We start from the raw sequence: 57,671 nt of genomic DNA on the forward strand, positions 1-57,671 counted from the left end.
ACCGCGTCGACGATCAGCTGACCGACGTAGGCCGCGGCCGCCGGCAGCAGGCCGACGACGAGGGTGAGCACGGCGAGGGCGACGGTGAGCGGCTTGCTGGTCGACCACACCAGCTCGATGGCGCGACGGCCGTAGCGGAACACGCCGAGGAAGCGGCGCAGGCCTGGTTCGTCGGGCGGAGCGGCCACGCGAGGAGTGTGACCGATGCGCTCGTCGATCTGACGCGTCAGCGGAGGATCTCGGCGGTCTGCAAGCGCTCGGGCTCGGCGGGCTCGGCCGGCGCTGATTTTCGCCCGGGCTTCAATTGCAGCGGCTCGGCGGTCTGGATGCGCCCGGTGTCGACGGGCAAGTCGCCGGCCGGCTCCGACGGCTGCGAGATCACCGACGGCGGGATCTCGAGGTTCGGCGGGCTCGGGATCGCCGGCAAGAGCTCGGCGGTCTGCAGGCGCTCTGCCTCGAGCAGGGCCTCCGTGTCGAGCCGGATCGTCTCGGCGCGCTGGACCTCGAGGCGCTCGCTGCTGTGCTTCTGGCACTCGAGCAGCCCGATCACGCCGACGGAGGTGAGGACGCCGAGGACGATCAAGGCGAGGAAGACGCGGGTCCCGTGAGCGGAGGCCCGACGCGCGTTGTCGCGGACCGGCGGGGTGGGCGGGCCGTAGATCGACACGAGGCTCACGCTAGCGGAGGTCGAGGCGCGCGCCCAGCCGCGGACCGGCGGCGAGGCGCGGGGGAGCGCGCGGCTACACGGCGGCGGCGTTCTGGGCGCGGAAGTACTCGACGGTGCGGCGGATGCCCTCGAGCAGGTTGACCTGGGGCTCGTAGCCGAGGTCGGCGGTGGCGCGGGCGTAGCTGAAGTAGTGGTGGGTGCAGATGTAGCGGATCGAGAAGCGGGACAGGCCCTCCTCGGCGTGGAGGGTGCCGCCGCGGACGAGGGTGTCGAAGGTCTCGCGGGCGGCGGCGGCGGCGTAGGCGACGGCGTAGGGGATCCGCAGGCGCGGGGTGGGGTAGCCGAGGCCGACGAGGACGCGGCGCACGAACTCCCAGAAGTTCATGGGCTCGCCGTTGGTGATGAAGTAGGCGCGGCCCGAGACCGGCGAGCCGGGCAGCAGGCGCTCGTCGGCGGCCAGCAGCGAGTCGACGATGTTGCTGACGTAGGTGAAGTCGTTGAGGCGGTCGCCGGCGCCGACTGTGAACTTGAGGTTGCCGGCCCTGGCGCGGGTGAGGATCGCCGGCAGCAGGCGGGTGTCACCTGGCCCGAAGATCATGTGCGGGCGGATCGCGCAGGTCAGGACGCCGCCCTGGCCGCTGGCGCTCAGGACCTCCTCCTCGGCGATCCGCTTGGTCTCGGCGTAGGGGGCCAGCCACTGGCGAGCGTAGGGCAGGCTCTCGTCGCCGTTCTCGATGTCGCGCCCCTCGTAGACGACGCTGGCCGAGCTGACGTAGACGAGCTTCGGCACCTGGCCTTTGCGACAGGCGGCGAGGACGTTGCGGGTGCCGTCGATGTTGACGGCGCGGACCTGCTCGACGCGGCTGTGCTTGGTGTGGACCAGCGAGGCGTTGTGGAACACGACGCTCTGGCCGGCGCAGGCGCGGGCGACGACGTCGGGGTCGCAGATGTCGCCGGAGACGAACTGGACGTCGTCGCGCCAGCGGTCGACCTTGTGGTCGAGGACGGTGACTTTGTCGCCGCGGCGGACGAGGGCGTCGACGAGGAAGCGGCCGAGGAAGCCGCAGCCGCCGGTGACGAGAGAAGCGCGAGGCTCGGTCATGCGAGGCGCGGATGGTAGCGGGCGCGCGCCAGCGGCTCAAGGGCAGGTGCGACGCAAGACCGTGGTCCCCGCTTCCAGCTCCACCAAGGCTTCGACGCACGGATCTTCCGGCAGGTCCCCGGGGGGGAAACCGCAGCACGGCTCGCGGTTCTTGTAGATCTCGCCCTTGTCGTTGTAAGGGCAGTTGGCGCTCCGCGGGGTGCAGCAGCCGTTATCGGGGACGTCCCCCGGAGGGGCGAGGAATGCGTCACAGCTCTCGTTGCACGCGTACGCGCACGCGACCATGAGGCCGCCGGCGTTACAACGCGCCTGACAGAACAGGCTCAACGCCTGCGGGTCAGGGTCCACCTCGCCGTCGCAGACCTCGGGCTTGGCGTCGCGCAGCTCGTCCTCCTTGTCGAGCACGTCGGCGCTCTCGAGCAGCTGGTTGCCGCAGTAGTGGCAGTTGGAGCGGTCCCACTTGCACTCGATGCACCTGGTGGACTCCCCGCCGCCGTAGGCGCGGAAGTTCGGGCCGTCGAGGGTGGTGCAGTCGATGCGGATCGGCGCGCCCTTGTCCGTCACGTCCGTCACCAGGCCGTCGTCGCACTCCTCGTTCTCGTCGACCACGCCGTCGCCGCAGGCGCGCGGGCAGCCGGACACGTCGATCGTGCAGTCGCTGCGGCAGCGCGCAGAGCCCTCGATCGGACATGGCGGCGAGGACATGTCCATCGGGTCACACGCCTCGCCCGGGTCGAGCAAGCCGTTGCCGCAGCGGGTGCAGGCGCCGCGGTCGAAGATGCAGGTGCTGCGGTCGCACGCGCCCGGGCCCGGGACCTCGCCGGCCGCGCAGAAGCCGACCATGCTGTCGGCCTGTGACGGCTCACACTCCTCGCCCGCGAGCCTGTCGACGTAGCCGTCGCCGCAGTCGGGCTGCAGGTCGAGCTGGACGACGCAGCCCAAGGTCCCACCGAGGCCGGCGGCGACGAGCAGCGCGTGCGCGAGGCGCATGCTCGTCAAGGTAGCACAGAGGGCCGTGGATCACGCTTTGACGCGCCAGCGAGCCGAATCCGGGCGATCTGGCAGGGTGCGCCCGGCGCCTCGGTCAGGTCGAGCCCGCGGCCCGGCGGCGGTCGCGACCTCGCGCGTGCGGCCATTCGCCGAGTCGGTTCGCTGCGCGAGTTCGTCGCGCCGGCCGCGCTCGCGCAGGAGGTCGCGCTCGCGTCCGTCATCGACGCGGCATCGCGCGGCGCGTCAGCGGCAGACGTTGATGAGGATCGGGAAGTTGACCGGCTCGCAGGGGTTCTCTTCCGGGTGGGTGAGCTTGCGGCAGCAGTCGTTGCGGCCGGGCATCAGGTCGCCGGTCTGCGGGTCGTAGGGGCAGGCCTCGCCGCGGGCGGTGCAGCAGCCGAGCTCCTCGGTCGGGAGGTTGGCGGTCTTGTCGAAGGCCTGGCAGTCGTCGGCGCACTTGAACTTGCACTCGACGCGGTAGTTGCTGCCGCACGCGCCCTGGCAGTGGATCACCAGCGCCTCCGGGTCGGCCTGCTGGTTGTCACACACCTCGGGCGCCGGCTGGATGGTCTGCTCGAAGTCGACGTAGAGGCCGTCGACGACCTCGTCACCCTCGAGCTTGTCGTTCTGGCAGTACGAGCACTGCGAGCGGTCCCACTCGCACTTGCTGGTGCACTTCGTCGAGGAGCCCGAGCCGTAGCGGCGGGTGATGCCCGCCGGCGAGTCGAGGTCGGTGCAGGGGACCTCGAGCGCGAGGTCGTCGAGGTCGAGGGCGAAGTCGCATTCCTCGTCGAGGTCGACCATGCCGTTGCCGCAGGCGGAGCAGGCCGAGCGATCGACGGTGCAGTTGTCGCGGCAGGTCGCGACCCCTTCTCCGGGACATGTCGGTGCGGTCATGTCCTCTGGGTCACATTCTTCGCCGGGGTCGAGCACGCCGTTGCCGCAGCTCGAGCAGCCGCTGGGGGTGAAGCGGCAGGACTTGGGGTCGCACGCGGCGGGGCCGGCGACCTGGCCGAGCTCGGCGCAGCGGTCGGCGTAGCTGTCGGGCAGGGACGGCTCGCAGTCCTCTTGAGCGAGGGCGTCGATGAAGCCGTCGCCGCAGTCGGCCTGCGGATCGAGCTCGATGAGGCAGCCTGCGGCGACGCCGAGCGCCGCTGCGAGGAGCCACATGAGCCGGGAGGCGGGCCTCATCGTCGAGGACGATAGCACGCGGACCCGCGACGGGCGGCGATCGTGGCGGTGGTCGCCGACTCACGTTCAGGTTCACGGATGTGGGCCAGTGAAGCTCGCAAATCGCAGAACCACGAGTCTGTCATCTCGAGTTACGCTCGCAGCGATGGAGCCTCATGATCCGCCGAGCAAACAGCAGTCTCATGCACGGTCGTCTCCTGCAGCGCTCCGCAACCGCGGGGTGATCGCAGAGGTGTTGGCACGGGTCCTGCCACCGCAGGGGCGCGTGCTCGAAATCGCCAGCGGGACCGGAGAGCACGCGGTGAGCTTCGCCGCCGCGTTCCCTGGGGTCTCGTGGCAACCGACCGACGTCGAACCGGAAGCGCTGGCGTCGATCGCCGCACGCGTCGACAGCGAGGGCCCGCGCAACTTACTCCAGCCGCTGCGGCTCGACGTCACCGCGTGGCCGTGGCCGGTCACCGAGGTCGACGCGATCGTGTGCATCAACATGATCCACATCTCCCCGTGGGCCGCCTGCGAGGCGCTGATGGCCGGGGCCGGGCGCGTGCTGCCCGTCGGCGGGGTGCTCTACCTGTACGGCGCGATCAAGTTCGACGGCCGCCACACTGCCCCGAGCAACGAGGCGTTCGACGCCGACCTGCGGGCCCGCGACCCGGCGTGGGGCGTGCGCGACGAGGCCGACGTGCGGGCCGCGGCCGCGGCTCACGGCCTCCAGCGAGCCGAGCTGGTGGCGATGCCCGCCAACAACTTCTCGCTGGTGTTCCGCAAGTCCTGAAGGACATGCCCTTTCGTGCAGGTCCGCTGCGCTTGCGCAGGCGGGCTCGGGGGGGTATCCTGCGCAAAGTCGCGCATGGCTCCTCAGCTCGATCTGTTCGCCGATCCCTCGCAAGATCCCGCCCCCGCCGCGGACGGCGGGGCTCGTGGCGCCAAGAAGACGGCGCCCCCGATCTCGCCGGCGACCGCGCCGGCCGAGCTGGCGGCGCTGGCCGAGCGGCTGCCGAAGAACCTGCGCTTCGGCACGTCGTCGTGGGCCTACCCGGGCTGGTCGGGGATCGTCTACGACCTGCCGCACAGCCAGCAGCGGCTCGCGCGCGAGGGTCTGGCCGCGTACGCGCGTCATCCGCTGATGCGCGCGGTGGGCATCGACCGCTCGTACTACGCGCCGCCGCGGACCGACGAGTTCGCGGCCTACGCCGCGGCGGTGCCGGCCGACTTCCGCTTCCTGGTCAAGGCCCACGAGGCCTGCACGACGGCGGTGTGGCCCAAGCACCAGCGCTACGGCAAGGTCCGCGGCCAGCCCAACGAGCGCTTCCTCGACCCGGTGTACGCCAGCGAATTCGTGGTCGCGCCGGCCGTCGAGGGCCTCGGCGAGACGCTGGGGCCGCTGCTGTTCCAGTTCGCCCCGCAGGACTTCGGCGCGCTCGGCGGGGCCCGCTGGCTGGTCGACCGCCTGCGCCGCTTCCTCGACGGGCTGCCCCGCGGGCCGCTCTACGCGGTCGAGCTGCGCAACCGCGAGCTGATGACCGGCGCCTACGCCGCGGCGCTGGCGGAGTTCGGCGCCTGCCACTGCATCAACGTCTACCCGAGCATGCCGCCGGCGCGGGCGCAGCGGTCGCGCGTGCGCCAGGACCAGGCCCCGGCGCTGGTGTGCCGCTGGATGCTGCACCCGAGCATGAACTACGAGCGCGCCGAGGCCCGCTACGACCCGTTCGACCACCTCGTCGACGAAGACCCGGGCAACCGCGAGGAGGTCGCCAGAGTCTGCCTCGAGACGGACGTCGACCTGCCGGTCTACGTGATCGTCAACAACAAGGCCGAGGGCTCGTCGCCGCGGACGATCGCCAGGCTGGCCCTGCGGATCGCCGAGCTCGACGCCAGCCGCGCGGCTGGATGACGCGCATGGAACTTTACGGAGTTGTCATGTGGAAACCTGTCCCGAGGGGCAGGTGAGCGGGCCGAGGAGCCGGACCGACGTGACGCGAGGCAGCGAGGATCGGACCTGCCCTGAAGGACAGATCTCTTCGGAAGCCGACGAGAGAACCGCGCAGAGCGAGGTCCGTGGCGAGCTGCCCCGAGGGACAGGTTTGCCGAGCCGAGCGCGTCGGACGGGGCTGCTCGCCTCCTGGCCGACGAGCGTCGCGAGCGCGGGACAGGCTCAGCGGAGGTTCGTCGGCGGGGTGGTCGAGCGCGTGGGACGGGCCGCGGCGAGGGTGCTCGCCTCCTGGCCGATGATCGTCTCGAGCGTGTACATGGCGTCGAAGTAGGTGCCGTAGGCGTCGAGCGCCTCGGTCTGGATCCGCAAGAAATTCTCGCGGGCGACGAACACCTCGATGATGTCGACCTCGCCGAGCTCGAAGGCCCGCTGCAGCAGCTGCAGGTTCTCCTCGAAGCGCGGCACGACCTCGCGCGAGTAGGTCTGGACGCGCTCGGCCGCGGTGTTGATCGCGTCGACCGCCCGGCGAGCGTTGAGCGCGAGCTGGTAGCGCGTGACCTCGAGCTCGGTGTTGGCGACGCTCAGCTCGGCCTTGGTCTGCGCCCGCGCCAGCTGGTTGCGCTTGAAGAACGGCAGCGGGATCGTGATCATGCCGAGGAGGAGTCGGGACGGGTAAGCCGCGCCGGGCTCCCACTCGCGGCCCGCGTAGACGCCGAGCCACGGCTCGGGCAGGCGGTCGCGCTTGGCCGACTTGACCCTGGCCTCGCCGAGTTCGACCTGGGCCTCCTTGGTCTTGAGCGCCGGGTGCTCCTTCTGCACGTTGGCGATCAGGTCCTCGGGGTCGCGGACCTTGATCGGGTCGCCGAGCTCGCCGGCGGGGGCGATGAGCTGTCCCGAAGGCCAGCCGGCCATCTCGGCCAGGTGGATGCACGCGAGGCGGTAGTTGAGGTCCGCGGCCAGCTTGGCCTGGCGCGCGCGCGCGAGCTCACCCTCGGCCACGCGCACGCGCAGGCGCGAGATCTCACCGGCCTGCTGGCGGCGGCTGGCGATGTCGAGGAGGCGCTCGGCGAACTGCTGCGTGCGTGCGGCGGTGCGTGCGCGCTCCTTGGCGATCAGCGCGGTGTTGTACGCGTAGTGGACCTGCGCGTGCGTGGTCCAGCGGACCTGCGCGAGCTCCTTGTCGAGGTACTCGCGGTACTCGCGACCGGCCTTGATGCGGAGGTGGCGCTCGCGGCCGATCTCGAACGGCTGCTGCAGCGTGGCCTGGAGCTCGAAGTGCCGCTCGCCGGGAAAGGCCTGGTTCGAGCGGACGCCCATGCCGAGGTACAGCTGCGGGTTGTCGATCAGCAGCGGCTTGGCGCCGGTGACCGCCGCGTCGCCGAGCTCGAGGCGCGAGCGGGCGGTGCGGACCGGCATCGCGTTCTCTTCGGCGTGTTTTAAAATTGTGTCGAGGGGGAGGACCTGAGCGCCGGCGACGACCGGTTCGGGGATCGTCTGACTCGGCTCGGGCGCCGGCGCGAGCAGCGGCGCCGGCTGGTCAGCGGGCTTGCGTGCGGGGGCGGGCGCGGCTCCGGCCGCGGGCGCGAGCGATGCTGCGGTCACGGCCGCGACCAGCGTGAACATCGTCGAGGTGCGGGTGAGGGCTGTGCGGCGTGGCATGCGAATCGGAGTGCGGACGAGATCGTCGCGCCTTGTCAAGCCCGCGGACTCTTACACGTGGGGTCCGAGGTTGCCAAGATCCTTGTTCAGCTCGAGAGTTTCGACACGGCTGCAGCGCTCTGGGGGCCGGCGAAACCTTGACATGAAGTCCCCGTAATGTAAGCAATGGTGTTCGAAACACCATCCCAGGGCCTTTTTCGGGGGGAGAAGCACTCTCGTCCCGCCGGGCCCTGCGCCACGCTCGCGCACGGGCCTGGCGCGCGGATTAAAAGACTCCCAGGACGTGTAGTGATGAGCAATTCCTCTGACCCCGGTCGAGCCTCGCGCTGGCTGATCCTCCTCGACCACGCGCGACGCTGGTTCGTGCTCATGTTCGTCTTCGCGGTCGCGACGCCGCTCGGCTGCAACCACGGAGAGGCCGCCGAAGGCGACGCCGCCACCAAGCCGCCGGAGCTACCGTACTTCGAAGACGGCGTGATCAAGCTGCCCGAGGTGTTCGCCGAGAAGGCGGCGCTGCAGAGCGCGACGGTCGAGATGACCGAGGTGTCGCCGGTGGTCCACGTGACCGGCGTGCTCGAGTTCGACGAGCTGCGGATCGCCGAGGTCGGCTCGCGGATCTCCGGGCGCGTCAAGGAGGTCAAGGTCATCGAGGGCACGAAGGTCGAGACCGGCGATATCCTGGCCACGCTCGACAGCGCGGAGCTGGGCAAGGCGCAGGCCGAGATCTCGGCGGTGGTCGCCAAGGCGGAGCTGGCCGAGCGCGACAAGGAGCGCAAGCGGCGGCTGCTGCAGGAGGGCATCGCCTCGCAGCGCGCGGCCGACCTCGCCAGCGCCGAGGTGTCGGTCGCCAGCGCCGAGCTGCGGGCGGCCAAGCAGCGCGTGCAGGCGCTGGGCGGCGGGTCGTCCGACAAGGCGGCGCTCGGGGTGATGTCGCTGACCTCGCCGATCGAGGGCGACGTGGTCCGCGTGCGAGTGTTCCGCGGCCAGGCGGTCGAGCCGAGCTATACGGCCTTCACGATCGCCGACCGCAGCACGCTGTGGGTGCGCCTCAGCGTATTCGAGGGCGAGGTGGTCAACATCCGCGTCGGCGACTCGGTCGAGATCTCGTCGCAGGTGACGCCCGACGAGGTGCTGACCGGCACCGTGACGTTCGTCAGCACGGTGCTCGACCCGGTGACCCGCAGCGCCGAGGTGCGCGTGGTGGTCCCGAACGAGGCCGGCAAGCTGCGCGTCGGCCAGGCGGTCAACGCGAGGATCCGGCCGGGCGCGGCGCGCAAGCAGGCGCTGGCGATCCCGCGCAAGGCGATGGTGCAGGTCGACGGCAAGCCGACGGTGTTCGTCGAGGTCGGCGAGCGGGCCGTCATGCCGCGCACGATCGAGGTCGGCGCCCAGGGCCCCGACCTCGTCGAGATCAGGAAGGGCCTCGAGCCGGGCGAGCGGATCATCACCGAGGGGGTGTTCGCCCTCAAGTCCGAGCTGTTCCGCTAATCGAGGCGCCGAGGAGACACCCATGCTGGGCGCACTCATCGATATCTCCATCCGCCTGCGCTACTTGATGGCGGGCCTGCTCGCCGCGCTGCTGGTGGCCGGCGCGATCGCGGCGAAGAACCTGCCGATCGACGCGCTGCCCGACATCTCGACGATCCAGGTCACGGTCATCACCGAGGCGCCCGGCATGTCGGCCCTCGAGGTCGAGCGCAACGTCACCTTCCCGATGGAGAACGCCCTCAACGGCGTCCCCGGGCTCGACGAGCTGCGATCGATCTCTCGCGCCGACATCTCGTCGATCACCGTCGTCTTCCGCGACGGCACCGACCCATGGTTCGCGCGCCAGCTGGTGTTCGAGCGCATGCTGCAGGCCAAGGGCGACCTGCCGGCGATGATCCAGACGCCGATCCTGGCGCCGCTGTCGACCGGTCTCGGCGAGATCTTCCAGTTCGTGGTCCGCTCGCCGGTGCACACGCGCAAGCAGCTGCGGACGATGCTCGAGTGGGAGATCGTGCCGCGCCTGCGCGGGGTGCCGGGGGTCATCGAGGTCAACTCGATCGGCGGTGACCTGAAGCAGTACCAGGTGATCGTCCAGCCCGACCGCCTCGCGGCCTACGGGCTGACGATCCGCGAGCTGTCCGAGACCCTGACCGGCTCGAACGCGATCGTGTCCGGCGGCTACATCGACCGCACCGCCGAGAGCTTCACGCTGCGCGCGGTCGGCACGTTCACCAGCATCGAGGACATCGGCAACGTCGTCCTCAAGGTCTCGGAGGGCCAGCCGGTGCTGGTCCGCCACGTCGCCGAGGTGCGCGACGGCTCGGCCCTGCGCCACGGCGTGGTCACCTTCAACGGCGAGGACGAGGCGGTGGCCGGCATCATCATGATGCTGCTGGGCTCGAACAGCCGCGACGTCATCTACGCGGTCAAGGACCGGGTGGCGGAGATCCAGGCCGACCTGCCCGCGGGCGTGGTCATCGAGGCGGTCTACGACCGCGCGAACTTCGTCGAGCGCACCCTGGCGACGGTGCTGAAGAACCTCGCCGAGGGCGCCGTGGTGGTGTTCCTCGTCCTGGTGCTGTTCCTCGGCACGGTCCGCGGCGCGCTGGTGTGCGTGCTCGGCATCCCGGCGTCGATGTCGGTGGCGCTGTTCGGCATGCACTGGGCCGGGGTCGCCGGCGACCTGATGTCGCTCGGCGCGATCGACTTCGGCTTCCTCGTCGACGGTCCGATCGTCGTGCTCGAGGCGCTGATCGCCACCTTCGTCGGCCAGCAGATGTCCCGCGAGGAGCGGGCGCAGGCCTACAACACGAGCATCGGGGCGGTGATGCGCCCGGTCGCGTTCGCGGTGGCGATCATCATGCTGGTGTACATCCCGCTGCTCAGCCTCGAGGGGGTCGAGGGGCGGCTGTTCAAGCCGATGGCCACCACCATGGCGTTCGCGCTGCTCGGCGCGCTCATCTACTCGGTGGTGTTCTTGCCGGCGCTGCTGGCGCTGTTCGTGCCGCCGCTGAAGAAGGAGGGCGCGCGCTGGCTCAACCCGATCGCGCGCGGCTACAAGGCAGCGCTGCCGCACTCGATCCGGCTGCGCTGGCCGCTGATCCTCGGCGCGGCCGCGGCGCTGCTCATCTCCGGCTACATCTTCAAGGAGAAGGGCGCCGACTTCGTGCCGCGCATCGACGAGGGCGACATGGTGGTCAGCATCCGCCGTCCGCCGTCGATCAACCTCGAGGAGGCCAAGCGCCTCGACTACCAGACGCAGAAGATCCTCCTGAAGTACCCGGAGATCCTCAAGACGCTGACGATGACCGGCCGCGCCGAGGTGGCCATCGAGCCGGTCGGCAAGGACCGCACGGAGATCTCGATCCCGCTGCTGCCCAAGGAGCAGTGGACCACCGCGCACGACCTCGACGAGCTCAGCGTGGCCCTCAAGAACGACATCGAGTCGCAGGTGCCCGGCACCTTCGTCGCGGTGTCGCAGCCGATCGAGGACCGCAACAACGAGATCATCAGCGGTTCGCGCGCCGACATCCAGATCGTGGTCGCCGGCAACGAGCTGCTCGAGCTGAAGAACATCGCCGACCAGATCGCCGACGCGGTCCGGCCGATCGAGGGCACCGGCGACCTCCGCGTCGAGCAGGTGCTCGGCATGCCCGAGCTGACGGTGCGGCCCGATCGGGCCCGCCTGGCCCGCTACGGCGTCAGCATGCAAGACGCGCTGCTGGCGATCGAGACCGCCCGGGTCGGCAAGACCTTCGGCCTGGTCTACGAGGGCATCCGCCGGTTCGACGCGCGCCTCCTGATCCCGCCGCGCGCGCCGGTGCCGGAGGCGCTCGGCGACCTGTTCGTCGAGACGGTCGACGGCCACCGCGTGCCGCTGTCCGAGGTGGCGACGATCGTCGAGGCGGAGGGCCCGGCGCAGATCCGCCGCAAGAACCGGGTCCGCGTGGTCCGCGTCGAGGTCAACCTGCGCGGCCGCGACCTGCTGTCGTGGGTGAACGAAGCCCAGGCGGCGGTGAACGACAAGGTCCAGGTCACGCCCGGGTACAAGGTCGAGTGGGCGGGGCAGTTCGAGAACTTCGAGCGCGCGTCGAAGCGCCTCGCGGTGGTCGTACCGATCTGCCTGATGCTGATCTTCGGCATGCTGCTCTGGAACTTCGGCGACATCCGCTACGCGACGGCGGTGTTCGCGATCGTGCCGTTCGCGCTCATCGGCGGGTTCGTCGGCCTCATCATCCGCGACATGGCGTTCAGCATCCCGGCGGCGGTCGGCTTCATCGCCCTCGCCGGCGTGGCGGTGCTCAACGGCGTGGTCATGGCCAACGACGTGCGCCACGCGATCGACGAGGGCCACCCGTTCGACAAGGCGCTGGTCAAGGGGGCCGTGCACACGATGCGCGCGGTCCTCACCACCGGCGCGGTCGCGGCCCTCGGCTTCCTGCCGATGGCCCTGGCCACCGGCGCCGGCTCCGAGGTCCAGCGCCCGCTGGCCACCACGGTCGTGTTCGGCATCGGCGCGTCGACGCTGATGACGATGTTCCTGCTGCCGGCGATCCTCAAGATGACGCTCCGCCGCGAGCAGCGGGCGACGCCCGAGGCCAACCACGCGCCGCACGTCGGCGCCGAGCGCTCGTAACGCCGAGGCGACGCGAGCGACGAGACCGGACGAGCCCGCGCGGGCCGTCCGGTCTCGCTGCTTTCGGCGGGTGAGAGGGTCTTCGGGGCAGGTGCAGTGGCCTGTCCCGAAGGTCAGGCGGCTGCGGACTTGGCGAGGCCGGTGAGCTGCTCGGAGACCTCCCACAGGCGGAGGGCGGCGGCGCGGTCGAGGGCGTAGCGCGTGGGGCGGGCGGGCTTCGACTTGGCGAAGTACTGGCCGCTGGTGCGCTCGAGCTCGGGGGCGCTGGCGACGTACACCGAGGTGCGGGCGCCCTGCTCGGGGGTGATCATGAAGCGCTGGGCGATGCCGACGAGGAAGCGGGAGATGCCGCGGGTGTCGCCGTCGAGGCCGAAGCCGGAGGCGACGACGCCGGGGTGGACGGCGTTGACGGTGACGCCGGTGCCGCGCAGGCGCTCGGCGAGCTCGAGCGTGAAGAGGAGGTTGGCCAGCTTGCTGCGGCAGTACACGGGGAAGGCGCTGTACTTGCGGCGGGCCTGCAGGTCGTCGAAGTCGAGCCCGCGGGCGGCGCGGTGGGCGTCCGAGGCGAGCACGACGATCCGCGACGGCGCGCTCTGCTTCAGCCGGTCGAGCAGCAGGTGCGTGAGCAGGAAGTGGCCGAGGTGGTTGACTGCGAAGGTGGTCTCGAAGCCGTCGGCGGTCTCGCTGCGGTCGGACAGGACGAGGCCGGCGTTGTTGATGAGGACGTCGAGCCGCGGGTGACCGGCGAGGTACTCGGCGGCGAACCGGCGCACGTCGGCCAGCGAGGCGAGGTCGAGGCGCAGGACCTCGACGGCGTCGGAGCCGCTCTGCCGCTTGATGTCGGCGACCGCGGCCTCGCCCTTGACGAGGTCGCGCGAGGTGATGGTGACCGCGGCGCCCATGCGCGCCAGCTCGATCGCGGTGGCCTTGCCGATCCCGGTGTTGCCGCCCGTGAGCAGCACGTGCTTGCCTTGCATCGTCATGGCGCGGACCCATACCAGAGCGACCGGAGCGGCGCCACGGGGGCCGAAGGCCCCGCGCGCGGCGCCTCTTCGCCCGCAGATCCGCTACAACAGGAGGGTCATGTCCCCGTCGCATTCTCCTGTCGTCCGCACGCCGCGCCGCGGCGAAGTCCTCCAGATGGTCCAAGGGACAGGTGACGCGCGAGGTCGGCGATGACCGCGATCGAGGACGAGCTGATGGCCGATGGCGAGGCGCTGCTGCGCCGGCGCGAGGCGGTCGAACGCAGCATCGCCCGCGACTTCCGCGGCTCGCGGGCGAGCTTCCTCGTGCAGGCGGCCCAGGTCGAGCGCGAGCGCGAGCGGCTGCGGTCCGAGCTGCAGCGGCTGGTCCGCGAGGTCGACGAGGCCGACCCCGACGACGACTACCGCGACGACGAGGAGGCCGGCGCGGCCGACGGGTTCTACGCCGCGCGCGAACGCCTGGCAGTGCGCGACCGCGAGCTGGTCGGCCGCGGCGAGGCCCACCAGCGCCGCGCCGCCGAGCTGCGCAAGACGCCCGTGCCGCCCAAGCTGGCGGAGCTCGAGCGCGAGCGCGAACAGCTGGAGTCGCAGCTCCGCCAGTGGCGCGGCCGCTGCCGCAAGGCCGGCCTCATGCTCGACCTGCCCCGCTGGGGCGAGTTCGCCGGCAGCGCGGCGGATGACTGAGAGGGCAGGTGCGAACGGGATGGCCCTCAGGACATGTTTTTAAAAGCATGGTCCAAGGGATAGGTATCGCGCCCGGAGCGGGATCCACCGGGTCGACTCCGCTCGGGTCAGGCGCTCGCGCTGTCGCCGTGACTGCGAGTTCACGCCGCTCGAGGAGGGATCGAGGTCGAGGCCGTCGCTTCGCGTGAGGGCTCACGAGTGAGCCGACGGCGAACGGGCGCGGCCGCGGTCTCGGAGACAGCTCATCGCTGCTCAATCTGGCCTTCGGGACAGGTTAGTCGAGCGCCAGGAGGACGTCGAACGAGCCGGCGCCGCGGGGCGGGGCGAGCGGGCCGGTGAACCAGGCGGACACTGCCACGTGGACGCCGTGGGGGCCGGGGCTGAGGTGGGCGCCCAGGGCGCGGGCGGCGTGGCGGTAGGCGCCGCGGAGCATCGAGGGCGCCTGGATCGGAAAGCTGGCGAGGAGGGCGCCGGTCTCGGGGTCGCGCAGCTGCAGCTGCAGCGCCGGGACGTCGTCCTCGGGCGTGCGCGGGGCGACGGGCGCGGCGGGGACCAGCAGGTAGCCGCCGTGCAGCACGGGGTCGCCGACCGGGCGGGCGCGCAGCGACCACAGCAGGCGGCCGTCGCGGGTGAGGCGGTGGATCTTGTGGTGATAGGCGGCGCCGGTGCGGGCGTGCTCGCCCTCGGTGAAGAGGAGCACGAGGTCGTCGCCGAGAGCGCGGACCCAGCCGCGCGGGAGCAGCGAGTCGAGGCCCTCGGTGGCGTCGATGCGCAGCGACCAGCCCGGGGCGTCGCCGATTCGCTCGACGGTGAGGAAGCGTGGTCCGGCGAACTCGACCCGGTAGTGAACGGCGGACATGGCCATTTTTAAATAGCACCGCTCACACGAGGAGTTCGCTGAGGTCGGCGCCGGGGGGGACCTCCGCGGGCTTCTGGTCGCGCCGGAAGATCCGCGCGCCGGTCACGCCGAGCAGGCTGAGCCGCGGCCCCTCGCGGTGCAGCAGAGACCCCTCGCGCAGGCCCACCACCGGCTGCGGGTTCTCTTCGTGGAACTGCTCGATCCGCTTCTCGCGGGTCTCGCCCATGTGCGTCGAGCCGGGGTCGGGGTCGAGGTAGTGCGGGTTCAGGTTGAACGGCACCAGGCCGAGCGCGCGGAAGCTCGGCGGCTCGACGATCGGCATGTCGTTGGTGGTGCCGATCGTCAGGCCGGCGATGTTCGAGCCGGCCGAGGAGCCGATGTACGGCATGCCCGAAAGGACACGTTCACGCAGGGGCGCGAGCACGTCGAGCGCGTAGAGCTGGCGCAGCAGGCGGAAGGTGTTGCCGCCGCCGGTGAACACGGCCTCGGCGGCCTGCACCGCGGCGCGCGGGTCCTCGGCCTCGTGCAGGCTGTCCATCTGGTAGCCGAGCGCGGCGAAGCGGGCGCGGGCCTGGGCGGCGTAGGCGTCGCGGTCGTGCAGCGCGAACGGGATGAACAGGACGCGCCCGACGTCGCGGCCGAGGAACTGTCCAATCTGCTCGGCGCAGTGGTCGAGGTAGCCGGAGCCGTGGAGCGTGGAGTTGCTGACGAGCAGGAGGCGGGGCATGGCGGCGCGTCGAGGATAGCGCGCCGAGGTGACGCCGGGACGTCGGCGGGGCGGGTCCGGTGCGATCGACCGAAGCGGAGGTCGGGGAGACCGCGGGCCGAGCGGACTCCAGTCGAGTTGCGATTCGGTCGAGGGGTCGATCGAGGGCGAGGGGGCGGCGAACCCGATGTCACCGGCGTTCGCGGTCGGCGTGCGCCGAGGCGGCTCGGCTCGGCGAACCGGCTCTGGCGCGAGCGGGCCGAGGGCCGATCGCGGGCGAGGGGGCGGGCGAACCCGATGTCAGTCGCGTGCGGAGCCGGGCGGGCGCGGGCGGAGGAGGGGGCCTTCGTCGGATGTCCGTCGCGGGCCGGAGGCGAGCCGCTCGAGCGCGGCGTAGAACGACTTGGCGACAAAATCCGCGATGCGAGGGGAAGGCGTCACTGCTTGCGCAGGTCGGCGAGGGCGAGGGCCATGCGGCGGATGGCCTCGGCGAGGCCGCGCTCGTCGAGGCCGGCGAAGCCGAGGCGCACGTGCGGGAGCGGGCGCGACTCGAAGCTGAACTGGCGGCCGACCTGAAACGCGACGCCGCGGGCCTGAGCCGCGCGGGCCCACGCGGAGGGGTCGACGCCGTGCGCGCGGGTCCACAGCGCCATGCCGCCGCTCGGCGCGGTGACGCGGAGGACGCCGCCGAGGCGGGTGGCGATCGCGTCGACGAGGGCGTCGCGGCGGGCCAGGTACGTGCGACGCGCGCGGCGAATGTGACGACCGACCTCGCCGCTCTCGAGCAGGTCGGCGGCGGCGGCCTCGAGGGCGCGATCGCCGTTGAGATCGGTGTAGGAGCGGACGGCGACGACGCGCTCGAGCAATGGTTGCGGGGCGACGCAGTAGCCGATCCGCAGGCCCGGCGCGAGCACCTTGGATAACGTGCCGATGTAGACGACCGAGCCGGCCGCGTCGCCGCTGGCGAGCGGGAGCACGGGGCGGCCCTGGTAGTGGAATTCGTGGTCGTAGTCGTCCTCGAGGATCGCCACGCGATGGGTGCGGGCGAGTGCCAACAATTGCAACCTGCGACCGGCGGCCAGGGTGACCGTGGTCGGGTACTGATGATGCGGGGTGATGTAGACGGCGCGCACCGGCTCGCGCGCGAGCAAGGCGGCGAGGGCGTCGACGTCGAGGCCGCCGGCGTCGACGGCGATCGGCACGAGGCGCGCGCCGGTGAGGCGGAGGGCCTCCCAGGCGGGGCGATAGCCGGGGTCCTCGACGGCGACGACGTCGCCGGGGCGCAGGAGGGCGCGAGCGACGAGAGAGAGGGCCATCTGACTGCCGCGGGTGACGATCAGGTCGTCCTCGCCGCAGGCCAGGCCGCGGGTGGCGGCGAGCATGTCGGCGAGGACGCGGCGCAGGTCGACGAGGCCGCGCGGGTCGCCGTAGCCGAGCAGGTCGGGGCGCGCGAGGGCGCGGCGATAGGCGCGGGCGAGGCTGGCGGCGGGCACGAGGTGCAGGTCGGGCACGCCGCCGGGCAGGGCGAGCAGGCCCGGGACGCGCGGCATCGGGAAGTAGCCCTCCGGCCCGGGCGCGAGGTCGAACGCGGGCCGGGCCGGGACGCCGGTGCGCAGCGCCTGGCCGGCGCGCCGCGGCGTGGGCTCGGGCAGGGTGCGCGAGACGAAGGTGCCGCGCGCCTGGGCGCTGTCGATCCAGCCCTCGGACTCGAGCTCGCGGTAGGCGGCGAGGACGGTGTTGCGGTGGACGCCGAGGTCCTCGGCGAGGCGACGGCTGCCCGGCAGCGGGTCGCCGGGGCGCAGGCGGCCGCGGCGGATGTCGGCCGAGACCGCGTGGGCGATCTGCACGAACAGCGGCAGATCGCCGGACGGATCGAGGTCGACGGCGAGCTGCCACGGGCGAACTGGTCTAGTCGACATAAAAGAACTGGACCTTTTTCACAGACCAGTGTGCGGCCATCCTCGAGGCATGCGCAAGCAGGAGTTCTTCGGGATGGCGCGCGAGCAGGCGGTGGCGCTGCTGGCGGCGGCGCCGGTGGTCCGACTGGCCGGCGTCGGCGAGCGCGGGCAGCCGGTGCTGCGCACGCTCCACGCGGTGGTCCTTGGCGAATGGCTGTACTTCCACGCGGCGCCGGTGGGCGAGAAGTCGGAGGCGGTCGGCCGCGAGGCGGTGATCGCCGCCGACGAGACCGTCGCGACCATCCCCAGTCATGTGTTCGATCCGGAGCGGGCCTGCCCGGCCACCACGTATTACCTCAGCGCGCAGGCCCACGGCGCTCTGGTGGGCGTGGACGACCCGGCGCTCAAGGCCCGCGTGCTGCAGGCGTTGATGGAGAAGCACCAGCCGGAGGGCGGGTACGTGCCGATCACCGCCGACGATCCGCGCTATCGCGGGGCGGTGCGGGGGATCGCGGTCGTCGGCGTGCCGCTGACGCAGGTCGACGGCAAGGCCAAGCTGGGCCAGAACCGCAGCGCCGACGATCTCGGCAAGGTGCTGCGATTCTTGTGGGCGCGCGGCGAGCCCGGCGATCCGCGGGCGGTCGATCTGGTGCGCGCCGCCAACCCGGGCGCGCCGACGCCGGAGTTCTTGCTGGCGCCGGCGGGGGCGCGGCTCCGGTGCGCGCTCGGGCCGGCCGACGTGTCCGCGGCGGTCGAGCTGCTGGCCGGCGAGTACTGGAACGTGGATGTCCCGCGGGACAGGATCGCTCAGGGGCAATTGGCGTCGTCGGCGTGGGTCGGCGCGCACGACGAGGCGGGGGCGTTGATCGCGACCGGGCGGGCGCTCGGCGACGGGGCGCGCTGGGCCTATCTTCTCGACATCGCGGTGGCCGAGTCCTGGCGCGGCCGCGGGCTCGGGAAGGCATTGGTAAGACTGCTGCTCGACCACCCGCGGGTCCGCGGCTGCCGGCGCGTGGAGCTGCGCACCCGCGACGGGCACGCGTTTTATCGCGGGTTCGGGTTCCGCGAATGCACCGAGCTGTCCGGCAGGGAGATGGCGCTGCAGCGCTGAGCGCGGCTCGCCGTCAGGCAGTAGTGCTTGGGAGCTATCACTGCGGCCTCGTCGAGTCGTTCGACTCCGGGCTGCGAGACCCTGTAAGCCCGAGAACAGGCGCCGGGAGCACGAGGCGTCGACGAGGCAGGAGACATGCTCATTGCTCAGATCAGCGACACCCACGTCAGCGCGCCGGAGGACCCCGACGACGCTGTTCTTCACACGTCCGAGCACTTGGCCCGCGCTGTCGCTCACCTGAATCGCCTCGACGGTCGACCGGACCTCGTGGTGATCACCGGCGATCTCGTCGACCGCGGCGAGGTCGGCGAGTACGAGCGACTACGCGAGCTGCTCGCGCCGCTCCGGATGCCCGTGTTCCTGCTGCCCGGCAACCACGACGATCGCGGCAATCTCCGCCGCGTGTTCGTCGATCATGCTTACTTGCCGCGCGATGGTTTTCTGCAATACACCGTCGACGGTTGGCCGGTGCGGCTCGTCGCGCTCGATACCCACATTCCGGGCGAGCCCGGAGGTCGGCTGTGTGGCGAGCGACTCGCCTGGCTCGCGGCTCGCCTCGCGGAGGAGCCGGAGCGGCCGACGGTGGTCGCCATGCATCACCCGCCGTTTGCGATCGGGATCCCGGTGATGGACGCGTTCGGGCTCGACGGCAGCGACGGACTGGCGGCGGTGCTCCGGCGGCACCCGCAGGTGGAGCGCGTCCTGTGCGGGCATCTTCACCGCCCGATCGTGCGCCGGTTCGCGGGTACGGTGGCATGCACGTGCCCGTCCACTGCGCACCAGGTCGCGCTCGACCTGCCGCCTGCGAACCGGCTCGCGTTCGTGATGGAGCCGCCGGCCTGCATGCTGCACCTGTGGCTCGGTGACGCGGGCGGCCTTGTCACCCATCTGAGCCCCATCGCCGACGAGTACCCGGCGTTCACGGTGCACGACGGTCAAGGCTGGGTCCGCGACCCGCGGCCACCTCCGGGCTTTCATACGGCCTGAGCGATCACCCTGGCAGGCAGTCCGCGAGCCCGGAGTCGGATGAAACCGGCTGCTCAATTAAAGTCGTAGATCTCGCTGAGCACGCAGGTGTCGCGGTGATAGGCGGCGAACCACGCGATGTCGGAGCCGGGGAACACCACGTCGGGGTGACGCAGGACGCGGAAGTCGTCGAGGTCGTGGACGTACGGGTCGTCCTCGATGTGGGCCAGCTCGACGACGAGGTCGAGCGACACCGCGTCCTGGGCCTGCTGCAGGGTGTTGCCGCCGGCGCCGACGATATCGGCGCCGAACTGTTGATAATAGTCGACGAGGTGAGAGCGCAGGTCGGCGACGAAGGTCGAGACCAGGTCGCGCTCGCAGTGTTCTGTGGCTGCCCGGAGTGACATGGACGCTCAGCGATCGACGGACCAGAACGAGGGCGGTGGGACGGTGCCGGGAATTTTTAAAGAATGCATGCCGGCGCCCATCGAGGTGGGATGCGCGGGGCGAGGGACGCCGCTGCGCCGGTGCTCGAAGGAGGTGTAGGTCCGAGGGAGGCTGGCGCGCCCGGCCGTGAGGTCGACGTCGGACGGGAGCACGAGCACGCCGGCCTCGTCCTCCGCGGGCACGTAACAACCGGACAGTGCGAGCAAACCGAGCGCGAGCCGGCGCACTCGAGAAATGTGACACGAGGGGGGCGCGCCGACAACGGTCGCAAACTTCGCGCTCTCCGGGGACAGTCGACCGGCAGAGCCTCACGGTGCTCGCGGTGCGTCGGCGCGGATCTGGTCGGCGTCGTCGACGGCGAGCCGCGCGAAGGACGGACCGAGGATGGCGAGCGAACGCCGATCGCCCGCGCTGCAGGCGATCGGGGGGGCCTTCGAACGGCGCCCGGCCATGGTCCGGGCGAGCGGTGTCCGAGCGACGGCGATGCTCGAGCTCCCGCAGAGCTCGCTGACGGAGATTCGGGGTCGCGCGAGCGCGGGGAACGACGCGGCGCGCAGGCGAAGCTCCGCGCCGCGGCCGCGGGCCGCGCCAGGGGGATGCGGTGATTCGATCGTCCGTTCGCCGCGGTCGGCCCGCAGCTCGATCCCGGTCCACGTTGGCAGTAACTCTGCCTCACCGGGCTCGGCGGCGCCGATCGCCGGCGGAATCATGACAGTCGGGCTGCCGGGAGAAGTGGGCCATGGACGCCGGGATGCAGCGAATGGCTGACCCGGCGTATTGAGCAGCGCCCGCGTCGCTAGATATTAAAATACTTGGCGTCCGGGTGGTGGACGATGATCGCGCTGGTGGACTGTTCGGGGACCAGCTGGAAGCCCTCTTCGGTGAGGGTGACGCCGATGTTCTCGGTGCGGAGCAGCTTGCAGAGGTGGACCTGGTCTTCGAGGCGGGGGCAGGCCGGGTAGCCGAAGCTGTAGCGGGAGCCCTGGTAGTGCTGGCCGAACAGGCCCTTGATGTCGGTGCTGTCGTCCTGGGCGATGTCGAGCTCGCGGCGGACCCGCTTGTGCCACAATTCGGCCAGGCCCTCGGCGCCCTCGACGCCGAGGCCGTAGAAGTGCAGGTAGTCGTCGTAGCGGTTGGCCGCGAACATCTCCTGGCAGTGCTGGGTGGCGACCTCGCCCATCGTCACGCAGGTGAGGGCGATGACGTCGCGCTCGCCGGAGCGGACGCTGCGGAAGAAGTCGGCGATGCAGAGGCGGCCCTTGTCGAGCTGGCGCGGGAAGGTGATCTTGACCCGCGGCGTGCGGTCGTCGGGCTCGCCGGGCGCCGGGTAGATGAGCAGGTCGTTGTGGTCGCTCTGGCACGGGAAGTAGCCGTAGACCACGCGCGGCTGCAGCATCTTGTCGGCCACCGCCCGCTCGCACCACATGCGGAACTTGGGCTCGACCGTCTTCTCGAGCAGCTCCTCGTACTCGGCCTCGTTCATCTTGCCGCGGCGGTACTGCCACTGGCCGACGTAGAGCGCCTTCTTGTTCATGTAGCGGAAGATCTCGCCGAGCTGCACCTCCTCCGGGCCGGCGATCCGCGCGCCCCAGAACGGCGGCGTGGGGATCCGCGCGGCCGGCTGGATCTCGCTCTTCACGTAGGTCTCCATCGCCTTGCGCATGTGCGCCTCCCACTCTTCCTGGGTGGTCTGGCGATAGGCCTTGATCCGCTTCGGCGCGGTCAGGCTGATCTTGTCGGGCGGCACGTGGCCGCACAGCTCGTCCATCAGGGCCAGGCCCTCGAACGCGTCCTTGGCATAGAACACCCGCGAGCGCGGGCGCGACTCGGCCTGCCGCTGCGGCGACGCGTCGGTCGCGGCCTCGCCGGCGGCCAGGTCCTCGTCGCGGCCGCTGTAGGCGTTCTGCAGGTTGTGCTCGACGTAGCCGCGGGTCAGCGCCGCGCCGCCGCAGACCACCGGCATCACGTACCCGAGCTCGCGCATGCGCTCGAGGTTCTCCTTCATGATCACGGTCGACTTCACCAGCAGGCCGCTCATGCCGATCGTGTCGGGCTTGTGCTCGGCGGTGGCGGCCAGGATCGCCTCGATCGGCTGCTTGATGCCGAGGTTGACGACCTTGTAGCCGTTGTTGCTGAGGATGATGTCGACCAGGTTCTTGCCGATGTCGTGGACGTCGCCCTTGACCGTGGCGAGCACCATGCAGCCCTTGCTCGGGCCGGCGGTCTTGGACATGTGCGGCTCGAGGTGGCGCACGGCGGTCTTCATCGCCTCGGCCGACTGCAGCACGAACGGCAGCTGCATCTTGCCGGCGCCGAACAGCTCGCCCACCGTCTTCATGCCGTCGAGCAGGATCTCGTTGATGATCCGCAGCGGCGGGTAGATCTCCAGCGCACGGTCGAGCAGGACGTCGAAGCCGACCTTGTTGCCGTCGACGATCCGCTTCTTGATCTGCTCCTCGAGCGGCAGCGCGTCCTCGGCCGGGCCGGACTCGATCTTCTTGGCCCCGGCGAAGCGGTCGATGAAGGCGAACAGCGGGTCGTAACCCTCGGCGCGGCGGTCGTAGACGAGGTCGCGCGTGATCTTGAGGTCGTCCTCGCTGAGCTTGTGGGTGGGGATGATCTTCTTGGCGTTGAGGATCGCGGCGTCGAGGCCGTGCTCGCGCGCCTCGGCCAGGTAGACCGAGTTCAAGATCTGCCGCGGGTAGGGCTTGAGGCCGAACGAGATGTTGGACAGGCCGAGGATCGTGCGCGCCTCGGGCAGCTGGGTGTCGATCAGGCGGATGCCCTCGAGGGTCTCGAGGCCGAGCTTGCGGCTGTCCTCCTCGCCCTGGGCGATGGTGAAGGTCAGCGGGTCGAACACGAGGTCGGACTCGGCGAGGCCGTGGCGCTCGACCGCGAGGTCGCGCATGCGCCGGGCGATCCGCAGCTTGCCGGCGGCGTCCTTGGCCATGCCCTCTTCGTCGATGGTGAGCGCGACCAGGGCGGCGCCGTACTCGCGGGCGAGCACGGCGATCTTGTCGAACTTGCCCTCGCCGTCCTCGAGGTTGATCGAGTTGATGATCGGCCGCCCGCCGATCAGCTTGAGCGAGGCCTCGAGCACGTCGAGCTGGGTGGTGTCGATCATGATCGGCAGCGACACCGCCGGCACGATGCGCCGCAGGCACTCGGTCATGTCGCGGACCTCGTCGCGGCCGACGTAGGCGACGCACACGTCGAGCACGTGCGCGCCCTCGGCCTGCTGCTCCTTGGCCAGCTCGGCGATGCCGTCCCAGTCCTCGGCCAGCAGCATCTCGCGGAACTTGAGGCTGCCGTTGGCGTTGGTCCGCTCGCCGATCAGCAGCGGGCCGGAGTCCTGGTCCAAGGGACAGCTGCTGTAGAGGCTCGCCAGCTGCGGGGTGAACTTCTCGGGGCGCGGCGCGGGCTTGATGCCGGCCACTGCGTCGGCGATCGCCTTGATGTGCGCCGGGGTGGTGCCGCAGCAGCCGCCCACGAGGCTGGCGCCGAACTCCTCGGCGAACCGGCGGTGCGCCTTGGCCAGCTCGGCCGGGGTGAGGTGGTAGACGGCCCGCCCGTCGACGTTCTGCGGCAGGCCGGCGTTGGGCTGGACCGAGACCATGCGGGTGCTGGTGCGCCCGAGGTGACGCACGTGCTCGACCATGAGGTCGGGGCCGGTGGCGCAATTGAGGCCGATGACGTCGACCGGCAGCGACTCGAGGACGACCAGCGCGGCCGCGGTGTCGGTGCCGACGAGCAAGGTGCCGGTGGTCTCGACGGTGACCTGCACGAGCACGGGGACCTCGACGCCGCGCTGGCGCGCGACCCGGTTGACCGCCAGCACCGCGCACTTGACCTGCAGGATGTCCTGGCAGGTCTCGATGAGGAGGCCGTCGACGCCGCCGTCGATGAGGCCCTCGGCCTGACGCATGACGCTGGCCAGCAGGTCGTCGAAGCTCATGTGCCCGAGCGAGACCAGGCGGGTGCCGGGGCCGATCGAGCCGAGCACGAAGCGCGGGCGCTCGGGGGTCGAATACTCGCGCGCGACCTCCTTGGCGATCTCGGCGGCGCGGCGGTTCAGCTCGTAACACTCGCCGGCGAGGTCGAACTCGGCCAGCACGTGCGGCATGCCGCCGAAGGTGTCGGTCTCGACGCAGTCGGCCCCGGCCTCGAAGTAGGCGGCGTGGATGTCCCGGATGACGTCCGGCCGCGTGCGCACGAGGACCTCGGGGCAGCCGTCGTAACCACCGTAGTCGTCGGCGGTCAGCGTGCGCGCCTGGATCATGGTGCCCATGGCCCCGTCGCACACGAGCACGCGCTCTTGCATGGCCCGCAGCAGCGGCAGGGTGCGCCGGCGCGCGGCCAGATCGAAGCGAGGGATCGGGACCGTAATGTCATTGCCCGCAGACATGGGTCTGGGCTTGGTAGCAAGGCGGCGAGGCCATTGCAAACCTCGTCATGGGGCCGAAGTCCCACGGAAGGCCGATCGTCGAGTCGGACTCGAAGGCCCGATCGCGGGCTGTGACACAAGACTCACGAGCAGCGGCCCGTCCGGCCCGCCGCGGCCGTCGGCGGGCGCGTCGCGGCGAGGACCTCGAGCCGGTCGTTCGTCCCCTCGGATGTGTCACCTCGTCGCAGACCACCGGCATCAGCCGCTGGCAGTCGAGCCCATGCGCACCCGCTCACGAGCTTGCGAGAGGGCACCTGCGTGGGCGCCCGTTCGGCCCGGGAAACGGCGGCAAACGTGCTCCAGCGCGATCTCGCACGGCCGCTGCGACGACCCGCCGTACGTCCCCGGCGCCGCGCTCGCGGGGCCTCACGGGGCGCTCAAGGCGCCGCGGATCACGCTCAACAGACGCGTCGCAGCAGCACCGCGCTGATGTTGTCGGGCCCGCCGTGGCGGTTGGCGGCGTTCACCAGCCGACGCGTGGCCTCCTGCGGGTGGTGCTGGGTGATGATGCTGTGCAGCTCCTCGTTGGGGACGACGTCGGAGAGGCCGTCGGAGCACAGCAGGATGTTGTCGCCGGTCTCGATGATGCCGGCGTTGATGTCGGGCACGCCCTTGGAGCGGCCGTGGCCGAGGCAGCGGGAGATCCGTCCGCGGTAGGGATGGACGGACGCCTGCTCCTTGGTGATCACGCCCTTGCTCACGAGCTCCTGGACCATCGTGTGGTCGAGGGTGATCGGCGTGGCGGCCTTCTTGTCGACGAGGTAGGCCCGGCTGTCGCCCGAGTGCGCGACCCACATCTTGTCGCGGATGCCCATCACCATCACGCAGGTACAGCCCATGCCCTCGGTGTCGGGGCTCTTGGCGCTGAACTCGGTGATGGCGGTGCTGGCCAGCAGGAAGGCGTGGTACAGCAGCTCGCGCGGGCCCTGCTTGCGGAAGTTGTCGTCGATGTAGGCGGTGATCTTCTCGACCGCCAGGGCGGAGGCCAGCTCGCCCGCGTTGTGCCCGCCCATGCCGTCGCATACGACGGCGAGGTAGTAGCCGCGACCGTCATCCTCCTGGATCGAGATCGCGTCTTCGTTGTGCTCGCGCGACATCCCGGTGTCGCAGGCGCCCGCCATCTGCACCTCGAAGTGGCCCGGGTAGAATGTGCGCTTGAAGAGCTTGTACATGAACCGAGGGGCCGCGAGCGTGAGGTCCGCCGATCCTGGCACCTCGGCGCAGCCGGTTCAAGCCATGATCGCGGCCGTCGCGCGGGCGAAAGACGCGCGCGAAAAGTGGAGCGCGTAAAAAGCAACGAGCCCGAAGTCGCTGGACTTCGGGCTCGGATTCGAGTGGAGCAGAGGGGGATCGAACCCCTGACCTGTGCATTGCGAACGCACCGCTCTCCCAGCTGAGCTACTGCCCCGGAGAACTTGGAGGCCCGGGAAGCTAACCGAAGTGCCCTTGCGAAGCAAGCGTCACGGACAGGCGACGGGGCCGCGGGCAGCACCGCCGATGGGGGAAAGATCACGCGCCGGGGGGCCGGTGCCGACCGCGCCAGGCGAGCCCGAGCAACCCACACACGACCACGAGGACGACCAGCACGATCTGGGGCCCGTCCAGCGGCGAGACCGACCACTGCAGGCTCTGCTTCAACCGCCCCTCCAGGGCCGCGGGCGCCGCGAGCTCGCCGAGGTTCTGCGTGCGCGCCACGAGCTTGCGATATACGACATGGCCCCGTGCCGCAACCTCCCCGCGTCCGCCTCGACAAGCTCGTCGTCGACCGCGGCCTGTGTGACTCCCGCTCGCGCGCCCAGGCTCTCATCATCGCCGGCAAGGTCGTCGTCGGCGACCACACCGAGAGCAAGCCCGGCGCGCTCGTCCCCGCCGACGCGGCGGTCCGCCTGCGCGTGGCCGACCACCCGTACGTGTCGCGCGGCGGGCTCAAGCTGCGCGGCGCCCTCGACCGCTTCGCCGAGCTCGACGTCGGCGGCCGCGTGGCCCTCGACGTCGGCGCGTCGACCGGCGGCTTCACCGACTGCCTGCTGCAGGCCGGCGCGTCCAGGGTCTACGCGATCGACGTCGGCTACGGGCAGCTGGCGTGGAAGCTGGCGAGCGACCCGCGGGTCGTGGTGCTCGACCGCAGCAACATCCGCACGCTCGCCCGCGAGGCGATCCCCGAGGCCGCCGACCTGGCGGTGGCCGACTGCTCGTTCATCTCGCTGGCGAAGGTGCTGCCGTCGGTGCTGCCGTTCCTGGCTTCGGCCGCGCGCGCGGACATCGTGGCGCTGATCAAGCCGCAGTTCGAGCTCGGCCCCGGGCGCGTCGGCAAGGGCGGGATCGTCCGCGACGCCGAGGACCACGCCGAGGCCTGCCGCGCGGTCGTCGCGGCGGCCGAGGCGCTGGGCCTGCGCCAGATGGGCCTGTGCGACTCGCCGATCGAGGGCCAGGACGGCAACCGCGAATTCCTGGTCTGGCTACGTCACGGGGCGTGAGCCGCGCGCGCGACCGCGCGCACGCGTACGCCGGCCGCCCGGAGCGCCCACGCCGGTTACACTCGCCAGGTGAACAGCCCCGTCCTCGGCGCCCGCAGTCGCGCCTTCCTCAAGTCGCTCGCCCATGCCCTGGCCCCGGTGGTGCAGGTCGGCGCGGAGGGGATCTCCCCCGAAGTCGTGCGCGCCACGAGCATCGCGCTCGAGGATCACGAGCTCATCAAGGTGAAGCTCGGCCAGAATTTCCCCGGCGAGCGGGTCGAGGCCGCCGAAGAGCTCGCCGCCGAGACCGGCTCCGCCGCCGTGCAGGTGATCGGCCGCGTGGTCGTGCTCTACCGCCGCCGCTCGCGCGAAGATCCGAAGCGCCCGCGGATCGAGCTCCCGCGGCGCTGACCGATGTCGGCTATCATGCGGCCGATGTCGGCCAGACCCGCGGCGATCCCGGCGCACTCCCGCGCGAGCCGAGATGCCGCCGCGAGCCCCGCGCCGGACGAGGACGCGAGCAGGGCCGCGAACGAAGACGCGGGTCCTGCGATCGGCAGCTCTCCTGAGGCCGCCGGACGCTTCGCGGACGAAGCCGCGAGCCCTTGCGCGAGCGAGGCGATCGGCCGCGCCGCCACCGCGGCGGGACGCTTCGCGAACGAAGTCGCGAGCGAGGCGATCGGCGGCCCCACTGGGGCAGCGGGACGCTCCGCGAACGACGCCGCGGCCGCTCGTGTGAAGGAGGCGATCGGCACGACTGCGGGACGCTTCGCGCGCAGAAGCCCGAGCGCCGCGCCGAGCAGGGCCGCGAGGCGGATCTCGCCGTGGTCGGTCGCCCTGGTGGCCGCGCTGGCGCTGGTTGGTTGTCGGCCGCGCAACACCGCCACGTCGCCGGCGCCGGACGTGTGGGAGGCGGGCGGCGACGCGGCGCGTGAGCACGCGATCACGCGCACGCGGGCGCCGGTGGGCCTGCCCGAACCTGTCCTTGATTTCCTGGCCCAAGAGACACTCAAGAACCTGGCCCAGCTGCAGGGCGAGGGCGCCGAGGTGCCGGCCTACTTCCTCGCCTACGATCTGGTCGCCCGCGATCACCTGTGGCTCGAGGCCCAGGGCGGGCAGATCGTGCGCAGCCGGCTCGACACCGACCGCACCGTCGACGTCGATGTCCGCGTCGGCACGCGTCAGCTCGACAACAGCCACCCGGGTGATGCCAACTACGGGCCGGGCAACGGGCTCGGCAGCGGGATGTTCGTGTCGGTGCAGGACGAGCCGTTGGCGCTGTCGCAGGCGCTGTGGCAGTACACCGAGATGCAGTACAAGGACGCGCTGGCGGCCTTCAGCGCGGCCGAGAGCGCGGAGCAGCTGAAGAGCCAGACGGAGGACAAGCCGCCGTCGCCGGACTTCAGCGAGGAGAAGCCGAACATCCACGCCGAGCCGCCGGTGGCGGTCGACCTGGTGGCGCTGAGCAAGCAGTGGGAGCCGCGGTTGCGCGACGTCTCGGCGGCGCTGGCCGACGACCCGCACGTGCTCGAGAGCCAGGTGGTGTTCCTGGCGTGGGTCGACAACCGCGCCTACGTCAACAGCGAGAACACGCGGATCCAGGGCTCGCAGGTGCGCCTGCGCCTGATGCTGCAGGCCAAGGCCCAGGCCGACGACGGCATGACGCTCGACCGCTTCGAGAGCTTCGAGGCGATGGACCCGGAGCAGCTGCCGGCGCAGTCGGTGCTGCTGGCCACCGCCAAGCGCCTGCGCGAGGAGGTGCTGGCGCTGCGGGTGGCGCCGCTGGCCGAGCCCTACGCCGGCCCGGCGGTGCTGGCCGGCCGCGCCGCCGGGGTGTTCTTCCACGAGATCTTCGGCCACCGCCTCGAGGGCCACCGTCAGAAGGACGACCTCGAGGGCCAGACCTTCGCCAACATGGTCGGCAAGCGGGTGCTACCTGTCTTTTTGGACATGGTCGACGACCCCACCGCCGAGACCCTCGGCGGGGTGCCGCTGTCCGGCCACTACCACGTCGACGACGAGGGCGTGCCGGCCGAGCGCGTGATCCTGGTCGAGCGCGGCAAGCTGCGCACGTTCCTGCTCGGCCGCTCGCCGGTGCTGCCGTTCACCAAGAGCAACGGTCACGGCCGGCGCGAGCGCGGCTACCAGGCAGTGGCCCGCCAGGGCAACCTGATCGTCACCAGCCGCAAGACGATCCCCGACAAGGAGCTCCGCCGCGCGCTCATCGACGAGGTCAAGCGCCAGAACAAGCCCTACGGGCTGTGGTTCTCCGACATCCAGGGCGGCTACACCACGACCGAGCGCGCCGGCCCGCAGGCGTTCAAGGTCATGCCGCTGATGGTCTACCGGATCTGGTCCGACGGCCGCCCCGACGAGCTGGTCCGCGGCGTCGACATCGTCGGCACCCCGATCGCCGCGTTCGAGACGATCGCCGCCACCGGCGACACCCCCGGGATCTTCAACGGCGTGTGCGTCGCCGAGTCCGGCGAGGTGCCCGTCTCCGCGGTCAGCCCGTCGCTGCTGCTGCGCAACCTCGAGGTCGAGCGCGCCAGCCACGAGCGCGGCAAGCCGCCGCTGCTGCCGCCGCCGCCGGCGAACGGCAAGGCCGACCCCAAGAGCACGCCGCCCGCGCCGGCCCCCGCGGCGCCGCGCAAGGCGGTGAACGCGAATGGTCGCAAGGACATGTCCCCCGCGCCAGCCCCGCGGAGGTCGCGGTGAGCGGCGCTCGGGCGCGCGGGAGGCCGGCGCCGTCTCGGCTGTCGCAAGGGACATGTCCTCGGCGACAGCCCAGCGGACGCTCTGACTCGATTTCTTCTGTCTCGGGGGACATGTCCCCAGCGCCATCCTCGCGGAGGTCGCAGTGAAGCCGTTCGTCCTGGCCCTCGCGCTCGCCCCCGCCGCCGCGGCCTCGCCGGCCCCGACGCCCGCGCCGCCGGCGGCCGCGCCGGTCGCAGCCGCCGCCGAGGCGGCCGAGAGCGAGATCGCGGCGGTCGAGCAGGAGATCGCGCGCGGCCTCGGCGGGCTGCGCCTGCCGGACTCGCCGGCGCCCTACAACGCGGTGGTCTACGTGGTGCGCGCCGAGGTGCTCAGCATCGACGGCAGCTACGGCGGCATCATCACCGACGTCCACGAGGACCAGGCGGCCGCGGGCATCGACATCCGCGTCGGCTCGGCCGAGCGCGACCAGACGGGGGTGTTCGGCCAGGACGGCGCGTGGCCCCGCTTCAACCTGTCCCTTCAGCCATCCGCGGAGCTGACCCGGCACAAGCTGTGGCTCGGGCTCGACCAGGCGTTCCGCAAGGCCACGGGCACGTACGCGCAGAAGCTGGCGATCCTGGCCCGGCTGGCCGGCGAGCCGCTGCCGCCCGACCTCGGGCCCAAGCCGGAGCCGCTCGTGCGCCAGCCGGTGCCGCCGCCGCCGACCGAGGCGGTCGACCGCGAGGGCCTGCGCGAGCTGGTGCGCGCGCTGAGCAAGCGGTTCGCCGACCACCCGGCGATCGACAACGGCGACGTGTTCGTGCAAGTGCTGCGCAGCCACGTCACGACGATCACCAGCGAGGGGGTGGTGCTGCACGAGCAGCACGACCGCGCGGTGCTGGCGGTGATGGCCGACACGCGCGCGCTCGACGGGATGCACCTCGACCACGCGGCGGCGATCCACCTGCAGGAGCTGCCGCGCGCGACCGAGGAGCTGCGCAAGCGCGGCGAGGAGCTGGTCGACGGGGTGCTGCAGGAGCTGACCCTGATGGCCGACGCGCCGATGCTCGACGACGACTACGACGGGCCGATCCTGTTCGCCGGCCCGGCCTCGGCGCAGCTGCTGGCGTCGACGATCGCGGTGCACACGGGCGGCACACCGGCCCCGCTCGGCGACAACGGCCGCGTCCGCGACTTCGAACCACACTGGCAAGACAGCCTCGGCAAGTCGGTCCTCCCGGCGTTCCTCGACCTCGAAGACGACCCGCGCGAGGGCTTCGGCCGCGTCGCCGTCGACGCCCAGGGCTTCACGCCCAAGCCGCTCACTCTGGTCAAGAACGGGGTGCTGCAGGAGCTGCTGATGACGCGCTCGCCGAACACGCAGCGCAAGGAGAGCAACGGCCGCGCCCGCCTCAGCCCGGGCCTGGCCTGGGGCGCGGCGATCACCAACCTGTCGCTGAAGTCGAAGAGGCGCGGCTCGCCCCGCAAGGCGCTCGAGAAGGAGCTGCTCCGCCGCGCCCGCGAAGACGGCTACGAGTTCGCGTACATCGTCGAGTCGCTGCGCGACGGCAACATCCTCGGGCCGGTCAACCGCGAGGGCGCGACGAGCTACAGCACCGGCCGCAAGGTGTCGCTGCCGCTGCCGGTGAAGATCTACCGCCTCGACGCTTCGGGCAAGAAGACGCTGGTGCGCGGCGCAGTGCTGGCCCCGGTGTCGATGCGGGTGCTCCGGCGGATCCGCGCGGTCGGCAACAGCGCGCCGGCGCTGCCGCTGCGGATCGCCCCGGGCGCGACCGGCGGCTTCGCGGCGGAGACGTCGATGGACGGGATCCTCAGCAACACGGTCGACGTCAGCGTCAGCTCGCCGGACCTGCTGCTCGACGGGCTCGAGCTGCTGGTCGAGCGCAGCGAGAACGAGCGCCTGCCGATCCTCGAGCACCCGCTCCGCCGCGGACAGACTCCGCCGCCGCAGCCGGCCGCCGACGACGACGCGGAGTGATCGCGCTCGCTCGCGGCGTTCGATGAGCCGGAACTCGCCCGGCGGAGCTTGGGGCTCTCGGTTCGCGAATTGCCGACTGCGCCTCGCGGGGGGGTCCGGGGAAGGGTCGGCGACGAGTTCAGCGTCTGGATGCGCGCTCGTTCCTCGCGAACATCCTGCCTCGTATTCGTCGCCGACCCTTCTCCGGACCCCTGGCACGGCTGCAGCCGTGAGAGGCCGCCCCGCCGTCGTCGGCTTCGATGCGCGGATGTCATTCCGAGCAGATCGGCGGCGGCCGTTCGACGGCCAGGGCTGGCCGCCGGCCGCTTTCTCGCGTCCTTGACGGCGTGGCCGGCTGGCGCGGCGAACAGCGGCGGTCGCCCGGCTACGGCTGGGTTTAGTGGAGGGCTGGGTCTTTGGTGAGCGACTCGAGCGCCTCGCTTGGCGATCCTTCGCGGACGTTTGTGGTGCACAGGACTGAAGAGGCCGGTAGTTCGTGGAGCGGCTCCTGCCGGCCGTTCGATAGGCCGGGCGACGTCGTGCAGTCTCGCCCAGCGAAACGTCGCGGTCGCTCAGCGACGACCATGGATATTGCGATTGATTGCATCAATCGTGGTCGATTGTCCTATCATAGATGTAAATAGTACGTGGACCGGGCAAACCACCCTCGCGGCTCGGCGCAGTGCGTCGAGGGTCCGACGAGGCTCGTCAGCGCGTCAGCAGGACGGCGAGCGCGGCGAGGATCAGCGCGCCGAGGGCGAGGTTGAAGACGACGAGCCCGCGGGGCGACAGCCACGGCTTGGCGGTGGGCGTCGGGAGGACTGTCTCTCGGGACACTTCGGCTTGACGGCGGGCCTGCGCGGCGCGGACCTGCTCGGCGAGGTTCGTCACCATCTGGGTCGGCTCCTCGGGCGCGTCCGCGCCGTCTCGAGGTGCACGAGGGGGCATGTCCTTCGGGTCAGGCAGGGCGATCGTCGACTCGACCGGCCGCGGGCCGCCTCGGTCGAGGACGACGGTCCCCCCCGGGCCGAGGCCCGCCGGCGCGTCGCGCCCGTTCGCCGGACCTCCGGACCCGCGCGGGCCGCTGCGGAGCAGCGCTCGCGTCGGCTCGTCCGCCTGTGGATCGGCGGACATGTCCTGAGGGACAGATTTCGCCGGGCGCGGGTTCAGCGACGGGATCGCGGTGGTCGCCGCGTCCTCGTCGATGGCCGGGGCTCGTAGGGGCGGCTCGGACAGCGCCAGGGTCGCCTCGGGGGCGGCGGGGCGCCGGAGGTCGCGCTCGGTGGTGACCCAGTGGGCGGGCAGACTCGGACGCTCGGGCGACGGAGCGGGCTCGGAGAGCGCGAGGGTCGTCTCGGGGACGGAGGGGCGCCGGACGTCGCGCTCGGCGGCCGCGACCTTTTGCGCAGGGAGACCTGGCTTTTTGGACAGGTCGCCAGGATCCGGCAGGGCCATGGTCGACTCGGGGACGGAGGGGCGCCGGAAGTCGCGCTCGGTGGTGATCCAGTCGGTAGGCAGGTCCGGCGGACCCGGCACGTAGTTGGGCTCCGGCCGCGACTTGGCGGCCGCTTGCCGGACGTCGCGCTCGGACGGACCTGTCCTTGGGGACACTTTGGTCGACGCGGAGCTCGAAGGGGTGGCGGTCGCGGGCCGACGGGCGTCGCGCTCGCGGCTCGCCTCGAGCCCGGCGCCTCGCGGCGGCTTGCCCGGCGATGCTGCGCTCCGGCCCAGCAGCGCGGGCTCGTCCGTCGCCGGCGTGTTCGGAGGCTCGGCGGTGGCGGGCGCGACGGGTGCCGCGAATGCCGGTGCCTCGCCGGCGCCGCGCACGGGGGCCTCGGCCGGGGCAGACGGCGGCTTCTGACGGGGCACGGGGATTCGTAGCTGCGTGGTCGAATCGGCGACCGGCGGGGCGGGCCCGTCGTCGGCGTCCGCGGCGTTCGCCGGGGCGGTCGCGGCCGCGCGGGGCGCCGTCCCGCCGACCGATTGGCGTACGATCGTCAATGCGCGCAGGAACTCGCGCGCGCTCGCGTGTCGGTCCTCCGGCCGCCGCGCCAGCGCGCGCGTCAGCAGCGGCTGGGCCTGCGCCGGCAGGCCTTCGGTCGACGGATCGGGCGTCGATTGCAGGGCCCGGTGCGCCGCCTTGAACGCGGATTGCCCGGCGAATGGATGGACCCCGGTCGTCAATTCGAATAGCAGCACCGCGAGCGTGAACACGTCGGAGCGGGCGTCGCCGCCGTGGCCCTCGAGCTGCTCGGGCGCGCGGTACTCGACGAACACGCCGCCGGCCCGCGGCGCGACCGGAGAGACCGCGAGTTCGGCGATTCCGAGGTCCAGGAGCCGCACCTGCGAGTTCTCGCAGATCCACACGTTGCCGGGTTTGAGCGCGCGGTGCGCGAGGCCTGTGGCCTCGTGAACGACCGCGAGCGCGTCCGCGCAGGTGCTCACGATCTCCGCGGCCCGCGACCACTGCACCGCGCCGCCGCGGGACCGCAGGCCGTCGAGGTCGACGCCCTTGAGCCATTCGCCGACGGCGAAGCGCGGGCCGCCGGCGACGACGGGCGTCTGGGGCAGTACGACCGCGGGGTGACTCACCGCCGCGGCGCCGCGCAGGGCCTCGGTGTAGCGGCGGAACGCCTCCGCCGGGACCGCGGCGGCGGCGTCGAACAGTTTGATCGCGCAGGTCTGGCGGCGTTCGCGATCCCAGGCCCCGAACACGCGGCCGAGGCCGCCGGCGCCGATCGATTCGCGCAGCTCCCAGCGGCCGCCGAGGACGTCGCCCACCTTCGCTCTGGCCTCGCCGGTGCCCGTCACGACCGGGGCGAGCATCCACGGATCGGCGCGGGCGATCAACCCATATGGCATGACCGAAGTCGCGCATGTGTAATGGAGCGATTTCGGCGCGGGGCCGCGGCGCCTTGTCGGACCCGATCGCATGTAGTAGCTTTCCGACTTCGCTCGAGAGCGCATGACGGACAGTGGCAGCATCGCCCTGCTGGGCAATCGATCGATGTTCACATTCAGCGTGGACGGCTGCAGCGAGGAGCTGCGGGTGGTCCGCTTCTCCGGGCAGGAGGGCATCTCCTCGCTGTTCGAGTTCCGCCTCGAGCTGGCGGCCGCGACGATCCCGCTCACGGATCTGGTCGGCCAGGGCGCGGTGCTGACGATCCACGGCCGCGAGGGGCTGCGCCACGTCCACGGCCTGGTGTGCGACGCGCGGTACATCGGCGAGACGTCGAGCTACACCGTGCACGAGGTCACGCTGGTGCCGGAGATCTGGACGCTGCAGCAGCGCTCGGGCAGCCGCATCTTCCAGGCCCAGACGACCCCCGAGATCGTCACCAAGGTGCTCGAGACGGCCGGCATCCCGCGCGCCGGGGTGCGGACGCAGCTGCACGGCAGCTACGCCCCGCGCGACTACTGCGTCCAATACCGCGAGACCGACCTCGACTTCGTCAGCAGGCTGATGGAGTCCGACGGCATGTACTATTTCTTCGAGCACCACGAGGACAAGCACGTCCTCGTGATCACCGACCAGTCCGACGGCGGCACCCCGATCGCCGAGGACCCGCGGTTCGGGTTCAATGCCACCCGCGAGCGCGAGCGACTGCTGCGATTCAGCCTCGGCGAGAGCATCCGGCCCCAGCGCGTCTCGCTGCGCGACCGCAACCTCCACACCCCGGCGGAGGAGGTCGAGGCCGAGGAGGGCCAGGGCGACGCGCGCGAGCTCTACGACTACCCCGGCGGCTTCCAGACCGGCGGCCGCGGCGGGCCGGAGACGGCGGGCAAGCAGGCCCGCATGCGCCTCGAGGCGGTCCAGGCGACCCGTCGGGCCGGGAGCGGCGAGAGCGACAGCCCGCGCCTCGCCCCGGGCTACTTCTTCAACGTCGCCGACGAGTCGCGCCCGCACCTCGAGGGCGAGTATCGATTGCTGCGGGTCGACCACCGCGGCGAGCAGCCGCAGGTGCTCGACGAGGGCGCGGTCGGCGAATTCTCGTACACCAACCGCTTCGAGTGCTCGGCCGCCGATCTGCCGTACCGCGCGCCGCGGGCCACGCCCAGGCCGACGGTGCACGGGGTGCAGACCGCGACGGTGGTCGGCCCGGGGAGCGAGGAGATCCACGTCGACGAGCACGGCCGCGTGAAGGTGCAGTTCCACTGGGACCGCCGCGGCGCCTACGACGACGGCAGCTCGTGCTGGGTCCGCGTCAGTCAGATGTGGGCCGGCAACGGCTTCGGCGCGATGTTCCTGCCGCGGATCGGCCACGAGGTGATCGTCGACTTCATCGAGGGCGACCCCGACCGGCCGATCATCACCGGGCGGATCTACACCGGCGTCAACACGCCGCCGTATCCGCTGCCCGACCAGAAGACGAAGAGCACGATCAAGTCGGAGTCGAGCCCGGGCGGCGGCGGCTCCAACGAGCTCCGCTTCGAGGACGCGAAGGGCAGCGAGGAGATCTTCCTCCACGGCCAGAAGGACTGGAACATCGTCATCGAGAACGACAAGAGCCAGCAGATCGGCCACGACGAGTCGCGCACGGTCGGCCACGACAGCACCGTGGCGATCGGCCACGACGAGACGATCGACGTCGGCAACGACCGCACGATCACCGTCGGCAAGATGCACGTCGAGCGCATCGGCGCCAACATGTCGATCGGCGTCGCCCAGAACCTCACCGAGACCGTCGGCGCCAGCGCGACCTTCACCGTCGCGGTCGACCAGACCGAGTCGATCGGCGCCAACAAGGCCGAGACCGTCGGCATCGCCAGTATGCTGGCCGTCGGCGCCGCCTATGCCGTCACCGTCGGCGGGGCGATGACCGAGAACGTCGGCCTCGCCAAGTCCGAGACCGTCGGCCTCGCCCGCGCCCTCAGCGTCGGCGGCAGCAGCTCCGAGAGCGTCGGCGGGGCCAAGAGCGTCAGCGCGGCCGACAACATCACCGAGAGCGCCGGCAAGAACATCGCCCTCCAGGCCGGCAAGCACGTCAACGTCACCGCCGGCGAGAACCTCAACGTGGCGGCCGGCAAGAAGGCCGCGATCGTCGCCGCCGACCAGCTGTCGATCCAGTGCGGCAACGCCACCGTGGTCCTCAAGAAGAACGGCGACATCACGATCCAGGCCAAGAAGCTCAGCATCAAGGCCAGCGGCGAGGTCACCGTCAAGGGCTCGAAGATCAAGCTCAATTGATGCCCATGCATTGTCACGACCTCCGCCCGCAGGCGCGGCCTTTTACGGCCGCGTTCGGGCACCGCCCTCTCCACCTTCGTCCTCACGCCTGAGCCGTTCGACCTCGAGGAGCACTTCATGGCCGCGCGTCGCCCCGCATCGTCCCGCGTCGTCCCGATCGTCCCGCCGACCCCGGCGCCCGCGTTGCCCGCGGTGATCCTCGGGTGGCTGACCGCCGCCGAGCCGCCGCTGGTGGACTTCCCCGGCAACGCGGCCGGGCCGGTGCCGGCGCGGCTGCTCGTCGAGCTCGACGCGCGCGCGCTCGCGGCCGCGGTCGACACGCGTCAGCCGGCGGCGCTGATGTTCGAGGCCGGCGACCCGGCGCGGCCGCTGATCGTCGGTCTGGTGCAGGCGCCCGGGGCGGCCCGCGAGGCCCGCGTCGACGGCAAGCGGGTGGTCCTCACCGGCACGGAGGAGATCGAGCTGCGCTGCGGCGAGGCCAGCATCTCGCTCAAGAAGGACGGCAAGCTGGTGATCCGCGGGGCCTACGTCGAGACCCGGGCGAAGGGCACGAATCGCATCAAGGGCGGTTCGGTGCAGATCAACTGATCATGCACGAGCTCGACGACGAGCCGTTGTGGGACGTGCTCGAGGAGCACCTCGACGAGGCCGAGTTCCTGTGGGAATCCTGGGAGCAGAGCCTGGTCGCCCCCAATTACACGCTCGAGGAGGTCGCGAGCGGGGTCGAATCGCGGTTGTACGCGCACCTCGACGGTCTGGTGATCGGCGACGCGCCGGCCGCCGAGCGATTGTTGGTACCTGCGCTCGAGTCGGATGAGCCGACGCGGGTCAGCGCGGCCGCGGCGGCGCTGCTGCTCGGCCCCGTCGATTCGGCGCTCGACACCTTGTTCACGGTGCTGCAGGACCTGCCGGAGCAGCGCCCGGCGCTGGTACGTGCATTCGCGTGCACCGACCACGCGGGGCTGCTGCCGCGGCTGCGGGCCACGCTGAGCGACGTCGACGAGGCGCTGGTGGCGGCCGCTGCGGAGGCGCTGGTGTTCCGTCACGAGCCGCTCGGCGAGGCGCTGTCGGTGCTGCTCGCCAGCGACGACCCTGCTGCCCGCTGCCTCGGCCTGCAGGCGCTGCCCGGCGAGCCCGAGGCCGCGGGGCAGGTGCGGGCGATCCAGGCGGGGCTGGCCGACGACGATCCGGGGGTGGTCGACGCCGCGATCGCGGCCGGCCTGGTGCTCGCGCCGGCGCCGACGTGGACGCGCGTGCGGGCGCGGGCGGAGGAGCCCGGCGGCGCGTTCGCCATGCTGCTCCTGGCGCTGCGCGATCAGGCGGGCGACCGCGCGGCGCTCCTGGCGGCGCTGGCCGACGCGGCGCGGCGACCGGCCGCCATCTACGCGCTCGGCCACGTCGGCGCGCCCGACCTGGTCGACGCGTGCCTCGAGTGGCTCGAGGACGCCGAGGCGGGCCCGCTCGTCGGCGAGATGATGCAGGCGCTCACGGGCATCGATCTCGACGACGCCGGCGTGACCGCGACGGTCGAGGAGGAGGCGCTCGAGCACACGCCCGAGCACGACCTGCCCCGCCCCGATCCGCTGCCGACCATGCAGTGGTGGCTGCGCCAGCGCTCGCGCTTCGAGGACGGCCAGCGTTATCTACAGGGCGAGCCGCGCGCGCGGGCCGAGGTCGTCGAGGCGCTGACCAGCGGGCCGATGCGCCGGCGATCGGCCCTGCTGCTCGACCTGCAGCTCCGCGCCCCGCGCGGCGTGCTCCTGAGGTTGCAGACGCGCGCCCCGACCGCCCGCCAGCAGCGAGAGCTGGTCGAGCTCCGACGCCTGCTCGGGGCAGGGTGAGGCGGGCGCGCTGTAGCCTCGTCTTTGGGGACATGTTCAAAAGGGCATGACCCCAAGAACATTTGGATCGTGGCGGCTCGCCCCTCGCCGCGCCGAGCGGCTGAATCGAGGCGGTTCTGCGTGGCGCAGGCAGGCGGTCCATTCGCGGCGCCGCTGCCCATGAGCGCCGGCGCGATCGTCGAGCCTCGAAGGCCGCGCCATCGATGTGTCCCGAAGGACATGTCCCTTTAAAAAAGTCCCGAAGGGCAGCTCATTCGCAGGAGATGAACCACAGCAGCTCGCTGCAGAGCGTCGCGTCGAAGCTGCCGGCGAGGTCCCAGCCGTCGCCCTGGATCGAGAACGAGCCGCTCAGAATCGGCGGCGCGGCCTCGTCCAGCGGCGGCGACGTCTCGTCCAGGCCGGGCACGCTGGTGAGCTCGAGCGTGAGCATGTCGGGCCCGATGCCCAGGAGGCCGCCGTCCAGCCGCGCCCAGCCCTGCGGGTCCGTGGACTCGAACCATTCCAGGCGGAGGTGGTCGGCTGCGGGGATCTCGGGCTCGTCGCCGGGCGCCTCGGTGTAGAACGTGATCGCCGGGCTCTCGGCGCTGTAGCAGCTGTAGCAGCCCTGCAGGCCGAACATGGCGAAGCGGAAGGTGCGCGGGCCGGCCGGCGTCATGCCGGTCAAGGGCACGGCCAGCTCCATCGGCGCCGGGCAGTAATGCAGGCCCTGGAACTCGGGCCAGTCCCACGAGCAGGGCGAGAGCGGATCGGTCGTGCTGGTCGTGCTGCTCGAGGTCGCGTCCGTGGTGCTCGAGGCGGGCTCGGTCGAGGCCTGGGTCGTGGTGCTCGAGGTCGGCGTCTCGGTCGTGGTCGTCGGGTCGCCCGTGGTCTGGGTCGTCGTGGTCGTGGACCCGCCCTCGCTGGTGCCGTCGCCCGGGTCCTTGGGGCTGCAGGCGGCGACGACGGCGAGGGTGCAGGCGGCGAGGCGGGCGCGCATCGAGACGACCTCCGGGGTGCAGGAGAGGCGGGGAGCAGACATGCGAATGGCCCTTCGGACAGGTCCGAAGGGCCATGGCTGAAGGAGCAGCTAGCGGCTCAGAGGTCCTTCTTGGCGAACTCGATCGCCTGGATGATCGTCCACTGGTCGTCCTTGCCCTTGCCGGCCAGCTCGTCGCCGGGCGGCGGGGCCTGGACGCCCTCGGAGTGCCAGCGGACGATGCCGTCCTCGTCGAGCAGGACGATCGCGGGCGACTGGCGCAGGTACTGCTGGTAGGTGGTCGCGCCCTCGAGGCCGAGCTCGCGCGCGGCCTGGTACTCGGTCGCGTTGGGGAAGCGGTAGGTCGGCAGCGGGCCCTTGTCGGGCAGGCCGCTGACTTTCTCCCAGTCGCGCAGGCCCGAGTCGTTCATCGGTGCCACGCGCGGCAGCGGGCGGCCGGTCTCCTGGCTGACCGTACCGGTGTAGTTACTCGGGAAGGTCACGTGGGTGAACATGATGTCCACGCCGGAGTTCTGCAGGTCGTCGCGGGCCATCTGCAGCACGCGCAGCATGTTGGCGGCCTGGGCCTGCTCGTCGCGGGTGGCCCAGTCCCAGAACAGGACCAGGCGCTTCTTGCCGGCCATCTGCCGGCCGTCGGTGGAGCCGCCGTCCATGTTCATCAGCATGATCATGAGGCTGGCGTGGCCGAACAGGCTGCGGCGGGCCCACTGGGGCGCCTTGTCGAGGTCGGCGGCGCCGACCGACCAGAACGGCGGGGCCTCCTTGATCGGCTGCAGCTTGTCGCTCGGGGTGGCGACGATCTCGACCTCGACGTCCTGGCCGCTGGGCTTCTTGACCTTGAGCTTGACGGGCTGGCCGGTAGCGATCTGGCTGACGCGCAGGTCCTTGGCCGAGGTCACCGGCTGGCCGTTCAGCTCGAGCACGAGGTCGCCGCGCCCGAGCTGGTCGCAGCCCTTCTCGCAGCCGTTGACGTAGGTGATGAACACGCCGCCCGGCTTGAGCTGCTCGCTCGTGACCGAGACGGACGGAGCCGAGGACCCGCCGCCGTCGCACGCGGCGATGGCCGACAGTGCCAGCGTGGAGGCGAAGCCGAGGGGGACGAGACGGGGAACCAGACCGCGGAGCATCGCCGCGGACTTTAGAGCGGGGTCCCGCGAGCGTCAAATCCAGGCGACGTGCGTAAAGAGCGCAGTCTGAAACTCGCGGGCCGGCGAGGCCCTGCGGGGCACCTTGGCATCATGGCCCGCGGGCTCGATCGGCGTCACCGCCCCTTCGCACCGACGGAATTCACGGCCGCGGGACCTCGGCGTGTCGCCTGATGAAATCGCGTTCACAGGCCCAGGCGGAAGCGGACGCTGACGGAGAACGACCAGAAGTGCGGCAGGCCCTTGCGGAGGTTGGTGCCGGCGTCGAGGGCCGCGCCCTCGATGATCGTCAGCGGCGCCACGCCGGACAGCTCGGGGTGGCTCACGCCGGTGATGACGTAGAACGCGTAGTGATAGGCGAACTCGCCGGTGATGGCGATGTTGGGGTGGACGAAGGCGCCGCCGCCGACGCGGAACGGGGCGACGAAGCCGTGGAAGTCCATGCGGGTGGGGCCGCCGGCGGTTTCGTAGCGGTTGCGCCACAGCTGGTAGTGGATGCCGGTGCCGATGTACGCGAGGCCGCGGCCCTTGCGGAGGAAGTGGATCCGCAGGGCCGGGCCGGCGCTGACGGCACGGGCCTTGGCGCTGTTGACGATCAGCTGGTTGAAGTCGACGTCGACCTCGGTGCCGAGCCGCTCCGACAGCGCTTGCTCGAGGCGCGCCGGGTCGATGCCGTAGAGCGTCACTGCGTTCTTGCCCTCGAGGTCGCCCGGCCGCAGCGTGCCCCACTGGGCCTCGATGCCGAGGTCGATCAGGCCGAGCAGGTTGCCGCCGACGAAGCCGCCGAGCAGCGCGCCGGGCCGCTCGTGGTGGCCGCCGCTGCTGGCGCAGTACTGCCGCGTGCAGCCCAAAGTGCCGAACCGCGGCTCGAGGATCAGGCCGGCGTGGCGCCACTTCTTCGGCTGCTTGCGCCGCGCCCGGGCCGCCTCCTCTTCGATCTCCTCCTGCGACTTCGGCTCGGCCGGCTTGTCCGCCTTCTTGCCGTCCGAACCGGTCGGGTCGGCGCCCTCGATCATCGGCGCTCGCGTGTCCTGCGGCGGGCCCTCCGGTTGCAGCGGGTCGGCACCGGCGGGCGGGCTGCCCGAAGAGACAGGTGGGGGCGTCGGCACCGGGCTCGACGTCGGCGGCGGTGAGGCCGGCGCGGCGGGCGGCGGTACCGACTCGGCCGGCGGCTCGGGCGCGGCCACCGGCGGCGCGGGCGGGGTGGGCGCAGGGGCAGGGCGCACCGTCGGGCGCATCACCGGCGGGCCGGGAGCGGGCTTGACGGGCGTGGGCGCGGCGGTCGTCGGCGGGCTCGACGGGCCGGGGCTCGGGGGCGGAGTGTTGGGCGAGCCGAAGTCGGGCAGCGTCGGCGGCGGGCCCACGTCGGGCAGCTTGGGCGGCGGCCCGACGGGGGCCGCGGTCGCCATGGCCGGCGCGAAGGCCCAGGCGAGCGCCAGCGCGCCGATACGGACGGTAGACAACGCGGCGCGACGAACACGAAGCATCACGGACCAGAGTACGATGCGTGACGGGCCCGGTGATTACAAGCCGAGTCCGACGCACGTAGGTGTGCGCAGGCGTCGTTCGCGAGGGTCGACGATTCGTGACGGATCCGGACTCGCGCGCCCCCGAGTTCCTGGCCCGAAGGACAGCTTCGAGTCGCGCCCCTGCGGCAAGCTGCCTTGTTTTGCCGCGGTGATTGCGCGATAACGCGCAGGGCAGCGCGTATTGGCGACGGATTCGATCCAGGTCGCCGCCCTCGGTTATGCTTGCGCCGGTCCCGTCGCTCCCGCCGCTCCCGTCTTATGGACCCGACGCCCCACTCGCACGAGCCGGCCCCCGGTGAATCCTCGGGAGTCATCAAGATCCCCAGCCTCGCGCAGGAGGCGGACCCGGCGTCGCGCAGCGGCACCGGCTACGCCAAGGTCGTCGAGCCCGAGGACCCCGACGACCTGGTCGAGCGCGTGCTCGGCAACTACCGCCTGGTGCGGCCGCTCGGCGGGCGCGGCCTGTCGACGGTGTACGAGGCCCGGGCGGCGGCGGGCGGCGACCGGCGGTTCGCGGTCAAGATCTTGCGCAACGCGAACTTCAACCGCGGGGCGCTCGATGTCGTGCAGCGGCGCTTCGTCCAGGAGGCGCGCGTGGCCTCGCGCCTGCACCACCCGCACATCGGCGACGTGGTCGACTTCGGCATCGAGGGCGGGCTGGCCTACATCGTGATGGAGTACCTCGAGGGCGAGAGCCTGCGCGAGACCTTGAGCCGCCACGGGCCGCTGCCGTGGACGCGCGTCCTGCCGATGTTCCTGCACATCTGCGACGCGCTCGAGGCGGCCCACGCGCAAGGAGTGATCCACCGCGACCTCAAGCCGAGCAACGTCTACCGGGTGCGTCACGCCACCAGCGACGACTACGTCAAGGTGGTCGACTTCGGCCTGGCGCGGATCGTCGACGAAGATCTGCCCGAGGGTCTGCTGGCCGGCGGCGTGCTGCTGTCGACCCCGGAGTACATGGCGCCGGAGCTGATCCGCGGGGCCAAGCCGGACCCGCGCGTCGACATCTACGCCGTCGGCGTCCTCCTCTACGAGCTGCTCACCGGCTCGTGTCCGTTCAAGAGCGGCAAGCAGACGACGGTGCTGGCGATGCAGCTGCTCGACACGCCGATCCCGCCGCGGCGCGTCGCGCCCGACGCCAACATCCCCGGCGTGGTCGAGCGGGTGATCCTCAAGGCCCTGAGCAAGGCCCCCGAGGAGCGCTATCAAAACATCATGGAACTGCGCCTCGCCCTGCTCGACGACACCCGCATCGGCCGCGCCGAAGCCTCCGCCATCCGCACCAAGGCGCTGTCCGGCCCGTCCCGCAGCGCCTCCAGTGCCTCCGCGCCGGTCAAAGAGAGCAGCGTCGGCGTCACCATCGTCCTGGCGCTGATCGCCGCGGGCCTCATCGCCTGGGTGTTCGCCGGCACCCCGGGCCTCGAATACCTCACCGGCGCGCCCCCGCCGGGCCCGCCGCCGGTCGCAGCGCCTGCCGCGGCCGCGCTCCCGCCCGACGCCCAGCCGCCGGCCGCCACCGACCCACGCGTGCTCGAGACCACGCCGCCGGTGCCGACGCAGGACCCGCCGATCGAGGCCGCAGACCCCGAAGACCCGCCGCCGCCGCCCGAGCCGGAGCCGACGGTGGCGCTGCCGTCCATGCCGCCCGACCCGCTGCCGCCCAACGACCCCGAGCCGACGGCGATCAAGGCTGCCCGAACGACCAGGTCCTCTGAGACAGGTCCCAAGGAGCAGGTCAATTACGACATCGTCGAAGACCCCGACGAGGCGACCGCCGTCAGCGAGGCGCAGATCGACGAGCTGCTCAAGCCCTACCGCACGGGCGCGGCCCAGTGCGGCCGCCAGAACGGGGTCGCCGTCGACGCCACGGTGACCTTCAAGTTCATGCTGACGAAGGACGGCCGCCTCGCCCAGATCAAGCCGGTCGGCCGCGCCGCCACCGACCCCGCGGCGGTCTGCATGATCGCGCTGTTCCGCGACGCCAGGCTGCCCGTGCCCGCCGGCAGCAGCTTCAAACACGCGTTCTTCGACTACAGCTTCCGCGTTTATTGATGTCCCTGGGAGCATGTCCTGTGGGACATGCTCCTGAAGGTACGTTGAAACGATCGGCCTCGCTCATCGCGGATGAACGCGAGGCCGGGGCCGCCGGGGGATCTCCGGGCCGTACGACTCGATCGCGGGCGTCGCCACACCCGCGAGGTCTCCCCCTGGACCGCTCGCGGAGCGCGTCTCGACCTGCCGTCGACGCGCCTCTTCCATCGCTCGCTAGCCCGCGCCACGCGGCCGCCGGGCGCAGCGTCAAGGCGCACACGGATCCGCGTCGCAGGTCAGTGTAGATGGCTTTGGGGACATGTGATTGCGAGAGGACCTGCAGACGGAGGTCAGGTCGCGGTCGTCGCCGGTACATGTCTCGAGAGTCATGTGTCGCCTGCTCGGGCGGCGTCGTGGCGCCGCGAGGGAGCCCTTCATCGCCTCGCGCCGGTGGGTGCACCGCTCGGTCCTTCGGTTCACCGCCCCCTGCCCGCGTCAGAATTGCGCGGATCGAGGTGGTCGCCGCAGGGCGCGGGCCCCAGAGATTCATGCATCTGTCCCATGGGACATCTACAAGCATTGATCCGCGGCCGCGAGCTTCTCCGGCCGGTCACACGACGCGAGTGGCGTGTCTTCGCGGTCACATTTCGCCTCTGCATCCGGGGGGCCGCTCGGGCGCGCGCTGAAGGTCACGTCGAGTTCGCGCCGATGTGATGCGGGGTGCCCATAAAGTCGGGCCCGCGATGTCCGACCACGATGACGAGTCCGGGGGCGAGCGACAGATTGCGCGGCGAGAATTCTTGAAAAAACTCGCGGGCGCGGCGCTGGTGGCCGTGCCGGGGTGCGCCGACGACGTGTCGACGAGCACCGAGGGGCCGGACGGGAGCAGCACGACCGGCGACGGCGGCAGCACGAGCACCGGCGGCGACGTGCCGACCACCGGCGCGCCGACGACGAGCACGAGCACGGGCACGAGCGACGGCACGTCGACGACAGGCACCGGCGTCGACTCGACCAGCACCGGCGACGACGGCACCACGAGCGCGAGCACCGGCGAGCCGGGCGACATGGGCGCGCAGCCGCAGGCGTGCGAGGGCCGGGAGATCGTGTTCGCGCCCGACGCGGTGGCGGAAGATCTGGCGCGCTTCCCCACTGCGGTGATGGCCGGGGCGATGCGCCAGGAGTCGGCGCTGCTCCACGGCCGCAGCGAGCAGCCGGACCCGGTGCAGCTGCGCGTGTGGCAGCCCGGCGACGCCCCGGGCACGGTGCGGGTGATCCGCGAGATCGAGGTGACGCCCGACGAGAACGGCTACTTGCGGCAGGTGGTGGACGGCCTGTGCCCGGGGCAGTGGTACCGCTACGGCTTCTTCGCCACCGACGGCGGCGAGCCGGTCGCGCGCGGGGTGCTCGGCGAGTTCCGCACCGCGATCGCCGACGACGCGATGGAGCCGCTGACCGTGGCGATCTCGTGCTGCAACGGGCTCGACAACTTCCCGTGGCCGGCGCTGCAGCGGACCAGCGACGAGTACTACGACGTCTTCCTCCACCTCGGCGACATGGCCTACAACGACGGCGAGATGGCGCTGGCCGATTACCGCGGCAACTGGCAGGCCTACCTGGCGGTGGCCGACGGGGGCGGGATGGCGCTGGCCTACGCGCGGGCGGGGCTCTACTGCACGCTCGACGACCACGAGGTCACCAACGACTTCAACCCCGAGACGATCGATCCGCAGCGGCTGCAGGACGCGATGACCTCGTACTTCGAGGCGATCCCGGTGACCGACACGCCGAACCAGTTCCGCGTGTGGCAGAGCTTCCGCTGGGGCCTGACCGCGGAGTTCATCGTGCTCGACTGCCGGACCGAGCGGAAGCCGTCGACCGCCAACTCGGCCGACCCGATCTACATCAGCAAGGAGCAGATGGCCTGGCTCAAGGAGCGGCTGCAGTCGAGCCCGTGCCACTTCAAGGTGATCCTGAACTCGGTGCCGATCACCGACATGCCGACGATCCCGTGGGACTTCGCGGCCAACGATCGCTGGGAGGGCTACCCGGTCCAGCGGCAGGAGCTGCTCGATTTCATCGCCGCCGAGGACATCGCCAACGTCTGGTTCCTGTCGGGAGACTTCCACACCTGCTTCGTCAGCCACGTCGAGCCCGACGGCGACGGAGTGGTCGCCAGGACGCGCGAGATCGCCGTCACCGGCGGCAACACGAACATCCTGGGCGACTTCCTCGCGGCCCCACAATTCTCGTTCGGCTCGTCCAATCCGCACGGTTGCATCATCACGTTCGACCCCGCGGCCGACGAGGTGCTGGTCCGCTTCACCGACCCGGACAGCGGACAGGACGCGTACAGCGAGACGCTGACGCAGAAGTGACACACGCGACACGTGAACTTCGGGACATGTCCTCCAGCGCGTTCGCGCGCGGAGGGGCCTTGAGGATCCGCACGGCCGCGCGGTGGGCGACCGGGAGGCTTTCAGTCGCTGATCCTAGACGATGAGCACCATGGAGATCCCGCAGGGCCCGGCTCGCATCATGCCCACGTCGATGCTCAGCAGCGGCGCGGAGGACATCGACGGGGACCGTCGCGAGCTCGGGCTGATCGTGCTGGACGGAGCCGTGCCGGCGGACGTCCACGGGCACCTGTTCGTCGCCGGCTCGATCGCCTCGCTCGGGCGCCCGGCCTTCACCGGCGAGGGCACCCTGTACCGCTTCGACCTCGCCCCCGGGCAGGTGCGGCTGGCCCAGAGCATCATGCGCCCGCCGTGTCACTACGCCGACCGGGCGGCGGCCAGCTTCGGCGAATTGATGCAGTTCCGCGACATCGGCCTGTCGCGGATCTCGCCGCTGCTCGGCGTCCGCACGGTGCTGAGCAACTCGCCGATCCCGCTGCGCGACCGCATGATCGTGACGACCGACGCCGGCCGGCCGTGGGAGTTCGACCCGGTCACGCTCGAGCTCGTGACCCCGATCGGCAAGACCGACGAGTGGCTGGGCGCGATCCCGGTGCCGTGGGCCTTCCCGCTGGTGCTGAGCACCGCCCACCCGGCCGAGGACGAGGCCACCGGCGAGCTGTTCACCGTCAACTTCGCCAACGCCGCGCCCGGCGGGCGACCTGGCTTTTCGCACCTGGTCCGCTGGACAGGTCGAGCGCTGGAGCACTTCAAGCTGATCGACCGCGACGGCGAGGCGGTCCAGATCCAGCAATGCGTGCACCAGATCCAGGTGACGCGCAACTGGGTGCTGATCCAGGACTCGGCGTTCGTGGTCGAGATGCGGCAGCTGGCGCTCGACGTGCTGGGGCAGGTGCTGCCGGTCGAGCCGCTGCGCGACCTGCTCGGCGCGAGCACGATGCGGACGCAGCGGCCGACGACGGTGATCCACGCGATCCGCCGCCGCGACCTGCGACCGCGCTCGGGCGGGTTCGCCGACCTCCCGACGCCGGTGCTGGCCCACCGCATCGAGCTAGAGGGCGAGTCGGTGCACTTCTACGCCGACTTCGAGGACGACGGCGAGCACGTGCGGCTGATCGTGCCGCACACGCCGACGCTCGACGTGTCGGAGTGGATCCACGAGGGCGACGACCTGCTGAGCGGCGGCGAGGCCGGGATCGAGGTCGCGGGCATGCAGATCCCCTGCGCCCTGGCCCGCAGCCGCCTCGGGATCCATAAGGTCCACGTGACGTCGGGCGAGGCCGAGTCGCGCTTCGTCGAGGCCCGCGAGACGTGGGGCCTGGCCCTCGGGACATACGCGCCCCGCGGCCGCGAGGCGCCGATCGAGGTCGTCTATTACAACACCAGCGGGTTCGCGCCGGAACTGGTGCCGGCGCGCCTGCTCACCGCCTACGCGCCGCGCGTCGACCTGGCGGCGCTGCCGCTGGCCGACGGGGAGCCGCCGCGCCTGCTCGAGATCGACACGACGACCGGGGCGTTGCGCAGCTACACGGCGCCGAACGGCTGGAGCCTGCTGTCGCCGAACTTCATCCCGCGCAAGGGCGGGCCCCGCCACGCCCGCGACGGCTACGTGGCGGTGCTGGCCCACGCGTCGGAGACGGTGCCGCGCACGCACGGGTCGACCGGCGAGGAGCTGTGGCTGTTCGACGCCGCGGACATCTCCCGGGGCCCGATCGCCCGCCTCGGCCACCCCGAGCTCGACTTCGCCTTCACGATCCACGGCTCGTGGGTGCCGACGCTGAAGCCCAGCCGTCGCGACTATCGCGTCGACATCCGCAACGAGCTCGACCTCGAGTACATCCGCACCCGCGCGCTCGGCTCGCTCGCGTTCTCCGACATTTTTAATGAGACGCTCGGCCGGGTGATGCAGAGCGACGACGTCGACGCGCTGCTGACGATGGCGGTGTTCCCGAAGTTCTGAGACAGGAATGCGTGGATCGGGAGAGTGAATCACCGCACCCGCTGGGCGACGTCGACGTGCACTGCACGGTCGTCAGCCGGGCGTCGTTCGCCGAGCTGATGCGCTCGGTGCACGAGCGGGCGAGCGCGGTGGGCTGGCCGATCTCCTCCCTGGCGGTGCACGACGAGGAGGACGAGCCGATCGTCGGCGATCTCGCGGGTCGCACGCGGACGCGCGGGCGCTTCGACTACGGGCCGCAGGCGCGCCGCGTGTTCTGGATCTGCGAGCCGCGGGGGACGTGCTGCCAGTTCTTCGGAGGGGTGTTCATCCGCGAATTCGCGGAGGCCGGCGAGGACCTGGCGCTGGCCTGCGCGCGGGCGATGGACGACATGATGGTGCTGTTCGGCGGGCCGGAGACGCTGTGCGTGGTGCTGGGGTGGGAGGACGACCCCGCGATCGACGTCGGGCCGGGGCTCGTCGGGGTCTATCGCCGCACTCTTGGTGTCGAGGTTGGGGTGGCCGATCTTGCGGTGACGGTCCGGGGTCGCGACTCGGCGTGGATCGAGGTCCGCACGGAGCCGTCCGAGCGGGGCCGGCAAGCGGCTCTGACGATTCAGGCCGCGATCGCGGGGGCGCTCATTCACGAGTGTGGCTGCGATTGTGCGGAGGCGTGATTCGCAGGACGTCGCATTGGGGGTATCGTCCTCGGTACCAACTTTTCGGAATTGTCGGTGGTGTCGACATCTGCCGGGGCGACGAGTCGGGGCGAAGGCGCCGCTCGCCCAGAGTGGTGAGAAATGTCTCCAGGTTCGGGGCGGGCCGACGACTTTCATCGCCTGTCCCGGTCGCCAGGAGCTTGACGCCCGGCCGCGGATCTCGTACCACTGCGCCCCCGCGCCCAGGTAGCTCAGTTGGTAGAGCAGGGGACTGAAAATCCCCGTGTCGGCGGTTCGATTCCGTCCCTGGGCACTCTCAAGACAAGCAGCAGAAGAGGCGGAGCGCGCGGCGCCCCGCCTCTTCGCTTTTGGTCGCTCGCGGGTTCAGGGGCGCCTGGGACGGCCCTGCGGGCGCAGCGGCTTGTCCCAGCGCTGGAGCTGGCCGGAGAAGCCGCCCATGTCGAGGGTGAGCGAGCGGCGCAGGACCAGGCCGGCCGCCTGCGCGGCGGGGTCGGTGACCCGGGGGAGCGGCGAGATCCACGCGAGGCGGCCGCCGGGCGCCAGGACGGCCGCGGCGTTCGCCACGAAGGCGGTGAGGAGCGGGGCGACGTCGCCGCGGTGCACGCGCCGGCCCATCGGCGGGTTGGTGACGATCAGGGTGACCCCCGCCGGCCGGTGGGTGGTGGCGTCGGCCTGGGTGAGGCTGGCCTGCAGGCCGGCGTTGCGCAGGTTGGCCGCGGCGACGGCGAGGGCCCGCGGGTCGACGTCGGTGCCGAGGAGGGCCGCGGCCGGGCCGAGCAGACCGCGCTCGCACAGCTCGAGGCCGGAGCCGACGAAGGGGTCCCAGACGACGTCGTCGGGGCGGACTTCGGCGAGCCGCGCGAGGGCGGCGGCGATCGTCGGGTGCGAGGCGGCGGGGACGTCGCCGCTGCGGTAGGCGAACCGCGGATCGGCGGACTCCAGCCCGGGCTTGTCGTCGGCGGCGGAGACTTCGGGCTCGCGCGGGGCGTGGTCGGCGGCGCGGGCCTCGGGTTTGGGAGGGGCGGCGAGGCGGCGCGTGGCGCCCGGATCGCCAGGCGCGCGAGGGACCGTGGATCGGCCCGCCTCGCCAGCCGCGGGAAAGGCCGTGGATTGGCGCGGGTCGCCGGGCTCGCGAGGGGCCTCGGGTTGGTGCGCGTCACCGGGCTCGCGCGTAGCCGTGGGTTTGCCGGGAGGTGAGGCGAGTTCGCGGTCGCCGGGGTCGCCGCGGATCGCGGATTCGGCGGGCGTGCGCGTCGATTCGTCGGCGGGCTTCTCGGCGGGGCTCCAGCGGCGCGGGCGCAGCTCGGCGCGGACGATCGGGCCGGCGTCGTCGATCACGACCTCCCAGGTCGTTTCGCGCGGGTCGTTGACCAACTCGGGCCACAGCGCGGCGGCGGCGCTGGCGACCTGCCAGACGAGGGCGCGGCGGTGGCCGCCGCGGGCCCAGGCGAGGCGGTAGCGGGGCTGTCCTTTGGTATATGTCTCGAAGACCAGGCGCGCCTCGGGGCCGGTCAGCAGGGCGGCGATGGTTTTGAAAAGATCTGTCCCGCGGGACAGGGGCGGCAGCGGCAGGCCGACCTCGGTCCACAGGCGGACTGCGAGCAGCTCGCGCAGCGGGCCGCGGAGGGTGGCGGCGACGCGGCCGGGGGCCAGCACGCGGGCGGCGAAGGCGGGGCCGAGCGCGTCGACCAGCAGCGGCTCGAGGCCGGGGCGGCAGCCGAGCACCAGCGGGCGCGGGGCGGCGGCCGTCGCGTCGAGGTCGATCGCCGAGCCGGCCTCGCCGCGGCCGAGGCTGCGGGCCAGCATCAGGCGGGCGCGGGCGGTCAGGCGCTGCAGCTCGGGGTCGTCGGGCGCCTGGCCTTCGAGCCAGGCGAGGGCCTGGTCGTCGCCGATCTTGCCGAGTGCCTCGACCAGGCTGCGCAGGTGCGGCAGGGAGGTCTCGGCGCGGGCGCGGGCCAGCAGGGCGGCGGCGACGCCGGGGCCGCCGCGCTTGCCGAGCGCGCCGATCGCGTTGCGCCTGGTCTTCGGGTCATGGTCATCGAGACATGTTTGAAGGGCCATGTCCACGGCGGGGTCGGCGGGCAGGCGGCCGAGCACGCGGACCAGGCGCGGGCGCAGCGGCGGCTCGGCCGTGGGCAGGCGGCGCAGCAGGGCCGGGGCTGCGGCCGCGCCGGCGCGCAGGAGGGCCCGCTCGGCGTGGACGGCCAGCTCCTCGTCGTCGCCGAGGAGCTCGACGACGTCGCGCAGGTCGGTGCGTCCGGGCGTGAAGCCGGCGTCGGCGACGGCGCGGGCGAGGTGCTCGCGGCGGTCGGGCGACAGCGCCGGGGGTGCCTCGGGGGGAGCGACCTCGCGGCGGTCGGTCGTCTCGCGCGAGGGGGGCTCGCGGCGGTCGGGTGCAGCGTCGGCCGGAGCGGTCGGTCGGGTCGCCATGGGCGGCGAAGCATAAGCGATGGCGGGCCGGCGAGAATCACGACGTCCCGGCCTCTTTTCGGAGGCGACGATCGGCGGGCGCCCGCCTCACTTGCCGAGCGGGGCTTTTTCCATCAGCACGGGCACCGCGTTGGGGCCGCGGCGGACCTGGAACGAGGTCATCGCGGTGCGGTAGCCGGGGGCGTTGAAGCGGAGCAGCAAGGTCGCGCCGTCGTCCTTGAGCGGGAGCTCGGGGAACTTGTCGACCGTGTAGGCCTTGTTGTTGACGCACGGCCCGCTGACGCACTCGACCGTGGTGCCGGCGGGCGCGCCCTCGAACTGGAAGACCGCGCTCTCGGGGGCGCCGAACTCTCGCTCGAGCGCGAACTGGATGTAGTTGCGGCCGGGCACGAGGTTGTAGGTGCCGACGTAGGGCTTGTAGTGCATCGCCCGGAACTCGAGCTGCACGGTCGCGCCGCTCGCCGGGAGCGGGATCGGCGGGTACACGCCGGTGATGAAGTCGGCCGAGCGCGTCGGGCACGGACCGCTCACGCACTGCACGATCGTGTTCTGCGGGCCCTTGGCGAACTCGAGGTTGGCCACCGCCGCGTCGCTCGCCGGAGTGGCCGGTGCGCCGGATGCGCTGCTCGAATTCGCGGCCGGATCGGGCGCGGGCGCGCTCGCAGCCGCGACCAGCTCGCAGGTGCAGTGCGCGTCGTCGACGGCGGCGCAGCGCACGCCCGGCGCCACTCGCTCGATGTAGACGGCGCACGGGTCGTTGCCCGGGCCGCTTGCGATGGTATTCGCGGAGGCGGTGTCGGGCGCCGCCGACGCTGCCGCGTCCGAGCGGGGCCGGACGGTGCACGCGATGCCGAGGACGCACAGGCCGAGCAGGGCAGGAGTGATTGCACGCATGGCGCAGCTCAGCTTTTAGCGCGGGCCGGCCGATCGCTCAAGAAACGGACCCGCCGGCAATGCGCCGAATCGAGGAAGAACGGCCGAGTCCGCCGCGGCCACCGGACTCGGCCGCCGCGTCCGGCAATGAATCCGCGCGAGCAGCCGCAGAGCGTGACGCGGTCGTCATGATCGACGGACCTCGATTCATCACCCCGACGCTCGAACACCTGCGTCGTCGGCGATCGACTTCCGTCGCCCGCGGGCGAGTCACAGCGTCGCGTCCGGCAAGTCGAGCCCGCGTGGCCGGGGCGGCGAGCGCAACCCGCCGCGGGCAGAGCGACTTCGGTCGACTTACACCCACCGACCAGCCTGGCCGGCAGAACGGCGGTCCGACCGCGATGCGTATGAACCGACCTTCACGTGCCGCGCGGCCCGGGTTCGGCTAAGTGCGAGGCATGGAGATCCTGGATCGACTCAAGAGCATCGTGGGGATCGGCAAGGCGACCATCGAGCTGGTGAAGGTCGACACGCCGGTGCGGCCCGGCGCCGAGCTGCACGCCACCGTGATCTTGCGCGGCGGTGACTACGACGTCGCGGTCCAGGACGTGCGCCTGCACTTCGACGAGGAGCGCATGGTGTACACCGCGCAGGGCCGCGGCGACTTCGCGTTCTGGCAGCAGCACGCGAACGTGACGATCCCGCTCGGTGGACGCATGCTCGGCAAGGACGAGCAGCTGGAGATGCCGGTACTCCTCACGCTGCCGCTCGACCTGGCGGGGACCGCGGAGAACCTGCGCTACGTGCTCATCGCCGAGACCGAGATCCCCGGGCTCAATCCCAAGCACGCCGTGCCGGTCGAGGTCGTGGCATAACCACGATCGATGCCCGACGACCTCGACGCGGAAGACCTCGCCCGCCTGCGTGAGCTCGGCCAGCGCTTCATGCGGGCCGTGCCCCACAACAACGCGCTCGGCCTCGAGCTCCGGGCCGTCGGCGACGGCCGGGCCGAGATCTTCCTGCCCTACGACGTCCGCCTGGTCGGCAACCCGGAGACCGGGGTGCTGCACGGCGGGGCGATCTCGGCGCTGATCGACGCCTGCTGCGGCGCCGCGGTGTTCCAGGCGCTGCGCAAGCCGATGGCGATCGCGACCCTCGACCTCCGCATCGACTACCTCAAGCCCGCCTCCCCCGCCCTCGGCGTGACCGCCCGCGCCCACTGCTACAAGGTCACCCGCCACGTCGCGTTCGTCCGCGGGGTCGCGTTCCACGACCGCGAGGACGACCCGATCGCCACCAGCGCCGGGACCTTCATGCTCGGCACGCGCACGACCAGCCGCACGGAGGGGGCCGCGTGAGCACGACGGACCAGTGGTTGAAGCAAGTGCTCGCGGAGGCCCGCGCGGCCGGCGACCCGGCTCGCCTGGCGGCGGTGGTGCCGTACGCGCAGACGATGGGGATCTCGCTGCTGCTGGCGCCCGAGGGCCCGCACGCGGGGGAGCTGCTGGGGGTGATGCGGTTCGGCGAGCACTTGATCGGCAACCCCGTGCTGCCGGCGCTGCACGGCGGGGCCCTGTGCGCGCTGCTCGAGTCGACCGCGATCTTCCAGCTGCTGTGGGAGAGCGAGCTGTCGGCGACGCCGCGGACGATCGGTCTCACCGTGGAGTACCTGCGCTCCGGTCGCCCGGTCGACACGTTCGCGCGCGGCATGCCGACCCGCCAGGGCCGCCGCGTCACCAACGTCCGCGTCGAGGCCTGGCAGGACGACCGCTCGCGCCCGATCGCCGTCGCCAGCGCGCACTTCCTGGTCCACAGCGACGAGGGGCCGGCGAAGCTCGAGATCTGAGCCGCCGCCTCGCGCTCGGTCGCCTCGTCGAGGGCGAGGACCGACTCGCCCGATCTGCATCCGCTCGGTTCACAGCGACGAGAGACCCGAGAAGCTCGAGAGCCGAGCCGCTGCGCGCCGCCGTCACCAGGCGCTCGAGCGCCTCGTCGCATCGCTGTCCAGGACGAGGACCTGGCTCGCCCCGAGCCACCTCCGCGCCCGTTCGCGCCGAGGCCGGTCGTGCCGCTGGGAGCGGGCGACGAGCGCTGAAGGCCCGAGGGGCGCGCTTCCTGGCCGGGGCGACCGAGGAGCGCGCCGAGGCTGGATTGGCCGCTGGCGGCCCGAGGAGCGCTTTCAAGGCGGTCGCGCCAGGTCCGGACGCACTGCCGGCGCGCCCTCGCGACGCGCTTGCCGGGGCGACGAGGGTCGCGCCGAGGCCGGGCCCTCGCGGCCGGCCGAAAACCGCGCGCTCGTCCCGGCCGCGCGAGCCGGTACACTGCTCGGGTGTCCCCGTCGCACCACGGCCGGCTCGAGGTCGCAGGATGACCAGCGCGCCGCCCGGGTCGGAGTTCCGCGCCCGCGCGCGGGCCGAGGCCGAGCGCTACGGGCCCGACCCGTGGGTGTTCGTGCGCGAGCTGCTGCAGAACGCCCGCGACGCCGGCGCGACCAAGGTCGAGTTCACTGCGGAGGCCCGCGGCGGCCGGTGGGTGCTGCGCTGCCGCGACGACGGCGAGGGCATGACCTTCGCCCACGCGCGCCGCTACCTGTTCGCGCTCTACGCCTCGAGCAAGGAGTCGCGCCGCGATCAGGTCGGCCGCTTCGGCGTCGGCTTCTGGTCGGTGCTCCGCTTCGAGCCGGAGCGGATCGCCATCCGCTCGCGGGCGCGGCGGCCGGACCCGAATTCACCTGACCCGGAGGACAGGTCGGGCGCGTGGGCGCTCGAGCTCGACGGCGACCTGTCGACGGCGCGGCGGACGGCCCCGCCGAGCCTGCCCGGGACGGAGATCGAGCTCGAGCGGGCGGCGGTCGACGAGGCGCTCGAGCGGCGGGTGTTCGACGCTGCGTTCCAGAACGCGCGCTTCTTGGCGACCCGCGACGACCCCGAGCGGCCGCTGGTGGTCACGGTCAACGGCCGCAAGGTCAACAAGCCGTTCGCCCTGCCGGCCCCGAGCGCGAGCTTCCGCCGCGGGCGCGTGCGCGGGGTGGTGGCCCTCGGCGAGGCGGCGCGCGTGGAGCTGTTCTCGCGCGGGCTGCGGGTCCGCTCGGCCGCGTCGCTGGCCGACTTCGTGGTGGCCGGCGGGCGCAGCACCGACAACAGCCGCGTGCACTTCACCGAGCTGCCCGGCCGGCTGGCCCCGCAGGCGCTGCTCGAGAGCGACGCGCTCGAGCTGATGCTGTCGCGCTCCGACGCCCGCGACAACAAGGCGCTGCGCCGCCTGGTCGACCTGGCCCAGCGCGAGCTCGAGGGCCTGATCGCCCGCCAGCTCGACGCCGCCCGCCCGCTGCCGCTGTGGCAGCGCCCGTGGGCGGCGCTGCGCGACCTGCTCCGCCGCTCGCTGGCCGTGCGCATGTTCCTGGCCGCCCTGCTCGGCGCGGCCATCGCCGGCGGGGCCGCCTACGCCTTGTGGGGCGACCGGATCTGGGCCCGCTTCCGGCCGACTCCAGGCCAGGCCTATGGGACAGGTCCCATCGAACATGGCGAAACGGCCAGCGCCAACCTGCCGGCCCGCTACGCCGACCTGGCCGCGCGCTACCGCGGGCCGCAGGTCGACGTGCTCACCGGCGCCGGCGCCCGCGAGCCGCCGCTGACGTTCCGCCCGGCCGACCTGCGCCTGCACTTCGCGGCGCTGCTGTTCACCCGCCTCGGCGACACTGCCCAGGCCCGCGCGCCCGAGCCGCGCGGCCAGTACCCGTTCACGACCTGCTCCGAAGGACAGGTGTGCCCGGAGGTCGAGCTGCGCCTGGGGGCGCCGGCCGGGGCGATGCGGCTGCCGGTGCCGACCGGCCACCGCGTGGTCGCCGGCAGCGCGGCGCTGATCGACGCGGAGCACCCGGAGGGCGCGCCGGTGGAGCTGCAGGTCGGCGCCGACGACGACGCGCTGCTGCTGCTGGCCGACGCGTCGGAGGGGACGCTGACGTACCGCACCGCGCCGGCGCCGGCGGGCCGGCGGGCGAAGGCGGTGTCGTCGGGGCTCCTGCCGCCCGACGTGCGCCGCGAGGCGCGAGCGCTGCGCGGGCGATCGATCGCCGCGCGGGTGTCGGCGCTGACCGGGTTGACGCGCGAGCTGGTGGCCTACAGCACCGCGCCGGAGGTGGCGGCCCAGCACCGGGCCCTGGCCGGCGAGCACTTCATCACCCGCGCGCTCGAGATCGGCCAGGGCGACTGCGACGTGCAGAACGGGCTGCTGACCGCGCTGCTGCAGGAGGCCGGGGTCGAGTCGCGGCTGGCGATCGGCTTCGTCGGCCAGGACGGGCGCGTGAACCCGTGGCTGCACGCGTGGGCCGAGTACCGCGGGCAGGACGGCGAGTGGGCGGTGGCCGACGCGAGCACGGGGATCGCCCTCGGCACGCCGGCGGGGCCCCTCGAGCCGGGCGAGATCGACGTGACCGCCGAGACCGCGGCCGACAGCGACGCCGAGCCGGGGCCGGGCGAGATGATCGACGCGCAGCCGGAGCTGGCTGTCGGGACAGGTTCGATGGAGCATGTCCGGGCAGACATGTCGGTCCGACGTCCGCTGGTGCCGTGGGGCCTGGCCGTCGGCGCGGTGGCGCTGTTCGCGGTGGCGCTGTTCGGGCTGCTGCGCGAGCGGACCCGCCGGCGCGTGGCGCTCGACGCCAGCGGCGACCTGTCGCGGCTGCTGCAGGGGGCGCTGCAGCAGCCGGAGGTGTTCCAGGCGGTGCCGGCGGTGTTCGAGCGGCCGCTGGTGCCGACGGCCGCCGGCGGGGCGCTGTCGCTGTCGCAGGCCAAGCGGCTCGCGGCGCGCGGCCAGCTGTACCGCACGCGCCGGCGCTCGCCGCTGGCCGTCGACGCGCTGGCCGGCGACGCGGCCGTGCTCGACGAGGAGCGCCCGGAGGCCCGCGCGGTGGCCGACGCCCTCGGCGCGACCGACCTCGACCTGTGGGACGCGGTGCTGGCGACGACGGGCGAGACCGATCTGCTGAAGGCCATGAGCGCGCGCCTGACTGCGTCGGGCGAGCCGTGGACGGTCCTCGCCAGCCCGTCGCTCGGCAGCGAAGAGCTCCGCAGCCTCGACCTGGCGCCGCTCCGCCTGCGCAAGTCGCCGCTGCGCGGGCGCCGGGTGGTCGTGGTCGGGACGGGCAACCCGTGGCTGCACGACGCCGCCGGCGTGCTGGCCGCCCGACCCGCGGCGGCGGTGTTCGCGGGCCTCGACTATCTGCTGG

General features: G+C 72.0%; 43 protein-coding genes and 2 tRNA genes (2 of these 45 running past the window's edge). 23 read left to right on the forward strand and 22 right to left on the reverse strand.

The window, feature by feature from the left end:
* The 5 genes from O0S08_RS49960 to O0S08_RS49980 form a co-directional block, all read right to left on the reverse strand.
* A protein-coding gene (locus O0S08_RS49960; RefSeq protein WP_269036649.1) for an ABC transporter ATP-binding protein crosses the window boundary here: on the reverse strand, positions 1–188 show its 5' portion. 1,627 nt of this gene lie to the left of the window's left edge; only the first 188 of its 1,815 coding nucleotides appear in the window; its start codon is at positions 186–188; its stop codon lies off the left edge, out of view.
* 38 nt (positions 189–226) lie between these two features.
* The gene (locus tag O0S08_RS49965) at positions 227–667 is read right to left on the reverse strand and encodes a hypothetical protein (protein ID WP_269036650.1); all 441 of its coding nucleotides are present in this window, start codon (positions 665–667) and stop codon (positions 227–229) included.
* 73 nt (positions 668–740) lie between these two features.
* Positions 741–1,769 carry an NAD-dependent epimerase/dehydratase family protein gene (locus O0S08_RS49970; RefSeq protein WP_269036651.1) on the reverse strand — a complete coding sequence of 343 codons (1,029 nt, stop codon included), beginning with the start codon at positions 1,767–1,769 and terminating at the stop codon, positions 741–743.
* 36 nt (positions 1,770–1,805) lie between these two features.
* On the reverse strand, positions 1,806–2,759 hold the full coding sequence (locus O0S08_RS49975; RefSeq protein ID WP_269036652.1) for a hypothetical protein: 954 nt from the start codon (positions 2,757–2,759) through the stop codon (positions 1,806–1,808).
* Positions 2,760–3,002: 243 nt separating this feature from the next.
* Positions 3,003–3,950 carry a hypothetical protein gene (locus O0S08_RS49980; protein WP_269036653.1) on the reverse strand — a complete coding sequence of 316 codons (948 nt, stop codon included), beginning with the start codon at positions 3,948–3,950 and terminating at the stop codon, positions 3,003–3,005.
* A gap of 145 nt (positions 3,951–4,095) precedes the next feature.
* Between O0S08_RS49980 and O0S08_RS49985 the strand changes: the two genes are divergently transcribed.
* Together O0S08_RS49985 and O0S08_RS49990 are read left to right on the forward strand one after the other, a co-directional pair.
* Positions 4,096–4,725, forward strand: a complete 630-nt coding sequence (locus O0S08_RS49985; RefSeq protein ID WP_269036654.1) for a DUF938 domain-containing protein — start codon at positions 4,096–4,098, stop codon at positions 4,723–4,725.
* A gap of 75 nt (positions 4,726–4,800) precedes the next feature.
* Positions 4,801–5,844 (forward strand): DUF72 domain-containing protein, encoded by a 1,044-nt coding sequence (locus tag O0S08_RS49990; protein WP_269036655.1) that lies wholly within the window; start codon positions 4,801–4,803, stop codon positions 5,842–5,844.
* 261 nt (positions 5,845–6,105) lie between these two features.
* Here the strand turns inward: O0S08_RS49990 and O0S08_RS49995 are convergent, their stop codons facing one another.
* Positions 6,106–7,542 (reverse strand): TolC family protein, encoded by a 1,437-nt coding sequence (locus O0S08_RS49995; protein ID WP_269036656.1) that lies wholly within the window; start codon positions 7,540–7,542, stop codon positions 6,106–6,108.
* A gap of 291 nt (positions 7,543–7,833) precedes the next feature.
* Here O0S08_RS49995 and O0S08_RS50000 point away from each other — a divergent pair, with 291 nt between their 5' ends.
* Both O0S08_RS50000 and O0S08_RS50005 read left to right on the forward strand, forming a co-directional pair.
* On the forward strand, positions 7,834–9,030 hold the full coding sequence (locus tag O0S08_RS50000; protein ID WP_269036657.1) for an efflux RND transporter periplasmic adaptor subunit: 1,197 nt from the start codon (positions 7,834–7,836) through the stop codon (positions 9,028–9,030).
* A gap of 22 nt (positions 9,031–9,052) precedes the next feature.
* Positions 9,053–12,166, forward strand: coding sequence for an efflux RND transporter permease subunit (locus O0S08_RS50005; protein WP_269036658.1), 3,114 nt, complete (start codon positions 9,053–9,055; stop codon positions 12,164–12,166).
* Positions 12,167–12,279: 113 nt separating this feature from the next.
* On the opposite strand, the gene O0S08_RS50010 is transcribed toward O0S08_RS50005, so the two are convergent.
* Positions 12,280–13,149 (reverse strand): SDR family oxidoreductase, encoded by an 870-nt coding sequence (locus O0S08_RS50010; RefSeq protein WP_269036659.1) that lies wholly within the window; start codon positions 13,147–13,149, stop codon positions 12,280–12,282.
* Between the two features lie 192 nt (positions 13,150–13,341).
* On the opposite strand from O0S08_RS50010, the gene O0S08_RS50015 reads away from it, so the two are divergent.
* Entirely contained in the window at positions 13,342–13,833 is a 492-nt protein-coding gene (locus O0S08_RS50015) for a hypothetical protein (RefSeq protein ID WP_269036660.1), read from the forward strand.
* Positions 13,834–14,107: 274 nt separating this feature from the next.
* Here O0S08_RS50015 and O0S08_RS50020 read toward each other — a convergent pair whose 3' ends face one another.
* The 3 genes from O0S08_RS50020 to pdxR all read right to left on the reverse strand — a co-directional run bounded on the left by O0S08_RS50020 (position 14,108) and on the right by pdxR (position 17,317).
* A complete protein-coding gene (locus O0S08_RS50020) occupies positions 14,108–14,692 on the reverse strand; it encodes a hypothetical protein (protein WP_269036661.1) in 585 nt (194 codons plus the stop codon).
* Between the two features lie 22 nt (positions 14,693–14,714).
* Positions 14,715–15,419: a dipeptidase PepE gene (gene pepE, locus O0S08_RS50025; RefSeq protein WP_269036662.1), complete on the reverse strand. Its 705-nt coding sequence runs from the start codon at positions 15,417–15,419 to the stop codon at positions 14,715–14,717.
* Positions 15,420–15,835: 416 nt separating this feature from the next.
* Complete coding sequence (gene pdxR, locus O0S08_RS50030; RefSeq protein ID WP_269036663.1) at positions 15,836–17,317, reverse strand: MocR-like pyridoxine biosynthesis transcription factor PdxR; 1,482 nt, start codon at positions 17,315–17,317, stop codon at positions 15,836–15,838.
* A 49-nt stretch (positions 17,318–17,366) separates the two neighbouring features.
* On the opposite strand from pdxR, the gene O0S08_RS50035 reads away from it, so the two are divergent.
* Both O0S08_RS50035 and O0S08_RS50040 read left to right on the forward strand, forming a co-directional pair.
* Positions 17,367–18,407, forward strand: coding sequence for a GNAT family N-acetyltransferase (locus tag O0S08_RS50035; RefSeq protein WP_269036664.1), 1,041 nt, complete (start codon positions 17,367–17,369; stop codon positions 18,405–18,407).
* Positions 18,408–18,542: 135 nt separating this feature from the next.
* Positions 18,543–19,394, forward strand: a complete 852-nt coding sequence (locus O0S08_RS50040; protein ID WP_269036665.1) for a phosphodiesterase — start codon at positions 18,543–18,545, stop codon at positions 19,392–19,394.
* 53 nt (positions 19,395–19,447) lie between these two features.
* On the opposite strand, the gene O0S08_RS50045 is transcribed toward O0S08_RS50040, so the two are convergent.
* The 6 genes from O0S08_RS50045 to O0S08_RS50070 all read right to left on the reverse strand — a co-directional run bounded on the left by O0S08_RS50045 (position 19,448) and on the right by O0S08_RS50070 (position 25,959).
* Complete coding sequence (locus O0S08_RS50045; RefSeq protein ID WP_269036666.1) at positions 19,448–19,780, reverse strand: hypothetical protein; 333 nt, start codon at positions 19,778–19,780, stop codon at positions 19,448–19,450.
* 6 nt (positions 19,781–19,786) lie between these two features.
* On the reverse strand, positions 19,787–20,026 hold the full coding sequence (locus tag O0S08_RS50050) for a hypothetical protein (protein ID WP_269036667.1): 240 nt from the start codon (positions 20,024–20,026) through the stop codon (positions 19,787–19,789).
* 590 nt (positions 20,027–20,616) lie between these two features.
* Entirely contained in the window at positions 20,617–24,225 is a 3,609-nt protein-coding gene (gene metH / locus O0S08_RS50055) for a methionine synthase (protein WP_269036668.1), read from the reverse strand.
* 437 nt (positions 24,226–24,662) lie between these two features.
* Positions 24,663–25,436 carry a PP2C family protein-serine/threonine phosphatase gene (locus O0S08_RS50060; protein ID WP_269036669.1) on the reverse strand — a complete coding sequence of 258 codons (774 nt, stop codon included), beginning with the start codon at positions 25,434–25,436 and terminating at the stop codon, positions 24,663–24,665.
* Between the two features lie 163 nt (positions 25,437–25,599).
* Positions 25,600–25,672 (reverse strand) — tRNA-Ala (locus O0S08_RS50065).
* A gap of 101 nt (positions 25,673–25,773) precedes the next feature.
* The gene (locus O0S08_RS50070; RefSeq protein ID WP_269036670.1) at positions 25,774–25,959 is read right to left on the reverse strand and encodes a hypothetical protein; all 186 of its coding nucleotides are present in this window, start codon (positions 25,957–25,959) and stop codon (positions 25,774–25,776) included.
* Between the two features lie 26 nt (positions 25,960–25,985).
* Between O0S08_RS50070 and O0S08_RS50075 the strand changes: the two genes are divergently transcribed.
* The 4 genes from O0S08_RS50075 (at position 25,986) to O0S08_RS50090 (ending at position 31,416) form a co-directional block, all read left to right on the forward strand.
* Positions 25,986–26,741: a TlyA family RNA methyltransferase gene (locus O0S08_RS50075; RefSeq protein ID WP_269036671.1), complete on the forward strand. Its 756-nt coding sequence runs from the start codon at positions 25,986–25,988 to the stop codon at positions 26,739–26,741.
* A 69-nt stretch (positions 26,742–26,810) separates the two neighbouring features.
* Complete coding sequence (gene yhbY, locus O0S08_RS50080; RefSeq protein ID WP_269036672.1) at positions 26,811–27,131, forward strand: ribosome assembly RNA-binding protein YhbY; 321 nt, start codon at positions 26,811–26,813, stop codon at positions 27,129–27,131.
* 429 nt (positions 27,132–27,560) lie between these two features.
* Complete coding sequence (locus O0S08_RS50085; RefSeq protein ID WP_269036673.1) at positions 27,561–29,438, forward strand: metallopeptidase TldD-related protein; 1,878 nt, start codon at positions 27,561–27,563, stop codon at positions 29,436–29,438.
* A gap of 142 nt (positions 29,439–29,580) precedes the next feature.
* The gene (locus O0S08_RS50090; protein WP_269036674.1) at positions 29,581–31,416 is read left to right on the forward strand and encodes a metallopeptidase TldD-related protein; all 1,836 of its coding nucleotides are present in this window, start codon (positions 29,581–29,583) and stop codon (positions 31,414–31,416) included.
* 687 nt (positions 31,417–32,103) lie between these two features.
* On the opposite strand, the gene O0S08_RS50095 is transcribed toward O0S08_RS50090, so the two are convergent.
* Positions 32,104–34,257 carry a serine/threonine-protein kinase gene (locus tag O0S08_RS50095; RefSeq protein WP_269036675.1) on the reverse strand — a complete coding sequence of 718 codons (2,154 nt, stop codon included), beginning with the start codon at positions 34,255–34,257 and terminating at the stop codon, positions 32,104–32,106.
* Positions 34,258–34,360: 103 nt separating this feature from the next.
* On the opposite strand from O0S08_RS50095, the gene O0S08_RS50100 reads away from it, so the two are divergent.
* The 3 genes from O0S08_RS50100 to O0S08_RS50110 all read left to right on the forward strand — a co-directional run bounded on the left by O0S08_RS50100 (position 34,361) and on the right by O0S08_RS50110 (position 38,424).
* A complete protein-coding gene (locus tag O0S08_RS50100; RefSeq protein WP_269036676.1) occupies positions 34,361–36,583 on the forward strand; it encodes a type VI secretion system Vgr family protein in 2,223 nt (740 codons plus the stop codon).
* Positions 36,584–36,700: 117 nt separating this feature from the next.
* Complete coding sequence (locus O0S08_RS50105) at positions 36,701–37,171, forward strand: DUF6484 domain-containing protein (RefSeq protein ID WP_269036677.1); 471 nt, start codon at positions 36,701–36,703, stop codon at positions 37,169–37,171.
* A gap of 2 nt (positions 37,172–37,173) precedes the next feature.
* Positions 37,174–38,424, forward strand: coding sequence for a TIGR02270 family protein (locus tag O0S08_RS50110; protein ID WP_269036678.1), 1,251 nt, complete (start codon positions 37,174–37,176; stop codon positions 38,422–38,424).
* A gap of 250 nt (positions 38,425–38,674) precedes the next feature.
* On the opposite strand, the gene O0S08_RS50115 is transcribed toward O0S08_RS50110, so the two are convergent.
* The 3 genes from O0S08_RS50115 to O0S08_RS50125 all read right to left on the reverse strand — a co-directional run bounded on the left by O0S08_RS50115 (position 38,675) and on the right by O0S08_RS50125 (position 42,008).
* Positions 38,675–39,442 carry a hypothetical protein gene (locus O0S08_RS50115; RefSeq protein ID WP_269036679.1) on the reverse strand — a complete coding sequence of 256 codons (768 nt, stop codon included), beginning with the start codon at positions 39,440–39,442 and terminating at the stop codon, positions 38,675–38,677.
* Between the two features lie 56 nt (positions 39,443–39,498).
* Positions 39,499–40,527: a PDZ domain-containing protein gene (locus tag O0S08_RS50120; RefSeq protein WP_269036680.1), complete on the reverse strand. Its 1,029-nt coding sequence runs from the start codon at positions 40,525–40,527 to the stop codon at positions 39,499–39,501.
* A gap of 203 nt (positions 40,528–40,730) precedes the next feature.
* Positions 40,731–42,008, reverse strand: a complete 1,278-nt coding sequence (locus O0S08_RS50125) for a hypothetical protein (RefSeq protein WP_269036681.1) — start codon at positions 42,006–42,008, stop codon at positions 40,731–40,733.
* A 324-nt stretch (positions 42,009–42,332) separates the two neighbouring features.
* Here O0S08_RS50125 and O0S08_RS50130 point away from each other — a divergent pair, with 324 nt between their 5' ends.
* The 5 genes from O0S08_RS50130 to O0S08_RS50150 all read left to right on the forward strand — a co-directional run bounded on the left by O0S08_RS50130 (position 42,333) and on the right by O0S08_RS50150 (position 49,433).
* A complete protein-coding gene (locus O0S08_RS50130) occupies positions 42,333–44,129 on the forward strand; it encodes a serine/threonine-protein kinase (protein ID WP_269036682.1) in 1,797 nt (598 codons plus the stop codon).
* Between the two features lie 722 nt (positions 44,130–44,851).
* Positions 44,852–46,486, forward strand: coding sequence for an alkaline phosphatase D family protein (locus O0S08_RS50135; RefSeq protein ID WP_269036683.1), 1,635 nt, complete (start codon positions 44,852–44,854; stop codon positions 46,484–46,486).
* Between the two features lie 130 nt (positions 46,487–46,616).
* Complete coding sequence (locus O0S08_RS50140) at positions 46,617–48,485, forward strand: carotenoid oxygenase family protein (RefSeq protein WP_269036684.1); 1,869 nt, start codon at positions 46,617–46,619, stop codon at positions 48,483–48,485.
* A gap of 11 nt (positions 48,486–48,496) precedes the next feature.
* The gene (locus tag O0S08_RS50145; RefSeq protein WP_269036685.1) at positions 48,497–49,138 is read left to right on the forward strand and encodes a hypothetical protein; all 642 of its coding nucleotides are present in this window, start codon (positions 48,497–48,499) and stop codon (positions 49,136–49,138) included.
* Between the two features lie 222 nt (positions 49,139–49,360).
* Positions 49,361–49,433, forward strand: a tRNA-Phe gene (locus O0S08_RS50150).
* Between the two features lie 71 nt (positions 49,434–49,504).
* On the opposite strand, the gene O0S08_RS50155 is transcribed toward O0S08_RS50150, so the two are convergent.
* Both O0S08_RS50155 and O0S08_RS50160 read right to left on the reverse strand, forming a co-directional pair.
* On the reverse strand, positions 49,505–51,571 hold the full coding sequence (locus tag O0S08_RS50155; RefSeq protein WP_269036686.1) for a HEAT repeat domain-containing protein: 2,067 nt from the start codon (positions 51,569–51,571) through the stop codon (positions 49,505–49,507).
* A gap of 87 nt (positions 51,572–51,658) precedes the next feature.
* On the reverse strand, positions 51,659–52,465 hold the full coding sequence (locus O0S08_RS50160; RefSeq protein WP_269036687.1) for a hypothetical protein: 807 nt from the start codon (positions 52,463–52,465) through the stop codon (positions 51,659–51,661).
* Between the two features lie 437 nt (positions 52,466–52,902).
* Here O0S08_RS50160 and O0S08_RS50165 point away from each other — a divergent pair, with 437 nt between their 5' ends.
* The 4 genes from O0S08_RS50165 to O0S08_RS50180 all read left to right on the forward strand — a co-directional run.
* Positions 52,903–53,319, forward strand: a complete 417-nt coding sequence (locus O0S08_RS50165; protein WP_269036688.1) for a sporulation protein — start codon at positions 52,903–52,905, stop codon at positions 53,317–53,319.
* Between the two features lie 9 nt (positions 53,320–53,328).
* A complete protein-coding gene (locus O0S08_RS50170) occupies positions 53,329–53,802 on the forward strand; it encodes a PaaI family thioesterase (protein WP_269036689.1) in 474 nt (157 codons plus the stop codon).
* Positions 53,799–54,290: a PaaI family thioesterase gene (locus tag O0S08_RS50175; RefSeq protein ID WP_269036690.1), complete on the forward strand. Its 492-nt coding sequence runs from the start codon at positions 53,799–53,801 to the stop codon at positions 54,288–54,290. The genes O0S08_RS50170 and O0S08_RS50175 overlap by 4 nt, the downstream gene beginning before the upstream one ends.
* 521 nt (positions 54,291–54,811) lie before the next feature.
* Positions 54,812–57,671 carry the 5' portion of a sacsin N-terminal ATP-binding-like domain-containing protein gene (locus tag O0S08_RS50180; RefSeq protein WP_269036691.1) on the forward strand. 95 nt of this gene lie beyond the right edge of the window, so the window shows 2,860 of its 2,955 coding nt (coding positions 1–2,860); the start codon lies at positions 54,812–54,814; its stop codon lies beyond the right edge, outside the window.

Origin of the sequence: Nannocystis punicea (genome assembly GCF_026965555.1) — a bacterium.
In the GTDB taxonomy this organism is placed as follows: Bacteria; Myxococcota_A; Polyangia; order Nannocystales; family Nannocystaceae; genus Nannocystis; species Nannocystis punicea.

Excerpts from the sequence above, each read along its gene's own strand:
- O0S08_RS49970 (WP_269036651.1), bottom strand. The coding sequence starts at position 1,769 with ATGACCGAGCCTCGCGCTTCTCTCGTCACCGGCGGCTGCGGCTTCCTC.
- O0S08_RS49975 (WP_269036652.1), bottom strand. The coding sequence starts at position 2,759 with ATGCGCCTCGCGCACGCGCTGCTCGTCGCCGCCGGCCTCGGTGGGACC.
- O0S08_RS49980 (WP_269036653.1), bottom strand. The coding sequence starts at position 3,950 with ATGAGGCCCGCCTCCCGGCTCATGTGGCTCCTCGCAGCGGCGCTCGGC.
- O0S08_RS49985 (WP_269036654.1), top strand. The coding sequence starts at position 4,096 with ATGGAGCCTCATGATCCGCCGAGCAAACAGCAGTCTCATGCACGGTCG.
- O0S08_RS49990 (WP_269036655.1), top strand. The coding sequence starts at position 4,801 with ATGGCTCCTCAGCTCGATCTGTTCGCCGATCCCTCGCAAGATCCCGCC.
- O0S08_RS49995 (WP_269036656.1), bottom strand. The coding sequence starts at position 7,542 with ATGCCACGCCGCACAGCCCTCACCCGCACCTCGACGATGTTCACGCTG.
- O0S08_RS50000 (WP_269036657.1), top strand. The coding sequence starts at position 7,834 with ATGAGCAATTCCTCTGACCCCGGTCGAGCCTCGCGCTGGCTGATCCTC.
- O0S08_RS50005 (WP_269036658.1), top strand. The coding sequence starts at position 9,053 with ATGCTGGGCGCACTCATCGATATCTCCATCCGCCTGCGCTACTTGATG.
- O0S08_RS50010 (WP_269036659.1), bottom strand. The coding sequence starts at position 13,149 with ATGACGATGCAAGGCAAGCACGTGCTGCTCACGGGCGGCAACACCGGG.
- O0S08_RS50015 (WP_269036660.1), top strand. The coding sequence starts at position 13,342 with ATGACCGCGATCGAGGACGAGCTGATGGCCGATGGCGAGGCGCTGCTG.
- O0S08_RS50020 (WP_269036661.1), bottom strand. The coding sequence starts at position 14,692 with ATGTCCGCCGTTCACTACCGGGTCGAGTTCGCCGGACCACGCTTCCTC.
- pepE (WP_269036662.1), bottom strand. The coding sequence starts at position 15,419 with ATGCCCCGCCTCCTGCTCGTCAGCAACTCCACGCTCCACGGCTCCGGC.
- pdxR (WP_269036663.1), bottom strand. The coding sequence starts at position 17,317 with ATGTCGACTAGACCAGTTCGCCCGTGGCAGCTCGCCGTCGACCTCGAT.
- O0S08_RS50035 (WP_269036664.1), top strand. The coding sequence starts at position 17,367 with ATGCGCAAGCAGGAGTTCTTCGGGATGGCGCGCGAGCAGGCGGTGGCG.
- O0S08_RS50040 (WP_269036665.1), top strand. The coding sequence starts at position 18,543 with ATGCTCATTGCTCAGATCAGCGACACCCACGTCAGCGCGCCGGAGGAC.
- O0S08_RS50045 (WP_269036666.1), bottom strand. The coding sequence starts at position 19,780 with ATGTCACTCCGGGCAGCCACAGAACACTGCGAGCGCGACCTGGTCTCG.
- metH (WP_269036668.1), bottom strand. The coding sequence starts at position 24,225 with ATGTCTGCGGGCAATGACATTACGGTCCCGATCCCTCGCTTCGATCTG.
- O0S08_RS50060 (WP_269036669.1), bottom strand. The coding sequence starts at position 25,436 with ATGTACAAGCTCTTCAAGCGCACATTCTACCCGGGCCACTTCGAGGTG.
- O0S08_RS50095 (WP_269036675.1), bottom strand. The coding sequence starts at position 34,257 with ATGCCATATGGGTTGATCGCCCGCGCCGATCCGTGGATGCTCGCCCCG.
- O0S08_RS50100 (WP_269036676.1), top strand. The coding sequence starts at position 34,361 with ATGACGGACAGTGGCAGCATCGCCCTGCTGGGCAATCGATCGATGTTC.
- O0S08_RS50105 (WP_269036677.1), top strand. The coding sequence starts at position 36,701 with ATGGCCGCGCGTCGCCCCGCATCGTCCCGCGTCGTCCCGATCGTCCCG.
- O0S08_RS50110 (WP_269036678.1), top strand. The coding sequence starts at position 37,174 with ATGCACGAGCTCGACGACGAGCCGTTGTGGGACGTGCTCGAGGAGCAC.
- O0S08_RS50115 (WP_269036679.1), bottom strand. The coding sequence starts at position 39,442 with ATGTCTGCTCCCCGCCTCTCCTGCACCCCGGAGGTCGTCTCGATGCGC.
- O0S08_RS50120 (WP_269036680.1), bottom strand. The coding sequence starts at position 40,527 with ATGCTCCGCGGTCTGGTTCCCCGTCTCGTCCCCCTCGGCTTCGCCTCC.
- O0S08_RS50130 (WP_269036682.1), top strand. The coding sequence starts at position 42,333 with ATGGACCCGACGCCCCACTCGCACGAGCCGGCCCCCGGTGAATCCTCG.
- O0S08_RS50135 (WP_269036683.1), top strand. The coding sequence starts at position 44,852 with ATGTCCGACCACGATGACGAGTCCGGGGGCGAGCGACAGATTGCGCGG.
- O0S08_RS50140 (WP_269036684.1), top strand. The coding sequence starts at position 46,617 with ATGGAGATCCCGCAGGGCCCGGCTCGCATCATGCCCACGTCGATGCTC.
- O0S08_RS50155 (WP_269036686.1), bottom strand. The coding sequence starts at position 51,571 with ATGGCGACCCGACCGACCGCTCCGGCCGACGCTGCACCCGACCGCCGC.
- O0S08_RS50160 (WP_269036687.1), bottom strand. The coding sequence starts at position 52,465 with ATGCGTGCAATCACTCCTGCCCTGCTCGGCCTGTGCGTCCTCGGCATC.
- O0S08_RS50165 (WP_269036688.1), top strand. The coding sequence starts at position 52,903 with ATGGAGATCCTGGATCGACTCAAGAGCATCGTGGGGATCGGCAAGGCG.
- O0S08_RS50170 (WP_269036689.1), top strand. The coding sequence starts at position 53,329 with ATGCCCGACGACCTCGACGCGGAAGACCTCGCCCGCCTGCGTGAGCTC.